We start from the raw sequence: 41,105 nt of genomic DNA on the forward strand, positions 1-41,105 counted from the left end.
TCCAAGTATGGGAGAAACAGTGCCAAGTTATATTATTTTCGAGGATATATCAGGTAGAGAAAGACTTTTGTTGGAATTTTTTCGTAGATATTTTAAGCTTTTTCCTGAGGATGTATTTATGGAGGAGTACTTTTATACAAAGGATGATATAGATAAGTTATATGCAAAACTACCTTGGAATGAATTATGGGCGTATGAGGATCCTAAAACATTCTAAATTATACTATTGATATTTTTTAAGAGGAGCTGTTTTATATCTAACAGCTCTTCTTTACTAAAAAGTTGATAAACTTATAGATTGGTTTAGAGAAGCTATAGACAAGATGATAGAAGAAGGGGAATACATGGAAATGAAAAAGTATGGCCGGCAGACAAAATACCTTGCTATATCAGGGAATTAAATTGATAAATAGATTTGAGGAGATAAAGGAGATTTTTTATAATGTGGCGCACAGGTATATTAAGAAAAAGAATAACAGCTGATAAAAAAGACATGGAAAAGGTCATAAACATTTTAATGTCAATAGGATATACACATTGTTCGATTCATGACTCAAAGGATTATTACGGGTTGTCCGCAAGTATACTTGAAGATGATGATGAAAGTAATATAAAAAAAAGAGTCTACAACATGTATTTAAGTATGTTACTGGTGGAGATAGATATAGAAGGGAGGTATAAGTTTTTTTATCCAAGAGAAAATTGCTATTATTATGCATATATTTACTTTGATGACATTAAAGGAACAGAATTGATAATATCGGAGTTTTTATACAGATATTTTAAACTCTTTCCTGAGGATATTTTCTTAAGCGCGTCAGGATATGTTTATAGAAAAGAAGACATTGAAAAAGTATACTGTAATAAAGACTCAAATTGGATATATTACAGTCCGGATGCTTTGTAAAAAAGCTCTCTTGTGGCAGCAGTATAAGAAGGGGATGTATATATGATATGTGAGGGAAGAATATTAGAAAAATTTAAGGAAAGAAATATATTTGTTGATACCAGGATGCGAGAAATCCTTGATGCTATGAACTACCATAGAATAGTGATGATACGTAAAAGAGATGGTAGTCTTATACTGTCTAAGGAAGATAATGAATACGATTTTTTTGATGAAGAAGATCCTGCGCCAATGATTCAAATTTATGCTTATGTAGATATAAAGGAGGTTTTCACAAGAAAATCAAAAAAAATGAGCTTGTTACCTTCTTTCGCTTTCCTGATATGATTGGAAAAGAACTTATCATATTGGAAATAGTACACAGATATATGGAAGAATACCCAAATAGCACATTCTATGTTGATAACGGTTACACATTCAGGAAACATCATATTGATGCAATATATAATATGCCTGAGCCTGATGCAGAGTGGATTTACAAAAATCCTGATAAATACAAAAAGGAGAGTAAACACTAAAAAATAATTTAGGGAGAACATTAAGATAATGGGAGTATCAGCGTCGTTATTTAGAAAAGGTGAATATCCAACAGAAAAAGACTTGGATATAATAATTGATATATTTACAAAGATGAAGTTTTATGGAGGTGGTAAAGAAAAAGATAAATTAAGTACAGGCGAAAGTTTCAGTATCAGCTTTACTAATGATCATTGGAGAAGAAGATGGGATGATGACGATTATCAATGGGATTCGCTGGATGATAATGATCATATTATAATTTATTTTTTTCCGAAGCCGAAGGAATCACATGAATACTATATTCCAAGTATGGGAGAAACAGTGCCAAGTTTTATTATTTTTGATGATATATCAGGTAGAGAAAGACTTTTGCTGGAATTTTTTCATAGATATTTTAAGCTGTTTCCTGAGGATGTATTTATGGAGGAGTACCTTTATACAAAGGATGATATAGATAAGTTATATGCAAAAGTACCATGGAATGAGATATGGGTGTATGAGGATCCTAAAACATTCTAAGTTAAATGCTTAACGGTACTGTTTTGAGGGAGAGTTATTTCAAAGCAAATATCTCTTCCTTATTCCAGCACCAAGTGCAGAAACGGAAAAATTGGAGGAGATTGAGAAAATCAAAGATTTAGGTGTTACAGTAATTACAGATTTAAATGAATTAGAAAGATTATTAAAATAATGAGTGAATCAGCAGCTATATTTAGAAAAGGTAGATATGTAACAGAAAAAGACTTAGATATAATCATAAACATATTTAAGGATATGAATTTTGTTGCCCATGGGAAAAGTGAGTTAGATGAAAAAGATAGTGGTTGGGTTTTAAGTTTTATAAATGATGACTGGATAAAAAGATGGGAAGGAGACTATTATCAGGAAAATTGTATGGATGACAACGATCATATAATAATTTATTTTTATAAAAATGCAAGGGGTTCATTTTTTGAATATATTCCAAGTATGAAACAATATACACCATATTATCTTTTGGTTGACAATATGCTCAGAAGAGAAAAAACATTGTTAGAGTTTTTGCATAGATATTTCATACTGTTTCCTGAAGATGTATTTTGGGGAGATTATTTTTATACAAAGGATGATATAGATAAGGTATATGCAAAATTACCATGGAATGAGACTTGGATGTATGAGGATCCTAGTACATTTTAGATTGTTTTTGAAGAACTTGAGGAGACGTAAAATCGATGGCAACAGCAATGAGACTTTTAAGAAGTGAAATTCACCCTGATCATACAAGAATAGAAGAGATAATAAATATTTTTATATCGTTAGGTTTTACAAGATTTAGTATATATGATGAAACAGATGTTTATATGTTAACAATAGCTATGCCGATTACTGATGATGAGTTGGTTAATTCGGAGAACTTGAAAAAGAGTACAATTATTTATATCGATTTAATAGAGAACAATGAGGAAATGTTTTATTGTCCCAAAACTTGTAAAAAATATTACTCGTATTTGTTTTTTGAGAATGTTAGCTCTAGAGAAAGAATAATATTTGATTTTTTACATAGATATTTTGAACTTTATCCGGATGATATATTTTGGGACTGTGATAAGTTTTTTTATACTAAAAAATACATAGATAAAATATATTCAAAAACTTATGATCCTAACTGGTTATATATCAGTCCGGATAGTTTTTAAGTTAGAGGGAGCAGATAATGATATATGAGGGTAGAATATTAAATAAAAGCTGTATAGAGAAGAGATTTATTGCGTATAAATTTGTAGATATATTGAGAGAACTTGGATATATTAAATATATAGTTCTTGAAAAGGAAACTACAGACCTGATATACATAAAGAAAGGAAATGATAAATTACTTTTTGATAAGAATGATACTTTATCTTTATTAAATGTATATGCATATAAAGAATGTAAAGAGATTCCGACTAAAAAAGCAGAGAGTGCAGGACTTGAAACTTTTTTCAGATTTACAGATATACTTGGCAGAGAGCTGGTTATACTTGAAATATTACATAAATATATGGAAAAGTATAGCGATTCTATATTTTATATAGATAACGGACTTTATTTTACAAAGCAAGATATAGATAGAATTTATAATTTAAAAGAACCTGATGCAGAGTGGATTTATAAAAATCCGGATACATATAAAAAGAAGAGTAAATAATAAAATATTAATTTAGGGAGTACTAAGATAATGGGAGTACCGGCATCGTTATTTAGAAAAGGTGAATATCCAACAGAAAAAGACTTGGATATAATAATTGATATATTTACAAAGATGAAGTTTTATGCAGGTGGTAAAGAAAAAGATAAATTAATTACAGGCGAAAGTTTTAGTATTAGTTTTATCAATGATCATTGGAGCAGAAAATGGGATGATGACGAGTATCAATGGGATTCACTGGATGATAATGATAACATTATAATTTATTTTTATCCGAAGCCGAAGGAATCACATGAATACTATATTCCAAGTATGGGAGAAACAGTGCCAAGTTATATTATTTTTGAGGATATATCAGGTAGAGAAAGACTTTTGTTGGAATTCTTTCATAGATATTTTAAGCTTTTTCCTGAGGATGTATTTATGGAGGAGTACTTTTATACAAAGGATGATATAGATAAGTTATATGCAAAACTACCGTGGAATGAAATATGGGTATTTGAGGATCCTAAAACTTTTTAATTTATAAAAGGTATGAGGTATAGAAAGTATTATGAATTTGAAAATTATTAATATCTGTACATTCGGTTATGATAGATTTGTTGATGCTGAAATGGAGGACAAAAGTAAGATTATAGTACATTTTATAGAATATGATGAATATATAGATGATGGCAAGAACTCAGAGCTAAGATTTGTTGGAAATATAATAAAAGGTAAATTAAGAATAGATTTAGTAACAGGCTCTTATATTAAAAACGGTGAACTTATGTTTGAACAGCCACATAGACATTCCTCACATATAATAGCGACAGTAGAAGTAAAAAGAATTGTAGATGAATTTTCACTTTATGCCAAAACAAGTATATGTGATGAGGAAATATTGGTCGAGTTTGAAAGTAAAGTAAAATATGGTATTAATGATAGGATATACGTTGTCGGATCTTTGGAGTTTGATATTATATCTTAAATCAAAGAGTAAAGAGTAAATTACACTCTTGCAATTTATCCTCATTTATGCTATCCTAAGATGTACTTTGTAACGAGTCTACTTTATGTAACCGTTAAATTTTTAAAAGAGGTGAATTATGAAACAGGGAATACATCCAAATTATTATCAGGCAACAGTAACTTGCAACTGTGGTAACACATTTGTTACAGGTTCAACAAAGGAAGATATCCACGTAGAAATTTGTTCTAAGTGCCATTCTTTCTATACAGGTCAGCAGAAATCAGCTCAGGCACGTGGTCGTATCGAGCAGTTTAACCGTAGATATGGTGTTAAGGCTGAATAATAAGATAAAGAAATACTATTTATTAGGGGGAGTCAGGCAGGTGTCTGGCTCTTTTTAAATAGATTACGGAGTAAATATGAAATATTCAGGAATAGGCGGACAGGCTGTTATAGAAGGCATCATGATGAAAAACGGTGACAGATATTCTACAGCTGTTAGAAAGCCGGATAAAACAATTGCGGTAATGGAAGATAAATATGAGAGCTTGACTACAAGAATGCCGATATTGGGACTTCCGTTTCTTAGAGGTATATTTTCATTTATAGACTCATTGGTTTTGGGAATGAAAACATTGTCATATTCAGCAAGCTTTTTTGAAGACGATGAGGATTCAAAACCTTCAAAGTTTGAAGAAAAGCTGATAGCGATTTTTGGAGATAAGCTGGATAAAGTGATAATGGGTGTTACGATGTTTATTTCAGTAATAGCATCCATAGCTATATTTATGGTCCTGCCGATGCTTCTCAGCAATATTATTAAGTTGAAAGTTGATAATTACTATGTAATTGCAATTTTTGAGGGAATAATAAGAATAGCAATATTTATCTTCTATATAAAAATGATATCAAGAATGGAAGATATTAAAAGAACATTTATGTATCATGGAGCGGAGCATAAATGTATAAACTGTATTGAACATGGTCTTGAGCTTAATGTGGAAAATGTTATGAAGAGCTCAAAGGAGCATAAGAGATGCGGTACAAGCTTTATTATCATTGTAATGATGATAAGTATACTATTCTTTATGGTAATCAGAGTTGATACCATATGGCTTAGAGCGGTATCAAGAATTGTTCTGGTACCAGTTATAGCCGGAGTAAGCTACGAGTTTTTAAGAATTGCAGGAAGAAGCGATTTTTGGCTTGTAAATCTTATAAGTAAGCCGGGACTTTGGATGCAGGGACTTACCACAAAGGAGCCTACACCTGATATGGTTGAGGTAGCTATTGCGGCAGTTGAAAGGGTATTTGACTGGAGAGAATACCTTGAGGAAAACTTCTGATATGAAATATATTGAAGCTTTTGATAAATATGTAAAGCTGTTGGAAGAAAAAAACTTCAAGGATGCAAAAAGTGACATACTCCTGCTTATATATGAGATATTCGATTTTGATTTTTCAAAATGGACGATGTATAAGTATGATGAAATAGAGGATATATCAAAGCTTGATACATTGAATAAATATGTAAAAAAAAGGCTTGGTCATATGCCTATACAGTATATTTTAAATAAGGCATATTTTTGCGGACTTCCACTCTATGTCAATGAGAATGTACTTATTCCGAGATTTGATACGGAAGTGCTGGTTGAAGAAGTTTTAAAGATTTCAAAAAAAGATAAGAGTAAAAGAATACTTGATATTTGTACAGGTTCGGGAGCCATAGCCATTGCATTAAAAAAGCTTGGAGGATTTGAAAGAGTTGATGCTCTGGATATATCGGATAAGGCACTTGAAGTTGCAAAAAGAAATGCAAATGAGCTTGATTTGAATATCAATTTTTTAAAGAGTGATATGTTTTCAAGCTTAACATGTGAAAATAAATATGATATCATAGTATCCAATCCGCCTTATATACAGAGCGATGTTGTAGATACTTTGGAAAGTGAAGTTAAGGATTTTGAGCCGAGACTGGCACTTGACGGAGATGCTGACGGCATGAAATTTTATAAAATAATTGCCGAAAATTATGAGGACTATTTGGTAGACAACGGTGTATTGGCTCTTGAAATAGGCTATGATGAAGCAAATGATATAAGAGCTTTGTTTGAAGGCAAAAATGTAGTTATAAAAAAGGACCTGGCAAACTTAGACAGAGTTGCAATAATATACAGTTAAATAAAAAAATCATAAGAGGAAAAGATGTTTGATAATTTAGAAGATATAGTAGTACATTATGATGAAATCATGGCAGAGCTTGCCAGTGGTGATGTGGCTAATGATCAAAATAGATTCAGAAAGCTGATGAAAGAGCAGTCAGATCTTGCCCCATTAGTGGAAACTTACGGAGAATATAAAAAAGCAAAGCAATTACAGGTGGATGCACTTGAAATGCTTGAGATGAACGATGAAGAAATGAGGGAGATGGCAAAGGAAGAGCTTGCCGAGGGTAAGAGACTGGAAGAGGAACTTTCAGAAAAGCTAAAGATTTTACTTTTACCAAAAGATCCTAATGATGATAAGAATATAATGCTGGAAGTCAGAGCCGGAGCAGGCGGTGACGAGGCGGCACTTTTTGCTATGCAGCTGTATCGTATGTACACTCATTATGCGGAGTCTCAAAACTGGAAGGTTGAGATGATTGATGTTAATGAGAACGGTATAGGCGGATACAAGGAAGTTGTGGCAATGGTAAGCGGTAAGGGTGCTTATTCAAAACTTAAGTATGAGTCGGGAGTTCACAGAGTACAAAGAGTACCTGAGACTGAGTCGGGCGGAAGAATACATACTTCTACAGCATCTGTTGCAGTAATGCCCGAGGCTGAGGAAGTTGATGTACAGATTGATATGAATGATGTCAGAATAGACGTTATGAGAGCCAGCGGAAACGGTGGACAGTGTGTCAATACTACAGACTCTGCAGTTCGTCTTACTCACTATCCTACAGGCATTGTTATCTATTCTCAGACAGAAAAGAGTCAGTTGCAAAACAAGGAAAAGGCATTTGCACTTCTTAGATCAAAGCTTTATGAAATAGAGCTTGAGAAAAAGCAAAGTGCTGAGGCGGCAGACAGAAGAAGCCAGATCGGTACAGGTGACAGATCTGAAAAAATCAGAACTTACAACTTCCCACAGGGAAGGGTAACCGATCACAGAATAAATCTTACCTTATATAAACTTGATAAGATAATGAATGGTGATATTCAGGAGCTTATAGACGGATGTATTGCGGCGGATCAGGCTGCAAAACTTGCCAAACTTAATGAACAATAGGAGGCTATCATGGAAATAAAGGATTTAGATTGGGGAAATATAGGTTTCAACTACAGAATTACTGATTACAGATATGTCAGCAATTTTAAAGACGGAAAGTGGGATGATGGAGAGCTTTTGACAGACTCAAATGTTACGATAAATGAGTCGGCAGGTATTTTACAGTATTGCCAGGAAGTTTTTGAGGGTTTAAAGGCATACAGAACAAAGGACGGACATATAGTTACATTCAGACCTGATCTAAATGCAAAGAGAATGCATGATTCAGCTAAAAGACTTGAGATGCCGCCGTTTGATGAGGAGAGATTCCTTGAAGCGGTGGACAAGGTAGTACTTGCAAATGAAGCGTGGGTACCGCCTTTCGGTTCGAGAGCAACACTTTATATAAGACCTTATATGTTTGCTTCATCGCCTGTAATCGGAGTTAAGCCGGCTGCAGAGTATCAGTTCAGAATGTTTGTAACACCTGTAGGTCCTTATTTTAAGGGCGGCGCAAAGCCTATCACAATTACTGTAAGTGAGTTTGACAGAGCAGCACCGAGAGGTACGGGACATATAAAGGCAGGACTTAATTATGCTATGAGTATACATCCTCTTATGGAAGCTCATAGAAACGGATTTGATGAGAATATGTATCTGGATGCGGCTACAAGAACTTATGTCGAAGAGACAGGAGGCGCAAACTTTATCTTTATTACAAAAGATAATACGGTAGTTACACCGAAGTCAAATTCAATATTGCCTTCAATTACAAGAAGATCACTTCTTTATGTTGCAGAGCATTATCTTGGACTTAAGACAGAGGAAAGACCGGTTGCCTTTGATGAAATAAAGGAATTCAAAGAGGCGGGACTTTGCGGTACTGCAGCAGTTATTTCACCTGTAGGAAGAATCTACAGAGGAGAAGAAGTGATAAGCTTACCTGCCGGTATGGAAGGAATGGGTGAGATTACAAAGAAACTCTATGACACCCTTACAGGAATACAGATGGGCGAAATAGAAGCACCACAGGGATGGATCAGAAAAATAAAATAATGAAAAAGTTTAAAGTAAATATAAACAACGAAGTATTTGAATATGAAGAGAATACAAGTTATTTTGATATAGTAACGGAGCATAAGAAAAGGGCACTTTTAGTCAAGGTAGATGGTAAGTTGCAGGAGCTGCATAAGACTTTAAAATCCGATATAAAACTTGAATTTGTTACTTTAAGTGATGCTATCGGGCGTTCTACATATGAAAGAAGTGCCGTACTCATACTTTTAAAGTCTATTAAAGATATATATGGTGAGAATATAAAACCTATTGTGGAATTTTCCACCGGAAACGGACTGTTTATCAGAATGAACGGTGAATCTGAGTTTGATATTGATAAAATAGACGGCAGGATGAGAGAAATTGTCGATGAAAATATCAGAATAGAGAAGATGAGTGTTCATACCGATACTGCGATAAAGATGTTTCATGATGCAGGCTTTTTTGAAAAGGAAAAACTTTTTAAGTTTAGAAGAGTGTCCAGAGTAAATATATATAAGCTTGAGGACTATATAGACTATAATTACGGCTACATTGTTTATTCGACAGGATTTGTAAATAAATTCAGCCTGACAAAATACAAGGACGGACTTGTTCTTATTATACCTAAGAAGGATAACCCCGAAGTGGTGGAAGAGTTTGTTCCTGAAGAAAAAATCTTTAATGAGCTTAATAATGCCAGTAAGAATGCCGAAGATATGGGAGTTGCCGATGTAGGTTCTCTAAATGAGATGATTGCAAACGGTATGACAAATGAAATGATCCTTATTTCTGAAGCATATATGGAAAAGAAGATTGGAGATATTGCGGATGATATCGTAAAAAGAGGTAATGTAAAGCTGGTTATGATTGCAGGTCCGTCTTCATCAGGAAAGACTTCATTTTCACACAGACTCAGTATACAATTAAGATCTCACGGATTAAAACCTCACCCGCTTGAGGTAGACAATTACTTTAAGAACAGAGAAGATACACCGAGAGATGAACATGGTGAGCTTGACTTTGAATGTCTGGGTGCAATGGATATTGAAAAGTTTAATGAAGATATGTTGGCTCTTTTGAACGGGGAAGAAGTGGAGATTCCAAGCTTTAATTTTAAAATCGGGCAGAGAGAATACAACGGAAACTTCTTAAAGCTTGGTAAGGATGATATTCTTGTTATAGAGGGTATACACTGTTTGAATGATGAACTTTCATACAGATTGCCTAAGGACAGCAGATATAAGATATATATAAGTGCACTGACTCAATTAAATATAGATGAGCACAATCGTATACCTACTACAGACGGCAGATTACTTAGAAGAATGATAAGAGATGTCAGAAAGAGAGGCACTTCACCTACAAAGACAATTTCAATGTGGGATTCTGTAAGAAGAGGGGAAGAAAAGTATATATTCCCATATCAAAGCAGCGCGGATGCAACTTTCAACTCGGCTCTAAACTACGAGATTGCGGTTATAAAGCAATATGTTGAGCCGGTATTATTCAGTGTACAAAAAGACAGCAAGGAATATCCCGAGGCAAAGAGACTTTTAAAGTTCCTTGACTATTTCCTCGGTATACCAAGTGATAATGTGCCTTCAAATTCTATTTTAAGAGAATTTATAGGTGGAAGTACATTTAATGTATAAACCTTAATAATCTCCCGACATATCTTTAATAAAGTTATGTCGGGATTTTTTATTGATAAAGTTGACTGTTTAATAACTTTTAAGTATAATTGATTTAAGGAGGGGGGAACTTGTACAATATATATTTTTATAAAGATAAAGATGGGAAAGAGCCTGTAGCTGAGTATATAATTGGATTGTCCGATAAAAAAGATAAAGACAGTCGTATTAAACTGAATAAAATAAGGGATTATATAAAAGTTTTAAGTGAGTATGGAACAAAAGCGGGTGAGCCGTATTTAAAACATTTAGATGGGGATATATGGGAGCTAAGACCGTTAAGAGATCGAATACTTTTTGTAGGATGGAAAAACGGAAGCTTTGTACTATTACATCAGTTTATGAAAAAAACTCAGAAAACTCCAAAGAGAGAAATTGAAAAAGCAAAGCGTGAACTTTCAGATTTAATAGAAAGGGGAATGAATTATGAATAGTGCGATTGGACAGAATGCTTTAGAATTTATAGATTCGCTTTTAACACCTGAAGAAATATTGGAAAGTGACTTAAGAGTTGCTCTGATAGGAGAACTTATTAAAGCCAGACAAGAAAGGGGATTGAGCCAAAAGAAATTAGAAGAATTAAGTGGTGTAAAACAGCCTGTAATAGCAAGGATGGAAAAAGGACAAACAAGTCCACAACTTGATACGATATTAAAAGTATTGGCACCATTGGGAAAAACACTTGCGATTGTACCATTAAACAGCAAATAATAGGGATGCCGTATTCGGCATCTATCTTTTCAAGATAAATTATTAAAGATATTACAATTAGAATGTAAAGAGTATTGGAAGTTGGATTAAATAACTAGTGGAAAAATTACATATCTGATACTGTCATTAAAAATACTATTAATAGTATGTTGGAACATGGACATTCAGTAAGCGTGCTGGGAGAAAGTAAAATATGAAGGAGTTTTTGAAACAGGAGATATTATGGGCGCTATTTATTCTGGTAGTGCAAATAATAGCCGGATTTTTGGTTGCACATTTTATACTCCATACTACATGGGACTTGAAAAGCACTATATTTGATTATTCGTTTATAGTATTTTGGGGACTTTATTTAATCATTAAAATATGTATTGCGCTTTTCAAGAGAGCTAAATCCAAAAAAGATGGAAATATTTAATTTCAAAAGGGGATGTCCGTAAGTAAAATCACTTATTTCCGAGCGTCCCCTTATTCTTATTTAAATTTTGATACAAAATTTTGTATTTTCATTGTCGGTGAGAGACTCTTTCCTATTGAAACATCATGGTTATATGAGTTTATAATAGCGGCAAGGTACTTTGTCATATCTGCTTCCAGATACCATGGCTTTGTAAGAAGCTCAGGGTTTCTGTAATGCACATTTGTAGTACAAACATAATCTATAAGTCCTAGATTATGGAACTCATCAAATTTATCAAGACCGTTTGTGAAAAGTCCGAATGTAGCACAGATAATAATTCTCTTTGCATTTCTCTTCTTAAGCTCTTTTGCTGTATCAAGCATACTTTCACCGGAAGAAATCATATCATCCATGATAATAACATCCTTGCCGTCCACACTGCTTCCAAGGAATTCATGAGCAACTATAGGGTTTCTGCCGTCGATTACCTTTGAATAATCACGTCTCTTATAGAACATACCCATATCTACACCAAGGTTATTTGCCAGATATACAGCTCTGTTCATAGCACCCTCATCCGGGCTTATGATCATCATATCGTCTTTATTTACCTTTAAATCCGGTACATTTGTAAATAATGCTTTTACAAACTGATATGTAGGCATGAAGTTGTCAAATCCTGTAAGAGGAATAGAGTTTTGTACTCTCGGATCATGTGCATCAAATGTGATGATATTGCTTACACCCATATCCACAAGTTCCGCAAGTGCCAGAGCACAGTCAAGGGATTCTCTTTTTGTCTTTTTGTGCTGTCTGCTCTCATATAAGAAAGGCATGATAACATTGACTCTTTTTGCATTGGCAATACTTGCACTGATAATTCTCTTAAGATCCTGATAGTGATCGTCAGGTGACATATAATTTGTAAAACCGTTAAGCTTATAGCTGAGAGAGTGGTTTAATACATCCACCATTACAAATACATCTGTACCACGAACTGATTCTTTTATTATGCCCTTGGCCTCACCTGAACCGAATCTCGGACAGGCAATATCAAGAAGATAATTATCACAGTCATAGCCTCTGTAATGCAAGTCCATTTTACTGTTCATAAGCTCAGTAGTATCATTTCTTCTGAACTCAACAATATAATCATTGACTTTCTTGGCAAAATCATAGCAGCTTTCAAGAGCGGCAATCTTTAGAGGCGCTATAGGCAATTGATCTCTAAAAACAAAATCGTTTGGCATTTCTTTCTCCTAGGTACTTAAGATTTGTAAGAGTTATAAAAAATAAACTATTACAAATATAATTATTCATTTACGAAGATACTATACACTATTAAAAATATGAAGTCAACAATATAACTTTCAATCTCTTGACTATAAAAATTTGACTTTTAAATAGAAATTGTTTAAAAACTAACAATGTTATGTATACAATTTATTTCAAAAATTGAAAGAATGATTTCTTGCTAAAAGACAGTATTTTTTAATGAATTTTCTTGTTATAATTCATCTATAAAATAATGATACTATAATTAGGAGGGAAATATATGAGAGTCATAGATGATTTAAATAAGGACTGGCTTTTCAAAAAGAATATTGAAGTCACCGACAAACTCATAATAGATGAGAGCTTTGATATGATCAATGTTCCCCATACCTATAACGGTTTTGACGGTCAGGATGGTGGAAATGACTATTATAAGGGTAAAGCAGTATATATAAAGAAGCTTATCAGACCGCTTGTATCACCTGAGAGTGATTTTATCTTGAATTTTGAAGGCGTAAATTCTATAGCAAGAATATATATCGACGGTGAGTTTGTACAGGAGCATAGAGGTGGATACTCAAGATTCAGAGTTAATATCACAAGATTCTTTGAGAAAAAAGACGCTCTTATGCTGGCTGTAGAAGTGGATAATGCCAATCATTCCAATGTATATCCTCAGATGGCTGATTTTACATTCTATGGTGGTATATACAGAAATGTAAGTCTTATATCGGTATCTAAGACAAGATTTGATATAGAGTATTATGCAGGAAGCGGAGTGGCTGTTACTTCAAAGATAGACGGTGATGATGCAATAATTGACATTACCGCCTATGTAAAAGATCCGGACGAATCGGATATGGTAATGGCCAGGGTAAAAGACGGTGACAGTTATGAGGATGTAGGTTTTGTTGTTGCACCTGCAAAGAAGATAACAAAGCTGAGCCTGAAGGTAGATGATGCCCATCTTTGGAACGGTGTAGAAGATCCGTTCCTCTATAAATTGAGTGTAAAGCTTGTAAGACATAATGAAGTACTTGACAATGTAGAAGTAAATCATGGTATCAGAGAGTATTATGTAGACCCTGACAAGGGATTTTTCTTAAATGGAAAGAGTCTACCTCTTAGAGGTGTGAGCAGACATCAGGACAGACTTGGAAAGGGTAATGCACTTGCAGAGCTTGACCATTTTGACGATTATGACTTGATAATGGACGTAGGTGCAAATAGTGTAAGACTGGCACATTATCAGCAGGATGATTATTTCTATGAGCTTTGTGACAGATACGGACTTGTAGTATGGGCTGAGATTCCTTTTATATCGAGAATGAATAAGGATCCAAAGGCACATGAGAATGCTATGGAGCAGATGAAAGAGCTTATTTATCAAAACTACAATCATAGCAGTATATGCTTTTGGGGAATTTCAAATGAGATAACGATTGCGGGAGATATTCCCGGACTTACAGATAATTTAAGAGAGCTGGATGAGCTTGTAAAGAGTATTGATAAAACAAGACTTACAACAATGGCTCAGGTGTCAATGCTTCCAATGGATTCTGATCACAATCAGATTACAGATATACTGGCATACAATCTATACTTTGGATGGTATGGCGGACAGTATACAGATAACGAAGTATGGTTTGATAAGTTTAGAGCCATGCATCCAAACAGAGCGGTAGGACTTTCAGAGTATGGTTGTGAGGGTATTATAAGCTGGCATTCCAATACACCTGAATGTAAGGATTATACAGAGGAGTATCAGGCACAGTATCATGAGCATATGGCAAAGCTTCTTGCTGAAAGACCTGAGATATGGAGCTCATATGTTTGGAATATGTTTGACTTCGGCTGTGATATGAGAGATGAAGGAGGTGTTAAGGGCAGAAACAATAAAGGTCTTGTAACCATAGACAGAAAAATAAAAAAAGACGCTTTCTATGTATATAAGGCATATTGGTCAGATGAGAAATTTGTTCACATCGCAAGCAAGAGATTTGCCATCAGAAGTGATGAAAAGATAAATATAAAGATCTATTCAAATATGGAAAAGGTAAGATTGTTTGTAAACGGCGAATATATTGGAGAAAAAGAAGGAAAAAAGATTTTTATATTTGAGAATGTAAGCCTTGATATGGGTGCAAATTATATAAAGGCGGTAGGCATAAGTGATGATGAAGAAATATCAGACAGAACCACATTTGTCAGAGAAAAGAAGCCTTTTGCCGGATATGTAAGACCTGCGGATGAAGAGGAAGCTGAAGGGGTTAAGAACCGGTTTGATGATATGGATACGGAGAATGTATTTACACTTATAAATAATAAGTTATAGGAAATTAAGAAATAAGATATTAAGTAAAATTATGATTATTTAAAAGATAATCTATTTAAAAGCCTCAAACCGGGGCTTTTTTTATTTGCATTATATTCGAATGAAGTGTTGGTTTATAGCTGTAGATTACTAAGTTTATTAAGGACGCATAAGCGAATATTATAATGTTTTTATAGAAGTAAAAAAATATTGACACGTTTCAATTTAAACGTTATAATAAAGTTACTAAAAAGAGAACCTTGATTTTATAGGAGGAAAATTATGAGAAAAGTGTTGGCAGCTGCATTATCGGTAGCAATGGGAATGTCACTGGTAGCTTGTGGTGGTGGATCATCTAAGCCTGCAGAGGAGACTACAAAGTCTGCAGAATCCGTTGCAGATAATGCAAAGAGTGGTGATGCAAATCTAAGTGCAGACATTGAGTATTGGTCAAGTTGGAGTGAAACTGAAGCTCAAGCAGATGCATTAAGGGAAGCAGCAGATGAATTTATGAAGGCTAATCCGGGTGTCAAAATTAATTTTACATTTAACGGTCGTGATAACAGAAACCTGGTTGGCTCAGCAGTATCGGCAGGAACAAAGGTTACAATGATGGATGCTAATGCTGATAATATTAAGTCTATGTGGTCTGAAATGACAATGGATCTTACACCATATTTTGAAGAGTCATACGAATCAACCGGTGGAGAGAAGTATGTTGATAGAATTATGCCGAGTATGTCAGGATTGTCCGCAAAACTGTTTGATGGAAAGTATTCATATTTTCCTTACGCACCGCAGGCATTTATGATTTTCTGCAATAAAAACATATTTGATGATTGCGGGATAACAAAATATCCTGAAACCTGGACAGAATTTATGGATGCTTGTGAAAAAATCAAAGCAAAAGGATATACTCCGGTTACTACAGACAGCAATTATGCTACAAGCTGGGTTGGATATTATATGAGCCGCTTAATGGGTAATGATGAGGTCGCAAAATTGAGCAATGATCCGTCAGCATGGAGTAATCCGAAGGTGTTAGAGGCGGCTAAAGCTATTGAGGATATGGCAAAGAAGGGATACTTTGATCCGGTTATAGAAACCAATACATATCCGAATGCACAGCAAAGTATGGTTATAAATGAAAAAATAGCAATGTACATCAATGGAACATGGCTTCCTAACGAAGTAAAAGACTCAACACCGGATGATTTCAAATGGGGATCTTTCGCATTCCCAACTGTAGAAGGCGGAGTTGATGATCAGACATCAGGATGCTACAGCAGCTATGGTATTGCAATCAATAAGGATGCAACAGAGGAAGAAGCTAAGGCGGCAGCAGCTTTTGGAGTTTATGTAACTACAGCGTTTGACCAGAAATTTTCAGATATGGCAAATGCTATTCCGGTTGGTGTTGACGGTGTATGGCCGGATAGTTTAAAAGATGCACAACAAGTTATATCAAAATATACAAACAGATATCCGTCACAGACAGCGATTATCTTAAATAGTAACAGTAAGCAGATTATTGCGGATGCTTGTTTAAAGCTGATGGGTGGAAGCATTACAGCAGAAGAATTTGTTGATATGGCATCCAAGTTCTAGTATATATCAGTGATAAAATCATTGCTAAAATGTAAAGGCATTTTGCCTTTACATTTTTTCATAAGGAGGATTTTATGAAGCAGACGAAAAGGTCGATTATTATATTTATGTTACCGGCCGTAGTACTTATGGTAGTTATATTTTTATATCCGACATTAAGAACTATTACTATGAGCTTGTTTAAGGTAAAGAGTGTTACTACTCCGTTAGTGGACTGGAAATTTGTCGGTTTTGGAAATTTTTTAAAGTTATTTAAAACACCTTTATTTGTCAGATCCATGGTAAATATTCTTAAAATATGGATTTACAACGGTATTGCTACAATGGTTTTATCTATGTTGTTTGCACTGGCTTTTACAAAGGATATCCGATTTAAAAAGTTTTTTAGAACCATAGTTTACCTTCCAAATGTAATTGCAGCGATTGCAGTAGGTTATATGTGGTTACTGTATGTATACAATAGCAGATTTGGATTACTTACAACTATGTTTGCAAAACTTGGATTAAAAGCTTTAGCAGATTATCAATGGTTAAATTCAGATCATATGTTTTTCTCGATGTGTATTGCAAATGTGTTCGGTAATGTAGGGTACTTTATGATGATGTTCATAGCCGGAATTGAAAAGATACCGAAAGATTACTTTGAAGCTGCATCATTAGAGGGAATCACAGGATTTCAACGCTTTAGACATATTATTTTCCCATTGACAAAAGGTGTTTTAAGAACTGCGATAGTGTTATGGACAACAAGGACTATGGGATTCTTTGCCTTATCACAAGTTTTCTCCGGTGTAAATACATATACACCTATGTTATTTACATATCAGACTTTGTTTGGAACTGAAGTAGCATCAGAGTCGGTAAATGCAGGAATGGCTGCCGCTGCGGCAGTGCTTATGACAGTTATTGTAGTAATTGTGTCAATGATTTTAAATCATACAATTAAAGATGATAACTATGAGATATAGGAGGTGAAGTGATGAAGAAAAATAAAAGAAAGTCCGATTTCAGATGGAGAAAAGAAGTTACTTTATTACCTAGTTATATTATTGGAATCATTTGGGCCTTTTTTACAATATTTATGATTGGCTGGATTATTGCAGCTTCACTGTCATCAACTAAAGAGGTTTTTACAGGAAATGTATTATCTACCGGGTTACATTTTGAAAATTATACTAAAGCTTTCTTTAGAAATAAAGCATTGATGAATCTTTTAAATTCAGTGATTTATACAGTGCCTTCATGTATTCTTACAATTATAGTGAGCGCACCTGCAGCATATTGCCTTACCAGGTTTAAATTTAAATTTAACGGTTTGATTAAAAAGAGTATTATTACAGCTCTTGGAATTCCGGGTATTATGATTGTTATGCCGCTGTTTTCAATTGTCAGTACATTAAAATTGAGTGGAACACATTTGACTTTGATCTTTATATATACGGCAACTTCAGTACCATACACAACTTTCTTTCTAATGGCATTTTTTCAAGGAATATCTGATGTTTATGAAGAGGCTGCGGCAATAGACGGATGTGGTCCGATACAATGCTTTTGGAGAATTATGTTTCCATTGGCACAACCTGCGATTATGACAGTAACAATTTTTAACTTTATAAGCAGATGGAATGAATATTTTATGGCATTGATTTTTGCCAATAAATCTGAACTTCGCCCTGTAGGTGTAGGTCTTTATCAGACTGTACAATCAATGATGCAATCGGGTGATTGGGCCGGAATGTTTGCATCTGTAGTAATTGTATTTATGCCAACTGTAATTATATACCTTTTCCTTTCCGATAAAATTGTGGCAGGAGTAACATCAGGTGGTGTCAAGGGTTAATTTAATAATAATTGAGGTGGCAAAATGCATTATAGTAATGTAAAATTTGGAATTTTTACTGATTTACATCTGGATATTATGCATGATGGAAGAATACGACTGGATACATTCATAGAACAAATGAAGAAAGAAGATGTTGACTTTATCATTCAACTGGGAGATTTTTGTTACCCTGAGGATACAAGTAAATGCCTATGTTCAGAAAAGAATATGCCTATAAATCTTAAAAATGCAATGAGAGTACCGGCTGATGTACCGAAAATTGAACTGTTGGAGAAATTTAATAAGTTTTTGAAACCACATTATCATGTACTTGGAAATCATGAGTTCGATTTTTGCTCAAAGGAACAGGCGATGAAGCTCTATGGAATGGATAAGAGATATTACTCTTTCATATGTAAAGGTTGGAAATTCTTAGTGGTTGACGGTAATAATTTTAAAACAAAGACCGGAGAACTTAAAGATTATTATTATGGGGATTATTTTGATTCTGAAGATTTACCATATATTGATTCTGAACAAATGGATTGGATTGAAAAAGAACTGTTGGAATCTGATATGCCTATAATAATATTTTCACATCAACCTCTAAATGAAAGCCCTAGGGGTATAAAAAATGCTGATGAACTTTCAAATTTATTCATAAAGGCCAATAGAAGCGGTAAAAAAGTTAGACTTTGTATAAACGGACATACACATGTAGATAGATTGGAATGTGATAAAGGAGTGTATTACTATACTCTAAACAGTATGTCAAATCATTGGATCGGAACAAAGTTTGCAAAACATAGATTTTCAGATGAAATAGAAGAGGCTTTCCCAAATCTTCAGTATACATTTCCATATAAGAGCCCGTTGTATGCAGTAGTAGAATTAAATAGCAAAGGGGCTTATATTAAAGGGAAATCGGGAGAGTTTATAAAGCCAAGTCCGTTGGATATGGGGTGTGATGAGGATTTGAGCGCATCTATAAAAGATAGAGAAATCTTATGGTGATTTATATAAAAATTTTATTATAGGAAAATAAGGAGATAAAATGGAATTAAAATTCACCGGAATAGGAGCGGCATATTACCCGGTACTGGGAAGTAATTGTGCATTTTTTGAGCATGATAACTGTCTATACTTAATAGACTGTGGAGAGAGTACTTTTAAAGCTATGTTTTCACGTAATGAAATATATGATTATGATAATATAGTTGTACTGCTTACACACCTTCATGCTGATCATATAGGTAGTCTGGGATCTTTTCTTTCTTTTTGTAAAAATGTACTTGATAAAAAAGTATTATTGGCAGCTGAGGAAGATACTATTGTAAATATATTGGATCAAAGTGGAGTTCACACTGATAAATATAATTTCACAACAGACTTCAAAGAATGCGAAGCGGACGGATTATCTATTTATGTGAAGAGAGAAAGCCATGCTACAGATATGTTATGTTGCGGATTTGTTTTTGAATGTAATGGAGAAAAAATATACTACAGTGGTGATACAAGCAATGTTCCGTCAGATATTCTAAACGCCTTTCTATCAGGAGAAATAAAGACTATGTATCAAGAATGTACATTCCTGGATACAGACAGTACATCACATTATTCTCTTAAGAAATTATGTGAGATTATTCCGTATGAAGAAAGACAACGTGTTTATTGCATGCATTTAGGAGATGATATTGAAGATGATATTGTTAAAGCAGGATTTCGTGTTCCGAAAATAGTATAAATTGGAATGCCGGAGGTAAGTTAGAATGAAAAATACACTTCATTTATACAATAATGATAATGTACAGGTTGTGGCTCATCGTGGAGCGGCAGGTTCCAATATTCCCTGTAATACAATACCTGCATTTGATATAGCTCTAAAAGGCGGTGCTTCAATTTTAGAGATGGATCTTTTTAAAAGTACTGATGGTAAAATATTTATTTTTCATACAGGTAAAGAACCGTATCAACTTAATAAAAACATTGATCTTACAAAACTGGACAGTGAAGAGATAAAAAAACTTCGACTTATCAATGTTGATTTTTATCCTACACAATGGGGAATAAATTCTTTTGATGACGTATTAGAGCATTTTAAAGGTCGTTGTATTTTAAATCTTGATCGTATTGGGGACTGTATACCCGATGTCATAAAAGCAGTTGAAAGGCATAACATGAAAGATCAGGTTTTACTTAAACATGCCCCGATTCCAAGTGTTTTAAAGATAATTGAAGATGTGGCACATGATTATATGTTTATGCCGATATATATGGAAGAAGATAATGCTTCTGAAATAATTGAAAAAATGAATATAAATTATATCGGTGCTGAACTTGTGTTTAAAACAGAAGAGTCCCCCGTGATACAACCTGAATATATAGAGAGTATGAAGAAGAGGGGCAAGACTTTATGGGGGAATGCAGTATTATACAATTATAAAGTACCTCTTTCAGCCGGGCATACGGATGATGTCTCAATGATTGATGATCCGGATAAAGGATGGGGGTGGTTAGTTGACCATGGCTTTGATATAATTCAAACTGATTGGACATATCAATGCTGTAAGTATTTAAAGGATAGAGGAATAAACCATTAATACTTACAAATCAGATTGGAGTATAGAAAATGGCAACTATAAAAGATATAGCCAAGGTGGCAAAAGTATCGCAGGCAACCGTTTCAAATGTTTTAAACGGGAAAGATAATGTAAGCAGTGATAAAATACGTAGAGTAATGAAAGCAGTTGAGGATATGGGCTATGTTATAAATGAAAAGGCTCAAAACCTCAGAAAGGGTACTGCAAAGATTTTAGCAGTTGTAGTTCCAAATTTATATGATAAAACATACATAGATTTTTTTTCCAGTTTTAAAGATTATGCGGAAAGAAAAGAATATACAGTAGATTTATATATTACAAATGACGATGATGATTATGAGAGGAAGCAGATTCAGAAAATTAAATCCAGAATGACGGAGGGAGTAGCTGTTTTTACATCCATATCAGATGGAAGTGAGGCTTACTATGAAGCAGGATTTTCAAATGAAGATGTTGTTTTTATATCTAATAAACAGCCATATAATTGTAAGTTTATCGGATATGATAATATAGAGGCCGGAAAAGAGATTGCAAAAAAAATATTGCAAGGCAATTATGAAAAAGTCGCTCTTTTAACAGGACCTCTTACATATTCAGGGAAAATGGACTTTCGTAATTCATTTTTAGAGAGTATTGTAAAATCAGATAAGATCTCAGAAGTATATGAGAGAGTTACTACTGAGCAGTGCAAATATCAGAATGTAGTGAGAGTTTTTACTCATATGCAACCTGATGCAGTCGTTACTGACAGTATATCATTGGCTCAAACGGTAAAAAGTGTATATCAAAACTTCTATAGAAATAAGCCGGTAGATATCGTTTCACTTTCTCCTGTATATACTATTCCTGAAAGAGATATTATTAGGTATGAAATAGACTATAGAAAAATGGGTATAGATGCCGCTTCATATCTAATAAACCGTAACTGGGAAAATAGAAATGAACTGATTATAGAATCAAAAGGGTTTTCAGATTGGCCAAAAATAAATTCAAAAAATGAAGAAAGTATATTGAATATTTTATCTATTGCAAGCCCTACTACACGAGCACTTAAGACAGTGGTAAATTTGTATGAATTTAATACCGGAATAAAGATACGAATAACAGAATCAGACTATGAAAGTATGTATAAACTGGTAAAAAACCGGGGGGCGGAACTTCCATATGATATAGTTCGTATGGATAAAGATTGGTTTCCGGTTTTAGCTAAATCAGTATTTGAGCCACTTACAAATATAGAATCCAATATCGGTAACAGCTTAGACGGTTTTTTGCCTAATGCACTAAAAAATTATTCTTATCTTGATGGTGATATTTATGCATTACCGGGAACACCAAGTATTCAATTACTGTTTTATAGAAAAGATTTGTTCGAGGATACAAGATTAAAAAGATTATACTATGAGATGTACAAGAAATCATTAGAGGTTCCAAAGACCTTTGAAGAGTATAATCGTATTGCATATTTTTTTACAAATGAATTTAACAATGAATCTCCGATTAAGTATGGTTGCAGCTTTACATCAGGAGAGCCCGGAACTGTCGGTGTTGAATTTTTGATGAGATATTTTAGTCATTCAAAAAGATTATTTGATGAAAATGGAAATATTCTTTTAAATACTGAGGCAGCAAGAGATGCATTAAGAGAAACGAAAGACTCTTGGAATTATTCCTCAAAAATAGAGCACAATTGGTGGACAGATTCAGCTCAGGAGTTTGCGGAAGGTGATACGGCAATGGGTATTTATATGATAAATCATGTTAGTGGATTTGTCGGACCTGACTCAAAGATTAGAGGGAAAATAGGGTGGTCTATCGTACCCGGAGATAATCCTATGCTTGGTGGTAGTGTTCTTGGTATTTCTAAATATTCAAAAAATAAGGATATTGCTTTAGACTTTTTGAAATGGATTAGTCGAGATGATATAGGTACAGCTACAGTATTACTTGGCGGTATGTCTGCAAAAAAATCGGCATATGATGACACTGAGGTAAATGATGCTTACCCATGGCTTGATTATGCGAAAAAATGTTTTGAAAATGTTCAGACCAACTCCTATCCGATAGTAGATGGAGATAATATTGGATTAAAAGAGTTGCAGAATTTATTAGGTGTGGCAGTAAAAAAAGGTATAATGGAGAATTTAGATATTGATGAAATACTTGAAGCTGCTATGACTGATTATAAAAATTTAAAAAAGAAAAAACTTTGACAGATAGAGGAGGCTTTAAATGTCGGATTTTCCTTATAAATCAAGCAAATATAGATATACAGCAATAAGATTTATTAAAAGTAAAAAAGGTATATTTGGAATACCGAAGATTAATATAAGTGCAGATTTTGAATGTGAGATTACAAAAGAAAACGGTTTATACTACGAAACGGACGGGGAAATTGTAATTTATATAAAGCATTTTATCTTAAAAGATGCTTGCTTGATTTCTATAGACGTAGAGGACAGTGCAGAATATGAAATAAAACATATATTATGTGAAGGCAAATATATAGCATTTGATCACAGTAATAACAAATATATATTTCAAATTGAAATTAGTGGACTTCTTGGTCCGACAAGAACATTATATGCACATAGTATTTTAAGAGAAGACGGCATTACTCTTAGAGTTGAAGAGAACGATATTGGAAGGTGTGCGGGAAAATATGATAAAGATACATATCCGCAAACTCAAATCGATGCTTCGGTTCACTATACATTTGCGGCAAGAGAAGTCTTAAGGCATATGGGTATAGGAAAATATTTGCATGACAATCATCTCGGATATATATTGCTTCTTGGATTTGAAACTTGTAATGAGTTACACACTGATTATCCACCGCATTGGCATTTGATATTCAGATGGCCATATTTTTGTGGCTCACAGGCACCTCATATATACATTGATAAAGAAGGCAAGATGGAGTCAAATGTAACTTATATTGACGGAATAAGTGGAGTATGCAGAAAGTATCAGACATTAGAATGGTGCAAGATGGTTGATATGTACGGTGCGGATGTAATTGCTTTTAGACTGGTAGAAGATGGAGGTATGGAGCTTACTTCTCCAGGTGGAAATACCTATAAAATTGCCCCTTATATTAGGGAAGACGGTGTAAAAGTATATTGTGATGAAAGGTATATTGGTAATATTACTGTAAAAAATGACACTGATAACGGACAGATTAAGTTATTATGGAATAACATCGATTGTATTCAAGATTCTTATAAAGAGATTATCGAATATGATCAATATACGGGAAACATCAAAAAAGTTGAATGTATCGATAGTATATAAATATAAGGAGATGATAAATGGAAAGGTATGTAGTGAATGACAGTATATTTTTATTTCAGCTTATATGTGCCGGACTTTGTGGTACAGCTTTAGGAGTGGAACGACAGAGTAGAATGAAGTCTGCCGGAGTAAGAACACATTTCATAGTATCCGTAGCATCTGCACTTATGATGATTGTATCAAAATACGGTTTTTTAGATGTTATCTCGATTGAAGGTGCAAGTGTGGATATATCCAGAGTTGCAGCAGGAATTATATCAGGTATAGGTATACTTGGAGGAGGATTGATTTTCATCAGCAAACAAGGGCTTGTTCGAGGTATGACAACTGCTGCCGGAATATGGATGACAGTAGGCATTGGTATGGCTATAGGTGCAAGAATGTATATACTTGGTTTTGAAGGTACAATCCTTATACTTCTTATGCAGTGTTTATTCCATAGAAAACTCGAAATACTAAAAGATCCTTTACGAGCAAAGGTAATGTTTTTGGTTGGAGACAGAAAAGAAGATGTAGAAACAGTAGTTCAAAAGCTTGAGGATATTGGTATTGAAGTAAGTATGATAAAGGTTGAAAGAAAGGGAGAAAAAAACTTTCAGATGAAATGTGAAACTGTGCTTCCAAGAAATATGGAAAGAGACGATTTTACAGAAAAAATTGTGGGAATAGAAAATTTATTATCTTATGAGGTTTAAACCTCATATTTAGATAATTACAATGTAAATAGATATAGAATGGTGGGAGAAATGATTTCTTTTAATGATGTATATCTTAATAATTCAATTAGGAAAACAGCAATACGTATAATAAAAAAATGTCCCGGTATATATGGGATGATTAAAGTGGGTATAAAGGCAAATTTTGAAGTTGGAATTTCAAATGAACCTAATTTATGCTATGAAGTACCAAATGAATTTGTTTTTTATATTGAACATGAAAAAAAATATGATAAAGGGGATGTACATGTTTCGTTTGAACTTAAAAACGAATTAGATATAGAAGCAATATTGGTAGAAAAAGATTACATACAGTTTGAAAAAAATGGAAATCAAATATTATTTAAATTTGATATTAGTGGGTTTACAGGAAGTACTACAACGCTTAGTATACATACTCGGATTGAAGAGCCGGGTTTAAAAATTAGATTAGAACATAATCATATTGGAAGAAAAGCGGGAATGTACAGAAATATCAATTATCCCGGAACGCAGATTATTGCCGCACACCATTATATAATGGGTATGAGAGAAATTATAAGGATGCTAAATTTGCCATCATATCTAGCAAATAATAATTTAGGATATATGTATATTTTGGGGTTTGAAACAAATAATGAAATTCATACTGATTATCCTCCACATTGGCATCTTATATATCGTTGGGAAACATTTGTCGGTTCTCAAGCTCCTCACTTATATTTAGGAGAAAATGGAGAAACATTATATAATAAATGTTATATCGACGGTATAGAAGGTGTTTGTAGAACTTTTGAAAATGGAGAATGGTGTAAGTTTGTTGACTATTTAGGAACGGATGTATGTGCTTTGTGTGTTAAAGATGATGGCGTTTTTGTAACTAAACCATATGGCGATGTCTACCATATGAGTAATTTTGAAGAAAATAAGGTTGTGATTAAAAAAAATGATGTAAAAATTGGGGAAATAGAAGTAGCAGATGATGTTAAAAAAGGAATATATGAAATAAAATGGACAAAGTTATCCGGTATAGAAACACCTGGGAGTTATGTTCAAAAAATAATATATGATCCGTTAACAGGTGTATTTTGTGAAAGTCATGTACACAATTTTGGTTTATAATTTTTATTCACTATGAACTTTAATAAAAAGTAATTAAATGAAACAGAGTCTTTAATAGTTAAAGATTCACATAAAAATATTTCTTTAAGGAGGAAAAAATGAAGAAGGTTGTAAATTTATTTTCGACAGTTGCATTATCTCTATGCTTTTTGTGTGCATGTGGTGGGAACAGTGCGACAACAAGTGGAGGTGATGGTTCTGTAAAATCGGGAAGTGGAAATGAGAGCTCTGAAAACGCTACTCCGGAAGTCAAGCAAGCAGATGCAGATAGCAAATTAAACGCAGACATAGTATATTGGTCGTCATATACAGAGAGTTCTAATTATGGTCAAAGTATTAAAGCGGCAGCAGATGCATTTATGAAGGAGAATCCAGGAGTAAAGATTTCAATTTCTTTCCAGGGAACTGATATTTCATCTACACTTACTCCGGCACTTCAGGCAGGTAATAATATAACAATGTTTGAGGCAAATAGCGATAATGTTGTTCGCCTATGGAAAGACTATCTAATGGATTTGGGTGAGTTTTACGAAAAAACTTATCCTCAAACAGGTGGAAAGTCTTATGCTGACAGTATTCTCCCTGCGTATGAAAATCTGGCAAAGACACAAGGAGATGGGAAATATGTATACTTTCCTTATACTCCACAGTTCTTAAATGTATGGTATAACAAAGATATTTTTGAGGAATGTGGCATAACCGAAAAACCAAAAACTTGGGATGAAATGATGGAAGTATGCGCTACGCTTAAAAAGAATGGTTATACTCCATTTACTTCTGATCAAAATCATATTGATTATAATTTGAGTCTTTATTTGGAACGTCTTTTAGGTGCTGAGGGAACTAATGAGTTAGCGAATGGTGATGGTTCAGCATGGGATAATCCGGAGGTTTTAAAAGCTGTAAAGAAATTCGAGGATGCTGCAAGTAAGGGGTATTGGGCAGAGAATATTATGACAGTTGTTACTCCGGAAGCACAGCAAGAGATGGTTCTTGATAAGAAAATTGCTATGTATGTATGTGGTTCTTGGATGCCTAATAATGTACGTGAATCAGCAGGGGATGATTTTAGATGGGGTAGCTTTACATATCCACTTGTTGAGAATGGTGCTGATGATGGCTCTTCTCTATGTTATGGATGTTATGGTATAGCAATAAATAAAAATGCTACAGCTGAAGAAGCTGAGGCTTGTGCAGCTTTTGCTACATATTTAACACTTGGTGAATGGGGAGATTATATGGTTAAGAATTGTAATGCAATCCCTATTACTAATGATCCTAATGTTAAATGGCCGAAGATGATTGCTGACGCTGAGCATATTTATGATGGAATTACTAATAGGTGGCCTGCACATGGACATATGAGAACTAATGGTGATTTTTTACCTGTTTTTCAGTCTGCATGTACTAAGCTTTATGGTGGTAAAATGACAGCAGAAGAATTTATTGCTGAATGTAAAGCGTATTTTAAGTAAAGCACACATAGACTGTTAATTATTTAAAATAAAAGTTGGTATCTAATTTTAGGTACCAACTTTTATAGAATATGAATTAATTGTATATAGGAAGTGAGAGGTGATTAGATTGAGACAAAAAAAAACCACAATATTTATATTTATTGCTCCTGCTATAATTCCTTTTCTTGCTTTTTTTTGTTATCCGGTTCTAAGAACTTTTTTGATGAGCTTTTTTGATGTTGAGCAAATTAGTAGTAAGATTGTGACTTGGAAGTTCGTAGGTCTAGATAATTATTTTACATTAAAGGCAACAAGTTTTCCTAATTCATTGATGATGTTATTTAAAGTTTGGCTCTGCTGTGGTATTGTTGTTTTTATACTTTCATTATTATTTGCAACTATGTTAACATCAGGAGTATATGGAAAAGGCTTTTTTCGCTCAATGTTATATTTGACAAATGTTATTCCACAAATTGCACTTGGATATATGTGGACATTATATGTATTTAGTTCACGCTTTGGAATGCTAAAAAAGCTATTTAATTCTGTTGGACTAGAAAAGGCTGCAAGTTTTGCTTGGACATCTCCCGATAATATGTTTATTTCTATGTGTATTGCGTATGTATTTAGTTGTACAGGATATTTTATGCTTCAATATATGGCCGCAATTGAAGCTATTCCTAAAAGTCTCTATGAGGCAGCTGAAATAGATGGTGCTACAAAGTTTTCACAATTTTTGAATATTACTTTTCCTCTAATTCGCAATACGTTAGTTACTTCATTAACTTTGTGGACTAGTCGTGTATGTGCTTTCTTTGCCCTGTCAAGAGTTTTTATATCTTCAAAGACGGTTTCACCATTGATGTATATATATAATGTTTTATTTGGTACAGATTCAAGTAATACGGCAGTTGGAGTAGGAGCAGCAGCATCAGTTATAGTTGCACTCATTGTTGTAGCAGTATTTATGATTTCCAATCTTATTCCAAAGAATAAGGATATTGAACTTTAGGAGGGGATTATGAATAATAATATAAAGACGAATAATATACGACTACGTCAACAAGTAAGGTTAATTCCGGGATATATCCTGCTTATACTTTGGTGTTTATTTATAGTTGTAATGTTAGGTTGGATAGTTATAGCAAGTTTATCAACAACTAAAGAAATATTTTCAGATAATCTACTCAGAAGCGGACCACATTGGGATAATTATACACATGTAATAAAAAATGGACATTTAGTTACTGCATTTTTGAATTCACTTTTATATAGCGCATCATCAGTATTCTTTAGTATATTGATTTGTGCTCCGGCCGCATATGGGCTGGCAAGATTTAAATTTAAATTTAGTGAAGCGATAAAGCGTTTGTTAGTAATAGGTTTAGGTGTGCCGGGAGTTATGATTATAATGCCGCTATTTTCGCTTGTAAGTGCACTAAATGTAAGTAATTCAAAAATTACACTCATAGTAATTTATGTTGTTACATCTATTCCGTTCTCTACATTTTATCTTCTTCCGGCCTTTACTGATATATCAGATAGTTATGAAGAGGCGGCTGCAATTGATGGATGCGGCCCACTACGAACTTTTTGGACCATTGTGTTTCCACTTGCCGGTAATAGTATTACAACGTTGGTAATTTTCCAGTTTATTGGAAAATGGAATGAATATTTTATGGCACTTATATTTGCCGGAAGTACAGAAAATATGTCGTTAAGTGTTGCACTTTATCAACTTATCGTTGCTATGACAAGAGAAGGAGGATGGAGTGGAATGTTTGCTGCTGTTACATTTGTTTCAGCACCTACGATAATTATTTACATTTTATTGTCTAAAAGATTAATTGGAGGAGCTACAGCCGGAGGATTAAAAGGCTAATAAAAATTCAATTGAAATGAGGTTAATATGAAAGATATAATGGATTTGCATACACATACAGTTGCTAGTGGGCATGCCTATAATACGATATATGAAATGGCAAGAAGTGCTTCAGAAAGGGGATTATCTTTACTTGGTATAACTGATCATGGACCGGCTATGAAATCAGGTGTTCCGGCAAATTATTTTAATAATTTTAAGATGCTTCCAAGAGAGTTGTATGGAATCAAATTAATGTTTGGATGTGAACTGAATATTTTAGATTACGATGGTAAAATCGATTTACCACAATCTATGTTGGAAAAACAAGATTTTACTGTAGCGAGTATTCATAAACCTCTTTACACTATTGGAACAGTATCACAAAATACAAAGGCATATATAAGTGCTATGCAAAATCCATATATTCAGATTATTGGGCATCCTGATGATGCAGACATTCCTGTGGATTATGAAGAACTTGTTTGTGCTGCAAAAGAAAATCATGTTTTGTTAGAAGTAAATAGCGAATCTCTTAATCCTAGATGTGTGAGAAATAGTGGAGCAACTAAGAATTACATGAAAATGTTAGATTATTGTAAGACATATAAGGTTTCTATTGTATTAGATAGTGATGCTCATTGCGAAATAGATGTAGGAAATCATGAAAAATCAATTGCTTTACTTGAGAGCATAAGTTTTCCGGAAGAGTTGGTTGTGAATCGTTCTATTGAGGCTTTATCAGAATATATTATGTTACCAACACAAAAAATCGGCAATAAAAAATAAGATGTTGAAATCTAAAATTTAATATGTTAGACTGAAAGAGGCAAATGAAGTTAAGATATGTAGTCGGATAGTGCTACAATAAGAAAGCCACGAGCTCGTATCTCGTGGCTTTTTCTGTTATAGTAGTAGATGTCATTTGCTATTTACAAATGAATGGAGTAAAATGAATTTTCATATAATAAAAAGCATTGCCAAAGGGTCTATAGCCGAGGAGCTTGAAATAGAGCCGGGAGATAAGCTTATATCTATCGACGGCAATGAAATAAAAGATGTATTAGATTATAGATATTATATAAATGCCGAAGAGTTCACCATGGTGATTGAAAAGGCAAATGGTGAAGAGTGGGAGCTGGATATTGAAAATGACTATGAAGATATAGGACTTGAGTTTGAAGAGGGACTTATGAGTGATTATAAATCCTGTACAAACAACTGTATATTCTGCTTTATAGATCAGATGCCACAGGGAATGAGAGAGACGCTTTATTTTAAAGATGATGATTCCAGACTTTCCTTTTTACAGGGTAATTATGTAACACTCACAAATATGAAGGATGCGGATATAGACAGAATAATAAGATTTAATCTGGCCCCTATAAATATATCCGTACATACTACAAATCCTGAACTTAGAAAAAAAATGCTTCACAATCGCTTTGCCGGAGAGTCACTTAGATATATAGATAAGTTATATGAGAAAAATGTTCCTATGAATGGACAGGTGGTTATGTGTCCGGGTTATAATGACGGCGAAGAGCTAAAGCGCACATTAAACGATTTATTAAAATATGCTCCTACAATGGAGAGTGTATCTGTAGTGCCGGTAGGTATTACAAAGTTTAGAGACGATTTGCCAAGACTTTCACTTGTTGATAAAGCAAAAGCAATAGAGACTATAGAAATCATAGAGGATATTCAAAGAAAGGCCATGGAAAAATGCAATATGCATTTTGCGCAGGCAAGTGATGAATTTTATCTGATTGCAGAAAGAGAGATGCCGGGTGAAGATACCTATGACGGATATATTCAGCTGGAAAACGGTGTTGGAATGCTCAGACTTCTCAGTGAAGAAGTGGCAGATGCAATAGAAACTCTCGAAATAGATAAAGAGGATATTGAAAAAGAAGAAACTATAAGTATTGCAACAGCTATTTTGCCCGCACATTCCATGAAGGAGCTTGCAAAAAAGATTGAAAAAAGGTTCCCTGCAAAGAAGATAAATTTCTATACCATAAGAAATGATTTCTTTGGAGAAAGAATCACGGTGGCAGGACTTTTAACCGGAGTTGATATAATAAATCAGTTAAAGGGTAAGGAACTTGGTGACAGATTATTATTGTCGGTAAATATGTTTAGAAGCGGAGAAGAGGTATTGCTGGATGATCTGACAAGAACCGATATTGAAAGAGAATTAAATGTCAAAACTGTTATTGTCGGTCAGTCAGGTTATGATCTGGTTAATGCAATAGTTTCTGATAAGTATATAGAAGAAAATGCCTATAAGGCATATGAAAAAGGAGTTAATAATGAGTAAACCCGTAGTTGCCATTATAGGCAGGCCGAATGTAGGAAAGTCTACATTGTTTAACGCCATAGCAGGGGAGCCTATTTCCATAGTAAAGGATACCCCGGGAGTGACAAGAGACAGAATATATGCTGATTGTACATGGCTGAATATGAATTTTACACTTATAGATACAGGAGGTATAGAGCCGGACAGCAGTGATATTATACTTTCACAGATGAGAGAACAGGCTGAGATAGCTATAGAGACGGCAGATGTAATTGTGTTTATTACAGATGTGCGTCAAGGACTGGTGGATTCCGACTCTAAGGTTTGTGACATGCTCAGAAAATCAAGAAAGCCTGTTGTACTTGCCGTAAACAAGGTTGACTCAATGGCTAAATTCGGAAATGATGTATATGAGTTTTACAATCTTGGAATAGGAGATCCGATACCGGTATCAGCCGCATCCAGACTTGGAATAGGTGATTTGCTTGAGGCTGTGGCGGCACATTTTAAACATAAGGACACTGAGGATGAGGAGGATGATGACAGACCTAGAATTGCCATAGTCGGAAAGCCGAATGTAGGTAAATCATCTATTATAAACAGACTTACAGGTCAAAACAGAGTAATCGTATCGGATATTGCGGGCACTACCAGAGATGCTATAGATACTGTGGTTGTAAACAATAAACAGGAGTATGTTTTTATTGATACAGCAGGTCTTAGAAGAAAATCAAAGGTAAAAGAGGATATTGAAAGATATTCAATAATCAGAACTGTAACAGCTGTAGACAGAGCTGATGTGGTAATACTTGTTATTGATGCAAATGAGGGTGTCACAGAACAGGATGCAAAGATTGCAGGCATTGCACATGACAAGGGTAAGGGTATTATTGTTGCTGTAAATAAATGGGATCTTGTTGAAAAGGATAATAAGACTATTTATGAGTATACAAATAATATAAAGAGAATACTTTCATTTATGCCATATGCGGAGTTTGTCTTTATATCGGCGCTAAGCGGTCAGAGACTTCAAAAGCTCTTTGAAATGATAGATATTGTCAGAGAGAATCAGACACTTAGAATACAGACAGGTGTATTAAATGAGATTATTTCAGAAGCTACAGTAATGCAGCAGCCGCCGTCTGATAAGGGTAAGAGACTTAAGATCTTCTATACCACACAGGTAGCGGTAAAGCCGCCTACATTTGTTATTTTTGTAAATATAAAGCAACTTATGCATTTCTCCTATCAAAGATATTTGGAGAACAAGATTAGAGAGGCCTTCGGATTTAAGGGTACATCTATAAGATTTATTATCAGAGAAAGAGGAGAGGACGCCAAATAATGCTTAGAATTCTTCTGTTAATAATAGGTTATTTTATCGGAAATATTGAGACGGGATATATATTTGGAAAGCTCAATAAGATGGATATAAGAAATTACGGTTCAGGAAATGCAGGTGCTACAAATACTCTCAGAGTACTTGGTCCAAAAGCGGGACTTATAGTTTTTTTTGGAGATTTTTGTAAATCTTTGATCCCATGTTTGGTTGTAAGATATATTTTTAGAGATAATGTCAGCCTTAGCTATGTGTACATGCTTTATATTGGACTTGGTGTGGTACTTGGTCACAACTTCCCGTTCTATCTTGGATTTAAGGGCGGAAAGGGAGTTGCTTCCACAGCAGGTATAATAATGGCTCTTGACTATAGAATTGCTTTTGTTTGTCTGGCTATATTTATCTTGATAGTTGCTATAACAAGATATGTATCACTTGCATCAATAGTTGTAATGATTATTTTTATAGGTATGTCACATATGTTGGTAAAAACAAATTACGGATTTACAGATGGAAGTTCTCCTATGGAGTTTAGACTTTTGATAGTTATTATCGGATTTTTATCAATATTTATGCATAGGGCAAATATTAAAAGATTACTTAGCGGGACTGAGAATAAAATAGGGAAAAAGGTGTGAAAATGAATATTTCAGTTATTGGTTCAGGTACTTGGGGTATGGCACTTGCAAGACTCCTATTTGATAACGGGCATAGTATAAAGGTATGGTCTGCAATTGAAAGCGAGATAAAGGAACTTAGAGAAACCCGTACACATAAAAATCTTCCGGGTGTTGTATTTGATGAAGCGATTCGATTTGAGACTGATTTGGAAGTTGCTATGGAAGGCTCCAAGATTTGTGTGCTTTCAGTACCTTCAATTTTCACAAGAAGTACTGCGAAAAGAATGGCACCGTTTTATGAAGAAGGACAAATCATTGTAAATGTTGCAAAGGGTATTGAAGAAAATACTCTTGAAATACTTACAGAGCAGATTTTGGATGAAATAAAGAATGCAAATGTAGCAGTACTTTCAGGGCCAAGCCATGCTGAAGAGGTGGTAAGACTTCTGCCTACTACATGTGTAGCCGGAGCAAATGATTTAAAGACTGCTGAGCTGATTCAGTCTGTATTTATGAGTCCGGTATTCAGAGTATATACTTCTACAGATATGCTTGGTATTGAGCTTGGCGGCTCGCTAAAAAATGTTATAGCATTGGCGGCAGGTATCTCAGACGGACTTGGCTATGGTGACAATGCCAAGGCTGCTCTTATTACCAGAGGAATTGTTGAAATAAGCAGACTCGGTACAGCTATGGGAGCCAGAATAGAGACATTCTACGGGTTGTCAGGTATCGGTGATCTGATAGTTACCTGTGCAAGTAAGCACAGCAGAAACAGAAAAGCCGGTATGCTTATGGGACAGGGAAAGACCATGGATGAGGCTATGAAAGAAGTGGCAATGGTGGTGGAAGGCGTATATTCCGCAAAAGCTGCCAAGGCTTTGGCAGATAAATATAATATCTGTATGCCTATTGTTGATGAGGTAAATGCCGTACTTTTTGAAAATAAGGATCCTAAGCAGGCGGTGGATGCACTGATGCTTAGAGACAGGATATCGGAGAGTATCAAGGGGATGTAAGATGAATAAAAATATAGATTACATGGCAACCAACTCGCTTGAGGATATAAAATCCTACCTTGGTACGGATTTAGAAGGACTCAGTGAAGAAGCTGTTCAAAAAAACAGGGAGAAGTATGGAGCAAATAAGGTAAAAAAGGAAAAGAAAAAGTCACTTGCCAAAAAGCTTGAGGAAGCTTTTATAAATCCTTTTACAGTCGTACTTGTTTGTTTAGCTGTTGTATCTACAGTAACGGATATTGTATTTCCTTTACTGCATATGTTCGGAAATACAAAAAAGGATTTTAATCCTATTACCGTAATTATTATTTTAACAATGGTATTTGTGTCCGGTGTACTCAGGTTCATTCAGGAGGGCAGAAGCGGTGATGCCGCAGAGAAGCTGCTTGCTATGATTAAAACCACATGTACCGTGACAAGAAAGGATAAAAATCATATAGAAATTCCTTTGGATGAAGCTGTAGTAGGTGATATAGTTTATCTTTCGGCAGGTGATATGATTCCCGCCGATGTAAGGATAATAGAAGCAAAGGATCTTTTTGTAAGTCAATCAAGCTTAAGTGGTGAGAGCGAACCTATAGAAAAGCTTGCCGGTGTCTGTGAAAAGAAGGACAATATCACGGAATATACAAATATAGCTTTTATGGGAAGCAGTGTTATATCGGGAAGTGCCGCTGCAGTTGTTATAGCGGTCGGAGACAATACGCTTTTCGGTTCAATGACTTTGGCAATATCCGGTGAGTCTGTAGAAACAAACTTTACAAAGGGAGTCAATGCGGTTTCATGGGTACTTATCAGGTTTATGCTTGTAATGGTACCCTTAGTCTTTGTTATCAACGGAGTGACAAAGGGCAACTGGATATCGGCATTTTTATTTGCCATATCGGTTGCGGTAGGATTGACACCTGAAATGCTTCCTATGATTGTAACAAGTTGCCTTGCAAAAGGTGCTGTATCAATGAGTAAAAAGAAGACTATTGTAAAGAATCTGAATTCTATACAAAACTTCGGAGCTATGGATATTCTGTGTACAGACAAAACAGGCACATTGACTCAGGACAGAGTAGTACTTGAGTATCATTTGAATATAAAGGGAGATGAGGATTCAAGAGTACTCAGATACGGATATCTTAACAGCTACTTTCAGACAGGTTATAAGAATCTTATGGACCTTGCCATAATTCAAAGGACTGAGGAAGAAGAGGAAAACGACTCACAACTTATTGATTTGTCGGAAAACTACAAAAAAATTGATGAGATACCTTTTGACTTTAATAGAAGAAGATTAACTACTGTAGTACAAAATAATGCAGGTACTATAAAAATGGTTACAAAGGGAGCGTTTGAAGAAATGCTTTCTATATGTTCTTTTGCGGAATACAACGGAAATGTTCAACCTATAACAAATGACTTTAGACAAAGAATTCTGGAAACTGCCGATACACTTAATGAAAAAGGGTTTAGAGTGCTTGCAATCGCCAGAAAAGATATAGAAAAGCAAAGTTGTAATGTTGAAGATGAATCTGAAATGATTCTTATGGGCTATCTGGCATTCCTTGATCCGCCTAAAGAGTCGGCCGCAAATGCCATAAAAGCGCTGAAAGAGCATGGTGTCAGAACGAAGATTCTTACAGGTGATAATGAAAAAGTTACAAAAACAATATGTAAGCAGGTCGGTCTTGAAGTAAGAAATATGCTGCTTGGCAGTGATATTGAAAATATGGACGATGAAGAGCTTAAGAAAACGGCAGAGATAACAGATGTATTTGCAAAGCTTACTCCAAGTCAGAAATCAAGAGTGGTATCGGTACTTAGAGATAACGGACATACTGTAGGCTTTATGGGTGACGGAATAAATGATGCGGCGGCAATGAAGGTTGCGGATATCGGAATTTCTGTGGATACGGCTGTGGATGTGGCAAAGGAGTCTGCAGATATTATACTTCTTGAAAAGGATCTTATGGTTTTAGAGTCCGGAATCATAGAAGGACGAAAGACATTTGCAAACATGATAAAGTACATTAAGATGACGGCTTCATCAAACTTCGGAAATATGTTCTCAGTTTTGGGTGCCAGTGCACTTTTGCCTTTCCTGCCTATGGAGAGCATGCATCTTATTTTGTTGAATCTGATTTATGACTCATGTTGCAGTGCTATTCCATGGGATAATGTTGATGAAGAATTTATTAAGTTACCGAAAAAATGGGACGCTTCAAGTATTGGCAAATTTATGGTATGGATAGGGCCTACAAGTTCAATCTTTGACTTTGCAACATTTGCATTTATGTATTTTGTTTTCTGCCCGCATTTTGTAAGCAATGGAGTAACATATAATAATCTTGCAAGTCATTTTACCGGTGATAAGCTTAATATGATAAGAGCTTCTTATGTTGCAATGTTTCAGGCAGGATGGTTTGTAGAGTCGATGTGGAGTCAGTCATTGGTTATACATATGATTCGTACTGTGAAGCTGCCGTTTATACAAAGTCGTGCATCAGCACAGCTTACATTACTGAATTTCTTCGGAATAATATTTATTACAATTATTCCGTTTACACTGCTTGGTAAAGTACTGGGATTTTCATCATTGCCTTTATCATTCTTTTTATTTCTTTTGCCATGTGTACTGGCATATATGATACTTGTAACAGCAGTAAAAAAGGCTTATATTCGCTATCACAAAGAATGGTTGTAACAGTGAACAAAGCCCTTAAAAATTATTTTTGTTGTAGATCCGCCTTCGGTGTGGCTACCATTGACCAGTTGGAATGGTAAATCACAAAGCCGGGAGCGGCACCTGCAACTTTTTTTATGTTTTTCTTTTGAATATAGTCTACTTCCACTTTATCCGCATCTTTTGCCTTTGAATAAAAAGCGGCAAGTGCGGCAGCTTCTTCATAAGCTCTGTCAGGAAGTTCCTCTTCATTGTTTGATTTTAAAATTACATGTGAACCGGGTATTCCTTTGGCATGAAACCACCAGTCATTTCCTGTAGCTACTTTAAAAGTAAGCTCTTCATTCTGATAATTATTTTTACCCACATATATATCATAACCGTCAGTTGAAATATAGTGATATGGATGAGATGTACTCTTTTTTTGTTTACCGGAAGAATGCTTTTTTATATAACCGAAGTCTACAAGCTCCTGACGAATCTGTGAAAGGCTCTCATCATCACTTGAAACATCAAGTGCGGTCTGTATGGAGAGAAGATGCTCAATATCATTTTTTGTATTTAAAATCTCTTCGCTGAGCGCCTTTGTAGTCCTGCTAAGCTTTGCATACTTATCATAGTATTTCTTTGCATTTTCCTTTGCCGATTTGTTTTTATCAAGCGGAATAGTGATTTCTTTGTTATCATCGTAGAAATTCTCTGTTGTAAAGGAGCTCTCTCCTCCTTTAAGGCTGTATCCGTAAGTATTTAAAAGGTCTCCATATACTCTGTAGATATCCTTTTTATCTGCATCTTGAAGCTGTTTTTCCTGTAAATCATACTTTTTACTTGCTCTTTCCAGTGCGGTATTTACAATACGTCGCAAATCCGAACTCTTTTGCCTGTTAAGTACAAAGGCTTCTCTGGAAGAGTAGAAATCATATAGCATCTTGCTGACAGAATCATATGATTCCTTTTTATATTCCTCACTGTTATATGAATACAGCTCAACGCAAGAAAACTCAAGCGCTTCTTCTTTTCTGTATACTATATTCGGTGAGAAATTGTGAGAGCTTATATCATCAAGTAAATTCCTTATTGTATGAAAAAGATGAGTATACTCAAGTTCACTAAGAGATGTGGAAGGAGCCTGTGAGGGGAGAGAAGCTCTTAAAACTATTTCCTCAGCTATAAGCGGACTGATACCTGCAAAGTTCATATAAATTGACTTTGACAGAGCATATTCCTTTGATTTTAAAATCTCTATAAACTCCTCAAGTTCCGTGTTTAATAAATCTTTTTTCTTTAATTCATCAGGCAGGAAATATTCCCTTCCCGGAAGTACTTCTCGTAAAGAACTCATATTTGCGGAGATTCGTTTAATAGAATCAATTATTTTATTGTTTTCATCGGTAAAGATTATATTGGAATGCTTACCCATTATCTCAACATACATGCATTTATGACTCAGATCACCCAGTTCATTTAAATGTTCCAGCTTAAAGCAGAGTATTCTCTCAAGACCCATCTGAAATATATCGGTTATTTTTGCCGTTCCGATATATTTTCTAAGTAACATTAAAAAAGCCGGAGCAACCTTTGGGGCCGGTTTATTTACATCGGTAAGATAAACCAGCGGAAGTGAAGCACTTGCAGATATCAAAAGTCTGTATGTCTTTGCATTGTTCTTTATTGTAAAAATAAGCTCATTTTCTTCAGGCATGGATATTTTTGATATTCTTCCGCCTACAAGCTTTGTATTCAATTCATATGATAAATTTGATATTACTATGCCGTCAAAAGCCATTTTATTACCTCTATCCTAAACTTAAATCTTAATAGTAATTTTAAAAATACATTATACCACAGTATATCTATATATACTGCATTATTTAGAGAAATAAATGAAACTGAAATTTATAGATATTATGTTTTAATAATAATTATGCAACAAAAATATTGAATGTGATTTTCATCACCTTGTTAAAAACTTAAACAAAGTTATTTTAGGATATTACAAAATTTATATTGATGTAGAAAAATTGTATGTATTCATAATAAAACACAAAAATCCTTTATTATTTATATTCACTATGATAGAATAACAAGCATGATGGATGAAAAAATACACAAAAAATACAAGAATCAATGTATATTCTCATTTATTATTGTCTGAAAATATAAGAAAAATGCTAAATAAGTCTGTAGTAAGGGTTTGAAAACTCTTTTTTTACATCTTTGAGTTAGGCAATACTTACTAATTAAAGCAATTATCATCAATGCATAAATTTGCAGAAAGTAATTTGGAAGGAATATCAAATTGATTGTTTTTAGAAAGGAGGAATTAAAAGTATAGTTTACTAAGATTATTTTTCATTCCATATAATATTAGATGTTACTAAACTTATACTAGAGGGGGTACTTATTTTGTGAAAAGAACATTCAATAGAATAGCTGCATTGATGTTTGCTTCTACATTAGCATTCATGAATACATTTCCAAGCCAAGGGGCTGTTACAAAGGGAAAGTGGGAATTATCAGGTGATACCTGGAAGTTTTATAATGAAAAGAATGAAGTCCATAAGGGCTGGGTTGAAACTTCTTCAGGGTGGTATTATCTAGATCCTGAAACAGGAGACATGAAGACCGGATGGCAAAATATAAATGGAGTAGATTATTATTTTGACTCTGACAAGGATGGGGTATCGGGACATATGCATACCGGATGGTATAAAAATCCGGAAGGCAAATGGTATTTTTTCAATCCTGATTCTGCAACAGGTGGAGAAATGCTTACCGGATGGCAGTGGATAGACGGATATTGCTATTATTTTGATCCTACACCGGGAAAAGATTGTGGAGTAATGGTTGTCGGTAAGACCACACCTGACGGATTTAAAATTAATGAAAACGGTCAATGGACTGATGACTCAGGGAAAGTACAGTATGTTGCAGGAAAGGGGTTCTCAACAAGTAATTCCGGAACTACCGGAGGAGGTTCCAATACTTCTACCGATACATCAAAAGATTCCAAATCAAGGAGAGAAAAATCATCAGGGCAGAGACGAAGCCATGGTGGAAGCAGTTCGGGTGGATCATCAGGAGGAGCAGGGCAGTCAAGCAATCCAAATGAAAAGCCGAAGGCACCTGAAAACAAGGAAGAGAGTAAGCCAAGCGAGAAGCCAAAGGCACCTGAAAAACAGGAAGAGAGTAAGCCAAGCGAGAAGCCGAAGGCACCTGAAAAACAGGAAGAGAGTAAGCCAAGCGAGAGCGAAAAGCCTAAAGCACCTGAAAAACAGGAAGAGAGTAAGCCAAACGAGAGCGAAAAGCCAAAGACACCTGAAAATAAGGAAGAGAATAAGCCAAGCGAGAGCGAGAATGCTCTTACAGACGGTGAATGGTATGGAACAGCTACATGGAGCAGATATAAGCTTCAAAGAGGTTCAAATATCGTTAAGGTAACTATAAAGGACGGAAAAAT

The 41,105-nt window shown here is 34.5% G+C and carries 38 protein-coding genes and 3 pseudogenes; 39 read left to right on the forward strand and 2 right to left on the reverse strand.

Features of this window, described 5'->3' with window-relative positions; genetic code table 11:
- The 18 genes and pseudogenes from HMPREF1140_RS11090 to HMPREF1140_RS11175 all read left to right on the forward strand — a co-directional run.
- Positions 1-217, forward strand: a pseudogene (locus tag HMPREF1140_RS11090) (hypothetical protein); the annotation flags it as partial.
- A 225-nt stretch (positions 218-442) separates the two neighbouring features.
- Complete coding sequence (locus HMPREF1140_RS11095) at positions 443-907, forward strand: hypothetical protein (protein WP_009663971.1); 465 nt, start codon at positions 443-445, stop codon at positions 905-907.
- A gap of 42 nt (positions 908-949) precedes the next feature.
- Positions 950-1,425: pseudogene (locus HMPREF1140_RS14085) on the forward strand (hypothetical protein).
- A 28-nt stretch (positions 1,426-1,453) separates the two neighbouring features.
- The gene (locus HMPREF1140_RS11105) at positions 1,454-1,945 is read left to right on the forward strand and encodes a hypothetical protein (protein ID WP_009663970.1); all 492 of its coding nucleotides are present in this window, start codon (positions 1,454-1,456) and stop codon (positions 1,943-1,945) included.
- Positions 1,946-2,116: 171 nt separating this feature from the next.
- Entirely contained in the window at positions 2,117-2,605 is a 489-nt protein-coding gene (locus HMPREF1140_RS11110) for a hypothetical protein (RefSeq protein ID WP_009663967.1), read from the forward strand.
- A 35-nt stretch (positions 2,606-2,640) separates the two neighbouring features.
- Positions 2,641-3,105, forward strand: a complete 465-nt coding sequence (locus tag HMPREF1140_RS11115; protein WP_009663956.1) for a hypothetical protein — start codon at positions 2,641-2,643, stop codon at positions 3,103-3,105.
- 17 nt (positions 3,106-3,122) lie between these two features.
- Complete coding sequence (locus HMPREF1140_RS11120; RefSeq protein WP_009663974.1) at positions 3,123-3,596, forward strand: hypothetical protein; 474 nt, start codon at positions 3,123-3,125, stop codon at positions 3,594-3,596.
- Positions 3,597-3,626: 30 nt separating this feature from the next.
- Positions 3,627-4,118, forward strand: coding sequence for a hypothetical protein (locus HMPREF1140_RS11125; RefSeq protein WP_009663950.1), 492 nt, complete (start codon positions 3,627-3,629; stop codon positions 4,116-4,118).
- Between the two features lie 31 nt (positions 4,119-4,149).
- Positions 4,150-4,566, forward strand: a complete 417-nt coding sequence (locus tag HMPREF1140_RS11130; protein ID WP_009663972.1) for a hypothetical protein — start codon at positions 4,150-4,152, stop codon at positions 4,564-4,566.
- 118 nt (positions 4,567-4,684) lie between these two features.
- The gene (rpmE, locus tag HMPREF1140_RS11135; RefSeq protein WP_007592480.1) at positions 4,685-4,891 is read left to right on the forward strand and encodes a 50S ribosomal protein L31; all 207 of its coding nucleotides are present in this window, start codon (positions 4,685-4,687) and stop codon (positions 4,889-4,891) included.
- A 76-nt stretch (positions 4,892-4,967) separates the two neighbouring features.
- Entirely contained in the window at positions 4,968-5,894 is a 927-nt protein-coding gene (locus HMPREF1140_RS11140; RefSeq protein WP_009663962.1) for a DUF1385 domain-containing protein, read from the forward strand.
- 1 nt (position 5,895) lies between these two features.
- Positions 5,896-6,729, forward strand: a complete 834-nt coding sequence (prmC, locus tag HMPREF1140_RS11145) for a peptide chain release factor N(5)-glutamine methyltransferase (RefSeq protein WP_009663944.1) — start codon at positions 5,896-5,898, stop codon at positions 6,727-6,729.
- A 24-nt stretch (positions 6,730-6,753) separates the two neighbouring features.
- Positions 6,754-7,824 (forward strand): peptide chain release factor 1, encoded by a 1,071-nt coding sequence (gene prfA, locus HMPREF1140_RS11150; RefSeq protein WP_009663946.1) that lies wholly within the window; start codon positions 6,754-6,756, stop codon positions 7,822-7,824.
- A gap of 9 nt (positions 7,825-7,833) precedes the next feature.
- On the forward strand, positions 7,834-8,859 hold the full coding sequence (locus tag HMPREF1140_RS11155) for a branched-chain amino acid aminotransferase (RefSeq protein WP_009663947.1): 1,026 nt from the start codon (positions 7,834-7,836) through the stop codon (positions 8,857-8,859).
- Positions 8,838-10,493, forward strand: a complete 1,656-nt coding sequence (locus HMPREF1140_RS11160) for a nucleoside kinase (protein ID WP_009663975.1) — start codon at positions 8,838-8,840, stop codon at positions 10,491-10,493. The genes HMPREF1140_RS11155 and HMPREF1140_RS11160 overlap by 22 nt, the downstream gene beginning before the upstream one ends.
- A 110-nt stretch (positions 10,494-10,603) precedes the next feature.
- Entirely contained in the window at positions 10,604-10,966 is a 363-nt protein-coding gene (locus tag HMPREF1140_RS11165; RefSeq protein ID WP_009663964.1) for a type II toxin-antitoxin system RelE/ParE family toxin, read from the forward strand.
- Positions 10,959-11,243: a helix-turn-helix domain-containing protein gene (locus tag HMPREF1140_RS11170; protein WP_007592468.1), complete on the forward strand. Its 285-nt coding sequence runs from the start codon at positions 10,959-10,961 to the stop codon at positions 11,241-11,243. Before HMPREF1140_RS11165 ends, HMPREF1140_RS11170 begins: the two co-directional genes overlap by 8 nt.
- 193 nt (positions 11,244-11,436) lie before the next feature.
- Entirely contained in the window at positions 11,437-11,661 is a 225-nt protein-coding gene (locus tag HMPREF1140_RS11175) for a hypothetical protein (protein WP_009663960.1), read from the forward strand.
- 56 nt (positions 11,662-11,717) lie between these two features.
- On the opposite strand, the gene HMPREF1140_RS11180 is transcribed toward HMPREF1140_RS11175, so the two are convergent.
- Complete coding sequence (locus HMPREF1140_RS11180) at positions 11,718-12,893, reverse strand: ribose-phosphate pyrophosphokinase (protein ID WP_009663982.1); 1,176 nt, start codon at positions 12,891-12,893, stop codon at positions 11,718-11,720.
- Positions 12,894-13,198: 305 nt separating this feature from the next.
- Here HMPREF1140_RS11180 and HMPREF1140_RS11185 point away from each other — a divergent pair, with 305 nt between their 5' ends.
- From HMPREF1140_RS11185 to mgtA, 20 genes are all read left to right on the forward strand, one after another.
- Positions 13,199-15,253, forward strand: a complete 2,055-nt coding sequence (locus HMPREF1140_RS11185) for a glycoside hydrolase family 2 protein (protein ID WP_009663979.1) — start codon at positions 13,199-13,201, stop codon at positions 15,251-15,253.
- Positions 15,254-15,514: 261 nt separating this feature from the next.
- Positions 15,515-16,840 (forward strand): ABC transporter substrate-binding protein, encoded by a 1,326-nt coding sequence (locus HMPREF1140_RS11190; protein ID WP_009663955.1) that lies wholly within the window; start codon positions 15,515-15,517, stop codon positions 16,838-16,840.
- Positions 16,841-16,914: 74 nt separating this feature from the next.
- Positions 16,915-17,808: a carbohydrate ABC transporter permease gene (locus tag HMPREF1140_RS11195; protein WP_009663958.1), complete on the forward strand. Its 894-nt coding sequence runs from the start codon at positions 16,915-16,917 to the stop codon at positions 17,806-17,808.
- An 11-nt stretch (positions 17,809-17,819) separates the two neighbouring features.
- The gene (locus HMPREF1140_RS11200) at positions 17,820-18,680 is read left to right on the forward strand and encodes a carbohydrate ABC transporter permease (protein WP_009663976.1); all 861 of its coding nucleotides are present in this window, start codon (positions 17,820-17,822) and stop codon (positions 18,678-18,680) included.
- 24 nt (positions 18,681-18,704) lie between these two features.
- A complete protein-coding gene (locus tag HMPREF1140_RS11205) occupies positions 18,705-19,676 on the forward strand; it encodes a metallophosphoesterase family protein (RefSeq protein WP_009663981.1) in 972 nt (323 codons plus the stop codon).
- Positions 19,677-19,716: 40 nt separating this feature from the next.
- Positions 19,717-20,406: an MBL fold metallo-hydrolase gene (locus HMPREF1140_RS11210; protein ID WP_009663945.1), complete on the forward strand. Its 690-nt coding sequence runs from the start codon at positions 19,717-19,719 to the stop codon at positions 20,404-20,406.
- 25 nt (positions 20,407-20,431) lie between these two features.
- Positions 20,432-21,262: a glycerophosphodiester phosphodiesterase family protein gene (locus HMPREF1140_RS11215; protein ID WP_009663957.1), complete on the forward strand. Its 831-nt coding sequence runs from the start codon at positions 20,432-20,434 to the stop codon at positions 21,260-21,262.
- A gap of 29 nt (positions 21,263-21,291) precedes the next feature.
- Positions 21,292-23,475, forward strand: a complete 2,184-nt coding sequence (locus HMPREF1140_RS11220) for an extracellular solute-binding protein (RefSeq protein WP_009663949.1) — start codon at positions 21,292-21,294, stop codon at positions 23,473-23,475.
- Between the two features lie 19 nt (positions 23,476-23,494).
- Positions 23,495-24,556 (forward strand): hypothetical protein, encoded by a 1,062-nt coding sequence (locus tag HMPREF1140_RS11225; RefSeq protein WP_009663978.1) that lies wholly within the window; start codon positions 23,495-23,497, stop codon positions 24,554-24,556.
- 17 nt (positions 24,557-24,573) lie between these two features.
- Positions 24,574-25,251 carry an MgtC/SapB family protein gene (locus tag HMPREF1140_RS11230; RefSeq protein WP_009663952.1) on the forward strand — a complete coding sequence of 226 codons (678 nt, stop codon included), beginning with the start codon at positions 24,574-24,576 and terminating at the stop codon, positions 25,249-25,251.
- Positions 25,252-25,302: 51 nt separating this feature from the next.
- The gene (locus HMPREF1140_RS11235; RefSeq protein ID WP_009663959.1) at positions 25,303-26,373 is read left to right on the forward strand and encodes a type I restriction enzyme HsdR N-terminal domain-containing protein; all 1,071 of its coding nucleotides are present in this window, start codon (positions 25,303-25,305) and stop codon (positions 26,371-26,373) included.
- 98 nt (positions 26,374-26,471) lie between these two features.
- On the forward strand, positions 26,472-27,848 hold the full coding sequence (locus HMPREF1140_RS11240) for an ABC transporter substrate-binding protein (protein ID WP_009663948.1): 1,377 nt from the start codon (positions 26,472-26,474) through the stop codon (positions 27,846-27,848).
- Positions 27,849-27,948: 100 nt separating this feature from the next.
- Positions 27,949-28,842, forward strand: a complete 894-nt coding sequence (locus HMPREF1140_RS11245) for a carbohydrate ABC transporter permease (RefSeq protein WP_009663966.1) — start codon at positions 27,949-27,951, stop codon at positions 28,840-28,842.
- 9 nt (positions 28,843-28,851) lie between these two features.
- Positions 28,852-29,712 carry a carbohydrate ABC transporter permease gene (locus tag HMPREF1140_RS11250; RefSeq protein WP_009663965.1) on the forward strand — a complete coding sequence of 287 codons (861 nt, stop codon included), beginning with the start codon at positions 28,852-28,854 and terminating at the stop codon, positions 29,710-29,712.
- A 27-nt stretch (positions 29,713-29,739) separates the two neighbouring features.
- Positions 29,740-30,480 carry a phosphatase gene (locus HMPREF1140_RS11255; protein ID WP_009663969.1) on the forward strand — a complete coding sequence of 247 codons (741 nt, stop codon included), beginning with the start codon at positions 29,740-29,742 and terminating at the stop codon, positions 30,478-30,480.
- A 163-nt stretch (positions 30,481-30,643) separates the two neighbouring features.
- Positions 30,644-32,014 (forward strand): DUF512 domain-containing protein, encoded by a 1,371-nt coding sequence (locus HMPREF1140_RS11260; protein ID WP_009663954.1) that lies wholly within the window; start codon positions 30,644-30,646, stop codon positions 32,012-32,014.
- Positions 32,007-33,338: a ribosome biogenesis GTPase Der gene (der, locus tag HMPREF1140_RS11265; RefSeq protein WP_009663943.1), complete on the forward strand. Its 1,332-nt coding sequence runs from the start codon at positions 32,007-32,009 to the stop codon at positions 33,336-33,338. The genes HMPREF1140_RS11260 and der overlap by 8 nt, the downstream gene beginning before the upstream one ends.
- Positions 33,338-33,970 (forward strand): glycerol-3-phosphate 1-O-acyltransferase PlsY, encoded by a 633-nt coding sequence (plsY, locus tag HMPREF1140_RS11270; RefSeq protein ID WP_009663968.1) that lies wholly within the window; start codon positions 33,338-33,340, stop codon positions 33,968-33,970. Before der ends, plsY begins: the two co-directional genes overlap by 1 nt.
- Positions 33,971-33,972: 2 nt before the next feature.
- The gene (locus HMPREF1140_RS11275) at positions 33,973-34,971 is read left to right on the forward strand and encodes an NAD(P)H-dependent glycerol-3-phosphate dehydrogenase (RefSeq protein WP_009663973.1); all 999 of its coding nucleotides are present in this window, start codon (positions 33,973-33,975) and stop codon (positions 34,969-34,971) included.
- A 1-nt stretch (position 34,972) separates the two neighbouring features.
- Complete coding sequence (gene mgtA, locus HMPREF1140_RS11280; RefSeq protein WP_009663977.1) at positions 34,973-37,666, forward strand: magnesium-translocating P-type ATPase; 2,694 nt, start codon at positions 34,973-34,975, stop codon at positions 37,664-37,666.
- A 22-nt stretch (positions 37,667-37,688) separates the two neighbouring features.
- Here the strand turns inward: mgtA and HMPREF1140_RS11285 are convergent, their stop codons facing one another.
- Entirely contained in the window at positions 37,689-39,431 is a 1,743-nt protein-coding gene (locus HMPREF1140_RS11285; RefSeq protein ID WP_009663963.1) for an Rqc2 family fibronectin-binding protein, read from the reverse strand.
- Positions 39,432-40,053: 622 nt separating this feature from the next.
- Here HMPREF1140_RS11285 and HMPREF1140_RS11290 point away from each other — a divergent pair.
- Positions 40,054-41,105 (forward strand): annotated as a pseudogene (locus HMPREF1140_RS11290) (FMN-binding protein); the annotation flags it as partial.

It is taken from the genome of Lachnoanaerobaculum sp. ICM7, assembly GCF_000287675.1.
In the GTDB taxonomy this organism is placed as follows: Bacteria; Bacillota; Clostridia; order Lachnospirales; family Lachnospiraceae; genus Lachnoanaerobaculum.

Bases quoted from the DNA above. Each gene is read 5' to 3' on its own strand.
- HMPREF1140_RS11200 (WP_009663976.1), top strand. From the start codon at position 17,820: ATGAAGAAAAATAAAAGAAAGTCCGATTTCAGATGGAGAAAAGAAGTT.
- HMPREF1140_RS11210 (WP_009663945.1), top strand. From the start codon at position 19,717: ATGGAATTAAAATTCACCGGAATAGGAGCGGCATATTACCCGGTACTG.
- HMPREF1140_RS11260 (WP_009663954.1), top strand. From the start codon at position 30,644: ATGAATTTTCATATAATAAAAAGCATTGCCAAAGGGTCTATAGCCGAG.
- HMPREF1140_RS11110 (WP_009663967.1), top strand. From the start codon at position 2,117: ATGAGTGAATCAGCAGCTATATTTAGAAAAGGTAGATATGTAACAGAA.
- HMPREF1140_RS11285 (WP_009663963.1), bottom strand. From the start codon at position 39,431: ATGGCTTTTGACGGCATAGTAATATCAAATTTATCATATGAATTGAAT.
- HMPREF1140_RS11160 (WP_009663975.1), top strand. From the start codon at position 8,838: ATGGATCAGAAAAATAAAATAATGAAAAAGTTTAAAGTAAATATAAAC.
- HMPREF1140_RS11190 (WP_009663955.1), top strand. From the start codon at position 15,515: ATGAGAAAAGTGTTGGCAGCTGCATTATCGGTAGCAATGGGAATGTCA.
- HMPREF1140_RS11240 (WP_009663948.1), top strand. From the start codon at position 26,472: ATGAAGAAGGTTGTAAATTTATTTTCGACAGTTGCATTATCTCTATGC.
- HMPREF1140_RS11275 (WP_009663973.1), top strand. From the start codon at position 33,973: ATGAATATTTCAGTTATTGGTTCAGGTACTTGGGGTATGGCACTTGCA.
- HMPREF1140_RS11105 (WP_009663970.1), top strand. From the start codon at position 1,454: ATGGGAGTATCAGCGTCGTTATTTAGAAAAGGTGAATATCCAACAGAA.
- HMPREF1140_RS11255 (WP_009663969.1), top strand. From the start codon at position 29,740: ATGAAAGATATAATGGATTTGCATACACATACAGTTGCTAGTGGGCAT.
- prfA (WP_009663946.1), top strand. From the start codon at position 6,754: ATGTTTGATAATTTAGAAGATATAGTAGTACATTATGATGAAATCATG.
- HMPREF1140_RS11115 (WP_009663956.1), top strand. From the start codon at position 2,641: ATGGCAACAGCAATGAGACTTTTAAGAAGTGAAATTCACCCTGATCAT.
- HMPREF1140_RS11155 (WP_009663947.1), top strand. From the start codon at position 7,834: ATGGAAATAAAGGATTTAGATTGGGGAAATATAGGTTTCAACTACAGA.
- HMPREF1140_RS11230 (WP_009663952.1), top strand. From the start codon at position 24,574: ATGGAAAGGTATGTAGTGAATGACAGTATATTTTTATTTCAGCTTATA.
- HMPREF1140_RS11175 (WP_009663960.1), top strand. From the start codon at position 11,437: ATGAAGGAGTTTTTGAAACAGGAGATATTATGGGCGCTATTTATTCTG.
- plsY (WP_009663968.1), top strand. From the start codon at position 33,338: ATGCTTAGAATTCTTCTGTTAATAATAGGTTATTTTATCGGAAATATT.
- HMPREF1140_RS11125 (WP_009663950.1), top strand. From the start codon at position 3,627: ATGGGAGTACCGGCATCGTTATTTAGAAAAGGTGAATATCCAACAGAA.
- HMPREF1140_RS11220 (WP_009663949.1), top strand. From the start codon at position 21,292: ATGGCAACTATAAAAGATATAGCCAAGGTGGCAAAAGTATCGCAGGCA.
- rpmE (WP_007592480.1), top strand. From the start codon at position 4,685: ATGAAACAGGGAATACATCCAAATTATTATCAGGCAACAGTAACTTGC.
- prmC (WP_009663944.1), top strand. From the start codon at position 5,896: ATGAAATATATTGAAGCTTTTGATAAATATGTAAAGCTGTTGGAAGAA.
- HMPREF1140_RS11205 (WP_009663981.1), top strand. From the start codon at position 18,705: ATGCATTATAGTAATGTAAAATTTGGAATTTTTACTGATTTACATCTG.
- HMPREF1140_RS11235 (WP_009663959.1), top strand. From the start codon at position 25,303: ATGATTTCTTTTAATGATGTATATCTTAATAATTCAATTAGGAAAACA.
- HMPREF1140_RS11185 (WP_009663979.1), top strand. From the start codon at position 13,199: ATGAGAGTCATAGATGATTTAAATAAGGACTGGCTTTTCAAAAAGAAT.
- HMPREF1140_RS11170 (WP_007592468.1), top strand. From the start codon at position 10,959: ATGAATAGTGCGATTGGACAGAATGCTTTAGAATTTATAGATTCGCTT.
- HMPREF1140_RS11120 (WP_009663974.1), top strand. From the start codon at position 3,123: ATGATATATGAGGGTAGAATATTAAATAAAAGCTGTATAGAGAAGAGA.
- HMPREF1140_RS11180 (WP_009663982.1), bottom strand. From the start codon at position 12,893: ATGCCAAACGATTTTGTTTTTAGAGATCAATTGCCTATAGCGCCTCTA.
- mgtA (WP_009663977.1), top strand. From the start codon at position 34,973: ATGAATAAAAATATAGATTACATGGCAACCAACTCGCTTGAGGATATA.
- HMPREF1140_RS11140 (WP_009663962.1), top strand. From the start codon at position 4,968: ATGAAATATTCAGGAATAGGCGGACAGGCTGTTATAGAAGGCATCATG.
- HMPREF1140_RS11215 (WP_009663957.1), top strand. From the start codon at position 20,432: ATGAAAAATACACTTCATTTATACAATAATGATAATGTACAGGTTGTG.
- der (WP_009663943.1), top strand. From the start codon at position 32,007: ATGAGTAAACCCGTAGTTGCCATTATAGGCAGGCCGAATGTAGGAAAG.
- HMPREF1140_RS11095 (WP_009663971.1), top strand. From the start codon at position 443: ATGTGGCGCACAGGTATATTAAGAAAAAGAATAACAGCTGATAAAAAA.
- HMPREF1140_RS11225 (WP_009663978.1), top strand. From the start codon at position 23,495: ATGTCGGATTTTCCTTATAAATCAAGCAAATATAGATATACAGCAATA.
- HMPREF1140_RS11130 (WP_009663972.1), top strand. From the start codon at position 4,150: ATGAATTTGAAAATTATTAATATCTGTACATTCGGTTATGATAGATTT.
- HMPREF1140_RS11250 (WP_009663965.1), top strand. From the start codon at position 28,852: ATGAATAATAATATAAAGACGAATAATATACGACTACGTCAACAAGTA.
- HMPREF1140_RS11195 (WP_009663958.1), top strand. From the start codon at position 16,915: ATGAAGCAGACGAAAAGGTCGATTATTATATTTATGTTACCGGCCGTA.